This window comes from Sphingomonas sp. 7/4-4 (assembly GCF_027941955.1).
In the GTDB taxonomy this organism is placed as follows: Bacteria; Pseudomonadota; Alphaproteobacteria; order Sphingomonadales; family Sphingomonadaceae; genus Sphingomonas.
Map to the genome: position 1 here is coordinate 1,487,871 of NZ_CP115960.1, position 57,671 is coordinate 1,545,541.

The window sequence follows — 57,671 nt, forward strand, 5'->3', positions numbered from 1 at the left end:
TCGGCGATGTTGCGCACCTGGCCGGTCAGATTGTCGGCCATGAGATTGACGTTGTCGGTGAGATCCTTCCACGTACCGGCGACGCCGGGCACCTGCGCCTGGCCGCCAAGCTTGCCCTCGGTGCCCACTTCGCGCGCCACGCGGGTCACTTCGAAGCGAAGCCGTTGAGCTGGTCGACCATCACGTTGATGGTGTTCTTCAGCTCGAGGATCTCCCCTTCACGTCGACGGTGATCTTCTTGGAAAGGTCGCCCGACGCCACCGCGGTGGTCACTTCGGCGATGTTGCGCACCTGACCGGTGAGGTTGTCGGCCATCAGATTCACGTTGTCGGTGAGGTCCTTCCACGTGCCGGCGACGCCTTCCACGCGCGCCTGCCCGCCGAGCTTGCCCTCGGTGCCGACCTCGCGCGCCACGCGCGTCACTTCCGACGCGAACGAATTGAGCTGGTCCACCATCGTGTTGATGGTGTTCTTGAGCTCGAGGATCTCGCCCTTCACTTCGACGGTGATCTTCTTGGAAAGATCGCCCGACGCCACCGCGGTGGTCACCTCGGCGATGTTGCGGACCTGACCGGTCAGGTTGGTCGCCATCGCGTTGACGTTGTCGGTCAGGTCCTTCCACGTGCCGGCGACGCCCTTCACCTTGGCCTGCCCGCCGAGCTTGCCCTCGGTGCCCACTTCGCGCGCCACGCGAGTCACTTCGGACGCGAACGAGGCGAGCTGCTCGACCATGGTGTTCACCACCTTGCCGATGCGAAGGAACTCGCCGCGGAGCGGCCGGCCGTCGATCTCGACGGTCATCGATTGCGACAGGTCGCCCTTGGCCACCGCGCCGATGACGCGCGCGACTTCGGCGGTCGGCTGCACCATGTCCTCGATCAGCTCGTTGACCGAGCGGAGCTTGGCTTCCCAGCTGCCGGTCGCGCCGCGGACATGGCCGCGCTGGGTGATCTTGCCTTCCTTGCCGACGACGCGCGACAGGCGCTCGAATTCGTGGGTCATCGCCTCTTCCATGGCGACGACTTCGTTGAACAATGCGGCTATCTCGCCGTCTGTGCCCGGGAGATCGTCCGGCAGGCGGACAGTGAAGTCACCGCGCCGGAAGTTGCGGAGCGCGGCGACGAGTTGACGGCGATCGAGCATGTCGCGAGGTAGTTCGGCGTTCACCTGGCACTCCTGGTATGAATTCCCCCACCCCTGAGACGCTGAACGGCCCCCGGCCTGCACAAGCATAGCAACAGCTGTGCTGTAGGAAAAGTGAACGTGTGCACGGATTTGCGGCGGATTGCGGCATTTCTTCGGAGCGTTAGGAGTGGCCGGGACACTCGGGGGAAACACGCACATGAGAGACGGCGCCCGGGATGCCGGCCAAGCAAGAGGTTTCCAGCTTCATCCGTTCGACCTTCCGCTCGGTCTGGGCGCTCGAATTGTTGTGCTTCCTGAAGAAGCATCGCGATCGGGCCTGGCCGCAACGGGAATTGGTCGTCGCGCTGCGCGGGAGCGACCTCGTCGTGTCGCAAAGCATCGAGTCGCTGCTCGCCGCGGGGCTCGTCGTGATCGAACCGGGGATCTCGTCCGCTATCAGCCGACCTCGGACGCAGTCGACGGTCTCGCAACTGCCGCCGAGGCGCTCTACGCCATCCGGCCGGATTCGGTCCGGCGCATGATCGTCACGCAGGCATCTTCGGGACTCAGCAGTTTCGCCGACGCATTCAAGCTATGGAGGGAGTGAGATGACCTCGTGGTTTCCCGCGATCGTCTATCTGCTCTGCTTCGCGACGAGTTCCGCTTGCGCTCTATTGCTCACGCGCAGTTATCGCCGCAGCGGCATGCGGCTGCTGCTGTGGAGCGCCTTGTGCTTCGCGCTGCTCGCCGCGAACAATCTGTTCGTGATCGTCGATCTGCTGCTGATCCACGATATCGACTTCGGCCTTGTCCGGCTGATGCTGTCGCTGGCGGCGGTGGCCGTCCTCCTGTTCGGCTTCATCTGGGACATGGAGGAGGCGTGACCCTGCTTGCCTTCCTTTCCGGCGCGGTCACGCTCGGCTTCGCGGCGGCCGGCCTATTTTTCCTGCGTTTCTGGCGCGACACGCGCGACGAGCTGTTCCTCGCCTTCGCCGCGGCCTTTTTCCTGCTCGGCATCGCCCAAGCGATCCTTGCGCTCGGCGGAGTCCCCGACGAGCAGCGCAGCTGGGTCTATCTGGTCCGCCTCGTGGCCTTCCTCACGATCCTCTTCGCCATCCTGCGCAAGAACAGGACGTAGGGGACCCAGCCGGGCAGCGCGACCGCCTGCCGGTCATCGCCTTCACTCCTGCGCGATCGGGCGTCCGTCGCTGCGCCACCGGACCGCGTAGGGCAGGGCGAACAGATACAATCCGGTTACCAGCAGCAGGATGAGCGGAAGCAGCGCGAACAGCCCCAGCCACGCCGGAGGCTGCCCCTGCCCCATCGCGACGATGTAGACGAGGACGCCGGCGGTGAAGGCCATCGAGAGCCAGCGATGAATCTGGCGGACCCACATGTTCATGGTGATCTCCCTTGGGTAGCGGGCCGAACTATTTGGACCGGTTCAGCGCGGCGGCGGCGCGAAGCAGCGACTTCAGCGCATCCTCGTCGATCTCCTCGCCCTCATGGAAATCGATCGCCCGCCGGGCATTGCCTTCGAGGCTGGAGTTGAACAGCTTCGAGGGATCCTCGAGCGCCGCCCCCTTGGCGAAGGTCATCTTCACGGCGTTCTTGTAGGTCTCGCCCGTGCAGATCATGCCATCGCGATACCAGGTCGGAACGCCGCGCCACTTCCATTCCTCGACCACATCGGGAATGGCCTGCTTGACCAGCTTGCGGAGCCGGGCGAGCGTCTCGCCCCGCCAATCGCCCAGTTCCTCGATCCGCGCATCTATCAACTGCGAAGGAGATGCGGTTTGCGTCTCGCTCATGTCATTTCTCCCGTTGAATCTCGGCCCGGCGTGACTTCAGTCGATCCGCGCCAGCACTTCCTCGAGCCGGCCCAGGAATTGCGGCCAGCCGGCTTTCGCGCCGTGATAAGCGAGCTTCTGGTCAGGCTTGAACCCGACCTGCTCCATGCGCAGCCGCGTTCCCGTGCCCGCCTCGCTTAGCGTCCAGGTGACGGTGCTTTCGAGGCCCAGCCCGTTCCAAGTATAAGCGAGCGTCTTGTTGGGCTCGACTTCCAGCACCTGGCAATCGAGGACACCCCACTCCGCGCTGAGATTGAAGCGGTGATCCACCGCGGGCTTGAAATCGTTCTTCATCAGCCATTCCTCGATCAGGTGCGGCTGGGTGAGCGCGCGCCAGATCTTCTCGGGCGGATGCGCGATCTCGCGCTCGACGATTACGGAGCGCGTTTCGGTCGCAGTATCGGTCATTGGTCCATCCTCTTGAGCAGGTCCTCGAGATCGTCGAAGCGACTTTGCCAAAAGCCGGTCATCTCGCTCGTCCAGTCGATCAGCGGGGCCAGCGCATCGCGCCGGGCACTATAATGGGTCTGCCGGCCTTCGTGGCGATCGAGGACGAAACCGGCCTGTTTGAGCACCCCGAGATGCTTCGAAACCGCCGGCTGCGAGACCCCGGCATGCGCGGTCAGCGCGCCGACGGTCTGTTCGCCGCTTCTGCACAGGCGCTCGAAGATCGCCCGCCGGGTCGGATCGGCGAGCGTCTTGAAGAGCATGTCTCGAGCGTTGTGCATTTCAATCAATAACTCGCTGGCTATGGTTTTCCCATAACCAGCGAGTTATCGTTTAGTCAAGCCCCGGTCAGTGGACCGAGAGCGTTTCGGCGTCCTGCCGCACGACCGGTGCCCGGCCCGCGAGCACCGCGAACAGACACAGCATCAAATAGCATGCGGCGGGAACGATCAGCGCGACCGCATAGCCGGTCTTGTCGGAGACTGCGCCGACCAGCAGCGGCAGCAGGGCACCGCCGACGATCGCCGTGCAAAGCAGCCCCGAAGTCGATTCCGCAGTGCCGGTGGAACGTTCGAGTGTAAGCGTGAAGATCACCGGGAACATGATCGAATTGAACAGGCCGATCGACAGCGCAACGAAGCCCGCGGTCACGCCGCCGACTGCGAAGACATAGAAGCACATCGCCGCCGCGACGGCCGTGAACACCGCGAGCAGCAGATGCGCGCGTACCGCCGCGAGCAGCGCCGAGCCGACCGCCCGGCCGATCATGGCCCCCAGCCAGTAGAGCGCGACCGCCTTGCCGGCTTCCTGAAGCGAAACCCCGGGCACGCCGTCGCTGCCCATCAGATAGCCGAGGATCGGGACACCGAAGGCCGCGTCGGAGTGCCCCCAGACGCTGTTGTCGTTGAGCAGCAGCGCCATCTGGGTGCCGATCGAGACTTCGGCGCCGACATAGAGGAAGATCGCGAGCGCGCCCAGGAGCGCCCAGCGCGAGTTGAGCGCAGAGAAGAGGCCCGCTGTCGAGGCGACGGGGGGCGCGGCTTCGGTGACGACGCGGCGGCTGAGCCAGAAGAACACTGCCAGCGCGGCGATCAGCCCGCAGATCCACAGATATGCCGAATCGATGCCGGCCAATGCCTCGGCGCGCACGGCGCTGGTGATTACGGTGCCTTCCTTGACCTCGACGCCCTTGAGGAACAGGTGCGCGCCGAGCAGCGGCCCGAGGAAGGTGCCGAACGAGTTGAAGGTCTGGCTGAGCGTCAGGCGCAAATGGCTGTATTTGGGATTGCCCAGCGCCGCCGCGAGCGGGTTTGCGGCGACCTGCAGGATGGTTATCCCGCTAGCCAGAATGAACAGCCCGAGCAGCACTAGCGTGAATACGGCGAGATTGGCCGCGGCGAGCATCACCAGGCATCCTGCGATCATCAGGCCCAGCGCGATCAGGATCGTGGGGATCGATTTGACGCGTGAGAGCAAGGCCGCCGCCGGGAAGGACATCACGCCATAAGCGATGAAGAACGCGAACGCGGCCGCCTGCGCCTGGAAGTTGGTCAGCGTGAAGATGCCCTTCACCGATGCTACCAGCGGATCGATCAGCGAGGTGATGAAGCCCCATGCGAAGAACAATGTCGTCACTGCGGCGAATGCCAGCGTTGCACGCGAGTTCGAACGGGCCAAGGCGCTATCCTTCCTGTCGATGCACGCCCCGCCACGGCGAAGACCCGGCGATGCGTGCAATTATTATGTTTGATTTGCTAATTCGCACAGCGCGCCGCGCTTGGCTAGGCAGTCGCGAAGGCCGTGGCGGCCAGTGCGATCGAACCCATCGGGCCTGCCATATCGCCCAGCCCCGGACGAGTGATATAGCCCTCGATCCGGGGCAGCCGCATATAGCCGTTGAGGCTCTCGACCAGCGCGTTCTCTATCCGCGCCACGAGATGCGGCTGTGCGGTGAGCACGCCGCCGCCGATCGCGATTCGCTCAGGGCCCGCGCCGCAGACGAGCGCATGCGCCATGGCCGCGATGGTGTGGACGATCGGCTCCCAGACGGGGTCGTCCGCGGCCACGTCGCGAACCGCCCGGCCGGCGAGGCGCGACACCAGAGCGGATCCCGAGGCGAGCCCCTCGACGCAATCGTCGTGAAACCCGCACACGCTCGGATGATCATCGCCCGCCAGCCGCGGCACGCGCACATGACCCCATTCGCTGTGCGCAAAGCCGCGTGTGGGCCGGCCATGGACGATCAGCCCCACGCCCACCCCGGTTCCTACGGTGACATAAGCGAAATCGCTCATGCCCTGACCGCTGCCCCAGGCGACCTCGGCCAGCGCCGCGCCGTTGACGTCGGTGTCGAATCCCACCGGAACCGCGAACGGCGCGGACAAGGTGCCGCGCACGTCGGTACCGGCCCAGCCGGCCTTGGTGGTCGCGAGGATATGGCCATGCGACGGCGAGCGCGCGTCGAGATCGATCGGTCCGAACGAAGCAATGCCCAGCGCACGGAAGCCCGGATGCGCGTCCCAGTCGTTCAGCACTTCCAGGATCGCCGGCAAGGTCTCCTCGGCGCTGGTGGTCGGTACGATCTGCTGGTCGAGGACCCTGCCCGGCCCGAAGGCAAGGGTGCACACACATTTGGTGCCCCCAAGCTCGATGCCGGCATAGGGGCGCTCCCCGTCGAAGCGTCGTCCGAGATACGCATGGACGACGGCAAACCCTTCGACATTCCCCTCCCTCTCCGCGGCTGTGCCCGCCTGTAAAACCCTAGGCTTGTACAGCCCGACGTTCGCATTAATAATCCAAATTACATAATTCAACGGTCGAACAACGGCCAAAGAGAGGATTGCGATGAGTGCATCCAATGGCAAGCTGAACCCCTCGGCGATCATCGCCGCGAGTCTTGCGGGGCTGTTGTTCGGATTCGACACCGCAGTGATCGCCGGCGTGACCGAGGCGCTGCGCGGCACGTTCGGCCTTTCGCCGGCGCAATTGGGCGCCGCGGTGTCCGCCGCATTGGTCGGCACGCTGATCGGGGCGCTCGGCGCGGGCAAGCCCGGCGATCGCTATGGCAGCCGCACGATCCTGTTGTGGATCGCCGCCGCCTATATCGTCTCGGCGCTCGGTTCGGCACTGAGCAGCGGGCTCGCGATGCTCGTCGCCTTCCGCTTCCTCGGCGGCCTCGCGATCGGAGGGTCGTCCGTGCTGGCGCCGGTCTATATCACCGAAGTCGCCCCGCCCGAACGGCGCGGCATGCTGGTCGGCTTCTTCCAGTTGAGCATCGTGCTCGGCATCCTGGGTGCTTATGTCAGCAATTTCCTGATCGCGCAGGCAGTCGACGGCGAACTGGCGTGGCGGCTCAAGCTCGGTATCGCAGCGGCCCCCGCTTTGCTCTTCCTTGTCCTGATGCTTCGGGTCCCGCAGAGCCCGCGCTGGCTCTTTCATCGTGGACGGACCGTGGAAGCCAGGGAGGCGATCGAGACCTTGTCCATGGGCGACCCCGACACTTTGCTCGCGCAATTCGCCGGGGGCGCCACGGCACCGGGCGATGACCGGCTGAGCTGGCGGCTTCACCGCCGTCCCATCCTGCTCGCGATCGGTCTCGCGATGTTCAACCAGCTCTCGGGCATCAATGCGATCCTCTATTATCTGGGCGACATCTTCGCCGCCGCGGGCTTCGACGCCGTCTCGGCCGACCTCCAGGCCGTGGCGATCGGCGTGGCGAATCTCCTGGCGACTATGCTCGGCATGGCGATCATCGATCGCGTCGGCCGAAAGCCGCTGCTGCTGGTCGGCGCCATGGGCACCGCGGTCGCGCTGGCGTCCGTCGCCACGATCTATTCGACCGGCCGGGGACAGGCATGGCTGCTGCCCGCACTGATCGGCTTCATCCTGTTCTTCGCAATCTCGCAAGGCGCAGTGATCTGGGTCTATTTGTCCGAGATCTTCCCCACCGCGGTGCGCGCCCGCGGCCAGTCGCTCGGAAGTGCCACGCACTGGGGGATGAATGCGCTGATCGCCTTTGGCTTTCCCGTGGTGGCGCAATATACCCAGGCATTGCCATTCTGGCTGTTCGCCGGCGCGATGCTGGTGCAGGCTGGTGTGATCTGGCGATATTTCCCCGAGACCCGGGGACTTTCGCTGGAAACGATGGGACGGACAGTCGAGGGTCGGGAATGATACGCTTGAAGACGACGGCTTCGATGACTGATAGCGCTATCGCATGACGGCCACTCCCCGAACCCGCCCCCGCCTTTCCGGCACCAATCTCGAGCGCGCCGCCGATCACAACCAGCGGGTGACGCTGCACGGCATCCGCGTGCTGGGCCCGCTCACGCGTGTCGAACTTGCCGGGATCACCGGCCTGACCGGCCCGGCGATCGCCAACATCACCAAGCGACTGCTCCAGGACGGGCTGATCGAGGAAGCCGGACAGCGCCGCGGCGGTCGCGGCCAGCCGCCGACCAAGCTCGTGGTGCGCGCCGACGCGTGCTATTCGATCGGCGTCAACATCGACCGCGATCACATCACCCTGGTGCTGGTCGACTTCTCGGGCGAGACGCTGATCCGGGTTTCCGAAGAAGTCGATTTCGCGCTGCCCGATCAGGTTCGCGCGCTCTATCGCCGCTCGATCAAGAACATGCTGCGCAGGGCGGGCGTCGACGTGGCCAAGGTCGTCGGTATCGGCGTCGCGGTGCCCGACGATCTCGGGCTGGTCGACCTGCCCGGCCGCCCCGCCGAATATACCGCGTGGGACAAGACCAACATGGTCGACCTGTTCCGCGAGCCGCTCAACCTGCCGGTTTTCGTCGAGAACGACGCGGCGGCGGCGGCGATGGGCGAGATGCAATTGGGCCTCGGCCACACCAACAACAGCTTCTTCTATGTCCTGATCTCCTCGGGCCTCGGCGGCGGACTGGTGGTCGACGGCTCGTATCTGCGCGGCGCCGACGGGCGCAGCGGCGAGCTGGGCTTCATGCGTACGCTTGCGGGCGAGGAGATTCAGCGGATGGTCTCGCTGTCCGGCCTCGCACGGCATCTCGAGCGCAACGGGTGCAAGCTCGCCGACGTGATGGGCGCCGCCGACCAGAACGCGGCGACCAGCGCGTGCGTCGCCGCATGGATCGAGGACGCCGCGCGCCAGCTCACCGTTCCGCTCGACGCGATCAACTGCCTGATCAACCCGGCGGCGGTGCTGGTCGGCGGCCGGCTGCCGACCGCGTTGCTCGAGCGCCTTGCCGAGCGCGCCAACGAACTGATGCAGGAGCGTGCGAGCCTGTTGCCGACAGTCGCGCCGGTGATCCGTGCGGCGCTGTCGGAAGACGCCCCTGCGGTAGGCGCAGCTATCCTGCCGTTCAGCCATTTCCTGCTGCCCAAGCAGGCGGCGCTGTGGAAGGCATCAGCCTGAACGACAGCCAACCGGAAGGTTGGTGAGCGCAGCGGCCCCAACCTTCCGGTTGGCTCGGAAAATGGCAGTTTTGCGTGGGTTTTGCCGTTTGAGGCACCGAGTCAACTGGTGCGCGGTTGACTCGTTTGCGTATTTGCGAGTCAACCGACGCATCGGCATGCGAAGGAGCGGTTGGGAGGTTCTGCTGCTCGCCCATAATAGAACAAAAGCAGAACAAATCCTACATTTCCAGCGCTATCTGGAGTCCCGGCCCGACCGCGTGTTCAGCGCGCGCGCGATCTCGGTGACGTGGCGCAGATCGCCGCCGCAACAGGCGCCGAAAATGTTGAGCCAGGGCATCCGCGCAGCAAGCTCCGCATAAAGCTGACCCAGCTCCTTCGGATCGCCCGCATCCAGTTCGGGTGCTTCGTCGAGCTCGGCATGGCTGTGGCGCGAGGCGTTGGCACGAATGCCACGGATCCGGCGTGCCCAGTCCGCGTCGTGCAGCACGCCGGAGAAATGGTCGGGATGAGCGCAATTAACCATGAAATAGGCGGTCGCGCCGTCGGTCTGCGTATCGACCGCGCGGATCGCGTCGGCGAGCGACTGGCCATCGGGAAGCCGGCCATCGGTTTCGACGGTGAAGGAGATGACGACCGGAAGGCCGCGCTTCGTCGCTGCCTGCACCAGCCCGACCGCTTCGCTCGCCTGGGTGAAGGTGAGGCCGGTGACCATGTCGACCTCGGTCGGCGCCAGCCAGTCGAGCTGCTCGGCATAATAGGCTGCGGCTTCGTCCGCCGGGATCCGACGCTCGGGGCGATAGGCATCCCCGCGCGGGCCGATCGTCGCACTGAGGACGATCGGAGCGCCGCCCTCGAAACGCGCGCGCAGGTTGCTCGCCAGCGCGACCGCGTCTTCGTTCACCGCGCGTAGCTCCTCGGGGCTCTGGCCGAGATCGGCCGCCCAGTGTCGGTGCGCTTTCCACGTCGTGGTATCGAGAATGAAGCCCGCGCCGGTTTCCCGGGCGAGGTTCAGGAAACCCTCGAAATAGCGCTCCACCGCTGCCCTGCCCGCGGCTTCGGGCAGCAGCGTGTGCGCGGCGAACTCGCGGATCTCGATCCCGTGGTTGAAGATCAGATCGGTTTCCAGACCCGCATCGGTCAGGAAGAGGTCGCCGCCGAGTTGCGGCAATGCGTCTCTGTATCGGGCCATCGTCCGTTTCCACCCCGCAACGATCGAGCGGCGCTTTTATCATGCGGGGGAGATTAGACTAGATTGGGAACTCCGCCGTGCCCGCTATTCCTGCGCCGTCACCCCGGCCTTGAGCCGGGGTCCCGCTGTCTTTCGGACGAGAAGAAGAAGCGGGATCCCGGCTCAAGGCCGGGATGACGAGAAATGTGAGTCCCTAGGCCGGGATTCGGCCGAATGAAGGCGGGCGATCCGCTTTGGCGGTGCCGAAGCGCGACGGGGTCCGGCCCATCTCGAACTCCAGCTCGCCGCCCTTCGCCAGATCGGCATGGCTGATCCAGTTGCGGGTCCAGGGCTTGCCGTTCCACCGCACCGACTGGACATAGGGCGCGTCGGGCGCATTACCGCGCGCGATGACCCGCAGCGCCCTGCCCTGCCCCAGCCGCACCTCGGCGCGGTCGAACAGGGGCGAGCCGAACACGTACACGGCGCTCACCGGATCGACCGGATAGAAGCCCAGGGCGCTCAGCACGAACCATGCGCTCATCTGGCCGCAATCGTCGTTGCCGATCTCGCCGTCGGGATCGGCCTTGTACATCTCGGTGCACAGCCGGCGGATCATCGCCTGCGTCTTCGCCGGGGCGCCGGCATAGGCGTAGAGATAGGCGACGTGGTGGTTGGGCTCGTTGCCATGTGCGTATTGGCCGACCAGCCCCGAAATGTCGGGGGAGCGTTCTCGGGCAGGGTCGAGGGCGCGTTGAACAATGCGTCGAGCTGCTTCTCGAACGCCGCGTCGCCGCCGAAATGATCGATCAGGCCAAAGACGTCGTGCTGGTTGAGGAACGTCGCCTGCCAGCCATTGGCCTCGGTATAATCGCGATGTTTCTTGACGTCATGGCCCAGCTGGATCGGGTCATAGTTCGCCCACCAGCTGCCGTCCGCGAATTTGGGCTTGGCAAAGCGCGTCGCGGCGTCGAGCACGTTGCGGTAATTCCGGCTGCGTTTGCGCAGCGTCTCCGCATCGTCCTTCGCACCCGCCGCTTCGGCGAGCATCGCCATCGCCCAGTCGTCATAGGCATATTCCTGGGTACGGCTGACCGACTCCCAGATCTTGTCGGCAGGGACAAAACCGAGGTCGTAATAATATCCGCGCCCCAGCGAGCCGTCGCTGTCCTTGAAGGTGCGGTCGAAGGCGCGGCGGCGGATGTTGGGCCAGGCGGCGGCATAATCCGCCTCGATCCCCTTCGCGCGCGCCTCGGCGAGCACCGACACCGAGTGCCAGCCGATCATGCAGCCGGTCTCGACGCCCTGGAGCTGCCAGACCGGCGGGCCATAGGGGCTCTGCTGCGTCTGGCGGACCAGATCGCGGGTGAACATCGCCGCGCGTTCGGGCTGGACCAAAGTCAGCAGCGGATGGAGCGCGCGATAGGTGTCCCACAGCGAATAGGTGCTGAAGGCCGGCGCGTCGGCCGGGGCCTGATGCACCTGCCGGTCCATCCCGACATAGCGGCCGTCGCGATCGGTGAAGAGCGTCGGCGCGAGGAAGCAATGGTAGAGCGCGCTCGCCATGATCGTGCGCTGGGCGGGCGTGCCGCCCTCGACGCGGACGCTGTCGAGTTCCTTCGCCCAGGCGCGCCGCGCGGCAGTGGCGGCGCGGTCGAAGTCCCAGCCCGGCGCCTCGCCGGCGAGCGCGGCCTTGGCGCCCGCGACGTCGATCGCCGAGATGCCGGTCTTGACCAGGATCGGATCGCCGCCGGCTTCGTCGAAGAACAAGGCGATCTTGAGCTTGTTGCCGGTTACGCCCTTGGCCCCGGCGGACGCGGGCTTGTTGTCGTCGCCGAAGAATTCGACCCGGCTGGGCTTCCGCGAAAGCTGCATCGCGAAATGCATATGCCGCCCCTTGGCCCAGCGATGCACGCGGCGGCTGCCGGTGAGCACGCCGTCGGCGTCGATCGCCAGCGAGGCCTGGTCGACGATAATGCCCTTGTCCCACACGTCGATGATCATGTGGGCGAAGTCGATCAATATGTGTCCGGCGCCCTTGGGGAAATGATAGCGGTGGAACCCGGTGCGCTCGGTCACGGTCAGCTCGGCGAGCACTCCGGATTCGAGTTTGACGCGGTAATAGCCGGGCTCGGCATGCTCTTCGGAGAAACGCTGGCGATAGCCCTTGTCCGGATCGTCGAGCTTGCCCGGATCGAGCTCGAGCGACCCTCGCGTCGGCACCACCAGCACGTCGAGCATGTCGCCGATGCCGGTGCCCGAGAGATGCGTGTGCGAGAAGCCCATGATCGAGCCGTCGGTGCGGTGATAGCCCGAGCATGCGTCCCAGCGGCTATTGTCGGTGTCGGGCCCGAGCTGGACCATGCCGAACGGCAGCGACGGCCCCGGAAAGGTATGGCCGTGCCCGCCGGTGCCGATGAACAGATCGGGCTTGGTCGCTGCCGTACCCTGGACGCGGGCCAATCCCGGTGCTGCCGAACCCAGAGCGGCGAGCCCGGCACCGCCGAGAAGCTGGCGGCGATTTGCGGCGATCATGGTCGTGCTCCGTTCAATTACGCTGGGCGAGCAGCGCGGGGCGCGCTTCTCGATGTCGAGGATCAGGTCGCCGAACAGTCCGTTGGCCCAGGCGAACCAGCTGCGGGTGAACTTCGTCGGATCGTCCTTGTGGAAGCTTTCGTGCATGAAGCCGGTGCCGCCGTGCGTGGCCTTGAGCGTCTTGAGGCACGCACCGACCACCGCCAGATCGTCGTTCATCAGCGCGCGTGTAATCAGCGACATGGGCCAGATCATGTCCATGCCGACATGCGGACCGCCGATCCCCTCGCCCGCCGTGCCGGCGAAGAAATAGGGATTGCGCGGGCTCCAGGCGAGCGCGGCGGTGCGCCGATAGAGCGGGTCGTTGCGGTCAGCCGAGCCGAGCAGCGGCAGGCCCGACAGGCTCGGGACATTGGCGTCGTCCATGAAGATCGCATTGCCATAGCCATCGACTTCGAACGCCCAGACCTCGCCGCCCTTGCCGTCGGGCATCTTGCCGTATTGGTCGAGCGCCTGCTGGACCTCAGTGGCGAGCGCCTCGGCGTCAGCGGCCGCGGGGCATCGCCGCGCGCCTCACGCAGCACGATGGCGAGCATCTTGAGCGCGGAGACCGCGAACAGGTTGGACGGGATCAGGAACGGGAAGACGCAGGCGTCGTCCGAGGGACGGAATCCCGAATGGATCAGCCCGACCTTCTTCGTCGGCGCGCCAAAGCCGCCAAACATCAGCGTCTCGGTCGGCGAGGCATCAACGCGCTGGAAATGATAGCCGCCGGGCCCGTCCTTGCGTTGCTGCTCGCGGAGCGTCGCCACCGCGAGTGCCATGCCCTTGGCCCAGAGCGCGTCGAACGGGGCCTTGTCGCGCGTCGCGGTCCAATAAGCATAAGCGAGCCGCATCGGATAGCAGAGCGAGTCGATCTCGTATTTGCGCTCGGCGACGCCGGGCCGCATCTCGGTCCTGTCGTTGATCGCGGGCAGGTTCGACTTGGCGGCCGGATCGCGGGTGTAGGCGTTGGCGTAGGGATCGATCAGGATGCAGCGTGCCTGGCGCTGCATCGCGCCGTGGAACAGCCGCCGCAGATCAGCATCCTTCGGGGTCAGATGGACATAGGTCTGGAGCTGCGCCGAGCTGTCGCGCAGCCACATCGCGTCGATGTCGCCGGTGATCACGAAGGTGTCGGGCTTGCCGTCGACTTCGCCCAAGGTGACCGTGGTATCGAGCGTGTTCGGGTAGCAATTCTCGAACAGCCAGGCGAGTTCGGGATCGGCGATCTTCTTCTTCACCCGCGCAATCTCGGCCTCGACGGCTTTGCTGGTGAAGCGGCGCTCGGCCAAAGGCGGCCGCTTGCTCACCTGCCCTTGCGCGAATGCTGCGCGGGGAAGACCGGCCGCCAATGCCAGCGTTCCGGCGCCCGCGATCACGTCACGACGGTTCATTTACGCTCTCCCATCGAGAAAGGCGCCGCGGCCTTGCTTGAGCCCCACGCCTTGTTCGGGGTCGGCCCCATCACGAAGCGCAGGGTGCCGCCACCCTGCAGCGCCTCGCGCGTCAGCCAGGTCTTGTCGTGCTTCTTGCCGTTGAAGCTGACCGACTGGATGTAGACGTTCGCCGCATTGTTGTTCGCCGCCTCGATCGTCAGGGTCTTGCCCGTCGGCATCTTGACGCTGACCTTCTGGAACAGCGGGCTGCCGATCGCATATTCGCCTACCGTCGGCGTCACTGGATAGAAGCCCAGCGCCGAAAAGACGTACCAGGCCGAGGTCTGGCCGTTATCCTCGTCGCCCGGATAGCCGTCGGGTGTCGCCGAATAGAGCTTGGTCATCACGTCGCGGGCGTGCTTCTGCGCCTTCCACGGCTGGCCGGCCCAGTCGTAGAGATAGATCATGTGCTGGATCGGCTGGTTGCCATGGGCGTATTGGCCCATGTTCACCACCTGCATCTCGCGGGTCTCGTGGATGACCGAGCCGTAATAGCTGTTCTCGAAAAGCGGCGGCAGCGTGAAGATCGAATCGAGCCGCTCGACGAACTTCTGGTCGCCGCCCATCAGATCGATCAGGCCCTGCACGTCCTGCATCACCGACCAGCTGTAATGCATCGAATTGCCCTCGGTGAAGGCATCGCCCCACGCATAGGGATTGAACGGCTTCATCCAGCTGCCGTCCTTGTTGCGGCCGCGCATCCAGCCCGATTCAGCGTCGTAGAGCTTGCGGTAATTCTGCGCCTGCGCGGCGTATTTCTTGGCGTCCTCGGTCTTGCCGAGCGCCGCGGCGAGGCGTGACAGCGAGAAGTCCGCGGTGGCATATTCGAGCGTGCGCGCCGCGCTCTCGTTGATGCCGACGTCATAGGGGACATAGCCGAGCTGGTTATAGAGCTCGACGCCCTCGCGGCCGACGGCGGTGAGCGTGCGTCCGCGCTTGTCGGTCGGGCGGCCCTGCGACGTCGTCGCGTTCTTGACCATCGCCTCGTACAGGGTCTCGACATCGAAGCCGCGCACGCCGTTCAGATACGCATCGGCGATCAGGTTGGCCGAGTTCGACCCGATCATCACGTCGCGGTGGCCGGGGCTCGCCCATTCGGGGAGCCAGCCCGATTCCTTGTAGGTGTTGACCAGCCCCTGCATGATCTGGCTGTCCAGCTCGGGATAGACGAGCGCGAACCACGGGAACACCGCGCGCCACGTGTCCCAGAAACCGTTGTCGGTGAACAGGGGCCCGTCATGGACTTTGCCGTCATAGGGGCTGTAATGGACGGTCTTCCCGGCGGCATCCACTTCGTGGAACGTGCGCGGGAATTGCAGCATCCGGTACAGCGCCGAATAGAAGACCCGGCGATTGTCGATATTGGGATCGGTGACTTCGATCTTGCGGAATTCGCGCTCCCACGCTGCCTTGGCCTTGGCCTCGGTCGCGTCGTAGCTGTCGCGGCCGATCTCGCTGGCAAGGTTGCGCTCGGCCTGTTCGAGGCTGATAAACGATGAGGCGACCTTGACGCCGACCTGCTCGCCGTCGCTGGTCTTGAAGCTGACCACTGCGCCGGTGCGGCCGTCCTCGCGGCTCAACGCGGCGCTCAATTGGCCGTTGCTGTCCCAGGTGCGGGTGACTTCGAAGGCCTTGTCAAATTCGGCGACGAAGTAGTTTTTGAAGTTCTCCGGCACGCCACCGTGATTGTTGCGGACATAGCCGGTGATCCGCCGCCGCGCGGGATCGATCGTCACCGAGGACCCGCCATTCTGGGCGTCGAGGAGGATATGGGCGTCGTCGCTCTTCGGGAAGGTGAAGCGGAACTGCGCGGCGCGGTTGGTCGGCGCGACCTCGGCGGTCACGTCGTAATCGGCGAGATAGACCTTGTACTTGTAGGGCCGCGCTTCCTCGGCCTTGTGGCTGAACCAGCTCGCGCGTTCGTCCTGATCGATCTTGAGCGCACCGGTTTCGGCGAACAGCGCGAAGACCGCGTAGTCGTTCATCCATGGGCTGGGCTGGTGGGTCTGCTTGATGCCGTTGATCTTCTCGGCGTCGTAGGTGTAGCCCCAGCCGTCTCCCATCTTGCCGGTGACAGGCGTCCAGAAGTTCATGCCCCATGGCACGGCCACCGCCGGATAGGTGTTGCCGTAGGAGAGCCCATGGCTCGAATCCGTCCCCATCAGCGGATTGGCGAGGTCGACCAAAGCTTCCTTCTGCGCGGTCTGGGCATGCGCCGCGCCGAGGATCGGTGCGGGCAGGCAGAGTCCGGTGGTCGCGAGCAGCCCGAAGGCACCGCGCAGCGATCGAGCGAAATTCTTCAACGCAGGTCTCCCCTCGAAATCATCTCAGTGCGCACGGCGCGCGATCGGGCGCGGCGCCACGCCGTCATTGGTCATCACCACCGGCTTGATCGTGCCGTCGGGATTGAACTCCATCCGGTCGAGCGCGAGCTGGCGGCGCTCGCCCTGCTGCTCGTTCAGCGGGCGGCGGTGATAGGCGATCACCCATTCGTCGGTGCCCGGCACCTGGACGACCGAGTGGTGCCCCGCCCCGCGCGCGATCCTGAAATCTTGGCTGAGGATCTTGCCCATCGGCTTGAACGGCCCGACCGGGCTCGGCCCCATCGCATAAGCGACGCTGTAATCAGGGCCGGTCCAGCCGCCCTCGGACCACATCAGATAATAGATGCCGTTGCGCTGGATCATGAACGATCCCTCGACATAGCCGGGGGCGTGATTTCCTTGAACAACACGCCGTCGGCGTGCGGCACGATCGTCTTGAGATCCTTGCTCAACTTGACGACGTTGCAGTGCTGCCAGCCGCCATAATAGAGATAGACCTGCCCGTCCTTGTCGCGGAACGCGAAGGGATCGATCGGTTGGGCGCCGTTGTGGAACTTGCCGATCAGCGGCTTGCCGATCGCATCCTTGAACGGGCCGCCGGGCTTGTCGCTCACCGCGAGGCCGATCCCGCCGAGTTCGCCATCCTTCTGGATGTCGTTGGCGCTGAAGAACATGTAATATTTGCCGTTCGCCGCGATCACCGAGGGCGCCCAGATCGCGAACGCGGCCCAACCGACATTGGCTATGTCGAACACGTGTTCGTGCTTGGTCCAGTGGACCAGATCGGGCGAGGAAAACGCATTGAAGAAGGTCTGGATGCCGTAGGACGGGCGGACCATCTTCTGCTTGCGCAACTCCTGTTGCGCCGGGGTGAAGCGCGGCGACACGTCCGGCGTGGCGCCATGATCGGAATAGGTCGGATAGATCCAGTAGCGACCGCCGAATGCGTGGATCTCCGGATCGGCATACCAGCCCGGCACGATCGGATTGCGCGCCGGGGCAGATCCCGCGAGCAGCAGCGCCGCCGCGGCGATCAGACCGGTCCTAACCAAGGATTTCATGCCCGCCTCGTCACTCGATTGAAGCCCGCCCTTCCCCGCTAGTTACGAAAGCCCGCCCGATTGCACAAAGGTGGAGGTGGCCCGGGGGGAATGGGCCACCTCCGAGGGAGTTGGGGGCTTCCGACGTGCGTCTTATGCGCCTCGTCAGAACTTGTACGAAAGGCCGAGATAGGCGCGGCGACCCGAATAGACGTTCGAGACGAAACGGTCCTTCGTGTCGTTGCCCAGATGCTGGCGCTGTTCCGACTTGGTCAGGTTGATGATCGAGCCGGTGATCTGGAAATTCCGGAACACGTCGACCGCGGCGTTGAGATCGACCTGATCGTACGGATCGTCGTAGATGTTGAGACCCGAAGCCAGCCCGCGCACGACCTCTCCGCGGCGATTATACGATGCACGCAGCAGGATGGGGCCGTGCTCGTAGAAGACGGAAGCGTTGAGCTGCGTCTTCGCGCTGCCGACCAACGCCGATTCACCCACCTTGGTCCCGTTCAGCGAGACATCGGCCTGCGACGTATCGTTATAGGTGAAGTTCACCTGCGCGCCGAGACCGAAGTCCAGCGTATGCTGGGCATAGACCTCGATACCCTGCGACACCGCGCTCGTGCCGTTCGCCTGGGTCGCATATTGCTGGACCGTCACGGTCTGGCCGGCGACCTCCTGCGGCAAGTCGATCACGACCGGAACGATGAAGTCCTTCACGTCCTTGCGGAACAGCGTGAAGCCCAGCACCGAGCCACGATTGAAATACCATTCCGCGCCGACGTCATACTGCCAGGCGTTGAACGGCTTCAGATCGAAGTTGCCGCCGTCGCCGAACCAGCCCGGCAGCGCGCCGAACTGCGCACGATCGAACACGAACGCATCCGAGTTGAACGTCAGACCGCGCGAGCCCGCCAGATCGCCATAGCCCGGCCGCGCGATGACCTTGGACGCTGCCGCACGCAGCAGCAGGTTCGGCATCGCCTCCCACGAGATGTTGAAGCTCGGCAGGAAGTCCGTGTAGCTCTTGCTCTCCGAATTGGGGCTGAATACGCGGACCTGGCGCTGCGCTTCCGGGATCACCGTGCAATTGCCGTCCGCGCCCACGGGCTTGTTCGGGTCGAACGGACCACCGGGCCCGTTCACGCAATATTCGTTCTCATAGGTGATGCGGTCGGTCGACGTGCCGTCCTGCTTGGTGTTGACCACGCGCAGGCCGATATTGCCGCGGACATTGTCCATCTTGAAGTTCGCCTGGGCATAGCCCGCCCAGATCTTCTCGCGGATATTGTACACGTTCTGCGGCTCGGGAACGCGAACCGGCCCGTTATAGGTGTCGTTCAGATACCCGATATAGTTCTGGATGTTGATCGCCGGGAAAGCGGTCGTCTGGAACCCGCCGGCGATGTTGCCGAGCGAATTCGGATAGAAGATCTCCGGCAAGGCCAATGCGCCGCCCGGCGTATCCTGGAAGCGCAGCGTGTTGGCGGCGTCCGAATACCATTCGAATTTGCCGGTCTCGCGATGGACGCGGCCATCGCGCCATTTTGCGCCGACCTGGATCGAGTCGATGAACGACGAGTCGAACTTCCGGGTGACATCCACCTGCGCGTAGCGCTGGGAAATCGAGCTGTTGGTGAAGCCCGAGCCGGTCGAACCGAGATCGATCTGGGCCACGCCGTTCAGCATGTTCTGGATCACGTTGGGCGAGAAACCCATCGCGATCGACTGATCGGTGAAATTCCACGTGCTGAGCGCATTGCCGTTTACGCTGCCGTTGCGCGGCTTGGCCTGGGCGTAGAATTGGAACGACGGGCCGCCCGTGGCCTTGGTCTTGCCGAACACGAAATCGACGTTGAGATGGCCTAGTTCCCAATTGCCGCGCACGTCATAGGTGTTGGAGACGCTCTTTTCGCGGACATAGGTGTCCTGCGGCGCCGGCGTTTCCATCGTGCACATATTGCCGGGCACGCGGCAGCCGGTGCCTTCGGCCGGAACCTGGAAGGTCGCGCCGGTCATGATCGTGCCGCTCTTGTCGAACGTCGCGTCGGTGAAGAAATTGCCAAAGCCCCATTCGGGGATCTTGATGGTGCTGCGCGTGTAATCGCCGTTGAGCTGGAAACGGAAATAGTTCGCGCTGATTTCGAGATTGTCGAACGGCCTGGTCTGCATCGTCGCCTGGATGCCGAGGCGCTTGCGCTTCTGCTCCATGATCGTCTCGCTGACCGATTGGGGCGCCCAATAGCCGCTGTAATGCGTTCCGCCTTGCGTCGTCTGCCCGGCACCGTCGCCGCTGTCCCAATAGTCGATCGCGGAATCATTGGCGAAGGTCTTGCCGTTGACGTCGGTCGCCGGGCCGGTGGCCTTGTCGTCGGTCCACCAATGCCAGCTATCGCTGTTCGCGCTGAGCGAGCGATTGGTGCGCACCTGATAGGTGGCGCCGACCAGGAAGCCCAAGGTCTTGTCTTCGTTGCGCCACGAGAGCAGCCCCGAGACGTTCGGCTCGACCTTTTTGGTCACGTCCGAATAGGTGCCTTCGGCCGAGACGCTGCCCGACCAGGGATCAAGGTCGAAAGGCTTGCGCGTGTGGTTGATGATGATGCCGCCGACGCCGCCTTCGTCGAGGCGCGCTTCGGGCGATTTGAACACTTCGACGCTGCCGATCAGCGACGAGGGCAGCAGCAGATAATTGAACGAGCGCGAGGGATCGTCGCTGTCGGCACCGGCGATGAAGTTGCCGTTGAGCTCGGTCAGCGTCAGGTCGGAGCTGAGGCCGCGGATGCTGACCCGGCTGCCTTCGCCGCCGTCGCGGTCGATGATGACGCCGGGCACGCGCTGCAGCGAGTCCGCGACGTTCTTGTCGGGGAACTTGCCGACATCCTCGGCGGTGATCACGTCGACGAACGCATTGGCCTCGCGCTTCCGCGACAGGCTCTCCTCGATCGAGGCGCGATAGCCGGTGACGACGATATCGCCTTCCTGCCCCTCGGCCTGCGGCGCGTCCGGCGCCGCCGCGTCCTGGGCGGTGCCGGCGCCCTGCGTCGCCGCTGCATCCTGCGCATGCGCCGTGCCGCACATCGCGACGAGCACGCTCGCCGACAGCATCAGGTCGCGCGCGATCCGCTTGCGCGATCCGCCGCCCTGCTCGTTCCGCTGAAAATTCATTCCCTCTCTCCTCCCTTGCGCCGAGACGTGCTCGTCTCCGGCTGGTTGTGATGCCGCGGTCAAATGCGCCGCGATGAACTCACTCGATCCACTGCAGAATATTAAAAGCAATTTGTCAATTGGATCGGGCCAGTTTGTGTTCGCCCCCGACGACCTGTTTGAAAGGGTCGCCTCAGGGCAGGTATCGGTGGTTCAAATCAGGGTGTCGGCGGGGGCGACGTGGCGCCGCTGGCGTCTTCCCAAAGCGGCCGGGCCATGCGGGCGAACGCCTCGGCCGGCGCCTTGGCGACCTCGCGGTCATAGGTCAGCAGGCCGTTGATCTCGCCCTCGACGTCGGTGGTCTGGGTATAGACCGACGCGCTGAGGCCATGGAGCTTGGCCTGACGGACGACCTCCTCGAACTTGCGCCGATAGCGCGCGAGATAATCGTCGGCGTCCTTGGCGACCTGATAGCTCCAGTTGCGCTTGCCCGCGCGCCAGAGATGGTTCTCGATCGGCCGGCCGACCCCGCCATATTCGCCGATCACGATCGCGCGATCGGCCTGCCGGGTCGGGACCTTGGGCACATCCTCATAGGTGTGGATGTCGAACATGTCCGATGCGCCGGGCGCGACATCGAGCCAGCCGCTGTCGGCATTGACCAGCCGGCTCGGATCCATGCCCTTCACCAGGCGCGCCAGCGTGGCGGAGTCGTACTGGCCCCAGCCCTCGTTGTTGACCACCCAGGTCACGATCGAGGGAAGGCGCGCAGATCGCCGATCATCTGCGAAAGCTCGGCCTGCTGATCGCTCATCATGTCGGACGAGAGCACGGCCTGGCTCTGGCTGGTGCCCGCGAGGAACTGGTCCTCGCCGCCGCCCGACGGCATGTCCTGCCAGATCAGCATCCCCATGTGATCGGCGTCGTAATAATAGCGCGCCGGCTCGACCTTGATGTGCTTCCGGACCATGTTGAATCCGGCTTTCTTCAGGAACTCGAGGTCGTAGCGCATTGCCGCTTCCGAAGGCGGCGTGAGCAGGCCGTCGGGCCACCAGCCCTGATCGAGGGTGCCGTTCTGGAAATAGGGCTTGTTGTTGAGCAGCAGCATCGGCTGGCCGGTCACCGTCCCCGGCCCCACCGAGATCTTGCGCATCGCGAAATAGGCCTTCACCCGGTCGCGCGGCGCGCCGGTCGCCTGTGCCACGGCATAGGTATCGGCCTCGCCGCGCGTGAAGCGCGCGTCGTACGCGGCGCGGTCGCGCTCGGGCTTGCCGGCCCAGGGATCCTTCACCGTCACCAGCTCGGCGACGAGATCGTAGAGGAACGGATCCTCGGGTGACCAGAGATGCGCGTTCGGGATCGCGATGCTGGCGTGGCGGTTGGCGCGCAGGATCGTCGAGGCGATCGTCCTGTCGCCCGATTTTACGCTGAGGCGCACCGCGTCGGTGTCGTTCGCCCAGGCGCTCAGCGCGACATCGACTTCAATTTTGCCGGTGTCGATATTCGACGTCGCGCGGACATCGGCGATGTGGAGCTTGGGCACCGGCTCGAGCCACACCGTCTGCCAGATGCCGCTCGACGCAGTGTACCAGATGCCCTCGGGGTTCAGGATCTGCTTGCCGCGCGGCTGGCTGCCGGCGCTGGTCGGATCGGCGACCTGCACCAGGATTTCGTTCGTGCCCGGCTTGAGCGCGGCAGTGATGTCGAAACCGAAGCTGTCCGATCCGCCCTTGTGCGCCCCGACCGGTGCGCCGTTGACCCAGACGATCGCCGAATAATCGACCGCGCCGAAATTGAGCATGACGTTCTGTCCGGCCCAGTCGGCAGGCACGGTGAACTGGCGGCGATACCAGATCCGGTCCTCGGGCAGCACGCGACGCGCGACGCCCGACAGGCGCGACTCCACCGGGAACGGCACGAGGATCTTGCCGTCCATCGCCTGCGGCTGCGGCGTGCCGGCTTTGGTGATCGCATAGTCCCACAGCCCGTTGAGGTTCTGCCACGCATCGCGCTGGAGCTGCGGCCGCGGATAGCTGCGCCACGCATTCTCGGGCGTCACTGCCTTGCCCCAGCGCGTGCTGATCGCGCCGGTATAGACCGCGTCGTCGCGCGGCGCCTGCTGGGCGAGAGCCGTCACGGGAAGCAGCGCCAGCGCCGAAGCAAGAGTCAACGATCGCATGTCTCTCTCCCTCAGTGCCGCGACATCGAAGGCGGCGCGTCGCCGGGTGCGCTGCCCCAGGCGCTGGGCTTCGGCCCCATGGTCAGCACCAGCTTGGCGCCATCGGCGATGTCGGAATGGCGGAACCACGGCTTGCTCCACGGCCGGCCGTTGAGCGTCGCCGACTGGATGTAGAGGTTCTTCGCCGAATTGTTGCGCGCGACGATCTCGAGCGCCTTGCCGTTGCCCATTCGGAGCACCGATCGGTCGAAGATCGGGCTGCCGATGATATATTCGTCACTCGACGGATCGACCGGATAGAAGCCCAATGCGGCCATCGCGTACCAAGACGAGGTCGCGCCCTGGTCGTCCATCCCCGAATAACCGTAGCTGCTGGCATCGCTGCCATAGAGATCGCTCAGGATGCGCCGCGTCAGTTCCTGCGTCTTCCACGGCTGGCCGCTCCACGCATAGAGGAAGGGCGCCTGCTGGTCCGGCTGGTTGCCATGGACGTATTGGCCGATCATGCCGGTGCAATCGCGGCAGATGCCGGTGGGATTGTACGGCTTCGAGAAGAATTCATCGAGCTTGGCATTGAAGCCCGCGCGGCCGCCGAGCGCATCGATCAGCCCCTGCACGTCGTGCGGCACCAGCCAGAGCGTCGACCAGCCCGACGCCTCCTTCATCATGAAGTTGTAATAAGGCTCGGCCGGGTCGAACGGCGCGATCCACTTGCCGTCGGCGGTGCGCCCGCGGACGAAGCCGATCGAGGAATCGAAGACGTTGCGCCAGTTTGTCGCGCGCTTGCGGAACAGCCGCGCATCCTCGCTTTTGCCCAGCCGCTCGGCCATCTCCGCCATCGCGTGATCGTCCCATGCATATTCGAGCGTCTTGGCCGCGCCCGCCTTGCCGCCGGCATAAGGCGGGCTGGGATTGCCCGCGGGGACCTCGTCCGAGACCCAGCCCTGCTTGTCATACTCGGCGAGGAAGTCGCGCGGCCCCTTGGGATCGGTCGCGTTCCTGCGGAGGAATTCGTACGCTGCGGCATAATCGAACGGGATCCCGCGCCGCATCGCGCCGAGATACAGGAACACGGCATTGTCGGCGTGGAACGAGGTGTTCATGAACCCCGCTCGCGCGCCATGTCGAGCTCGGACTGCATGATGTCGCGCACCACTTCGGGCTCCATCAGCTCGAGCAGCACGATCTGGTTGCGCCCGGTATCCCAGAACGGCACCGGCCCGTAGCGGTCATAGGCCACGGTCTGGGTCTTGCCCTTCGTAGCGGTGAATTGCTCGCTTTTGCGCGCCACCAGCCGCGGGCTGGCGAAGGACTGGAACAAGGTCGAATAGAACAGCATCCGCTGCTTCGGCGTCCCGCCGGTCACTTGTACCCGATTGAGCAGCTTCGCCCATTCGGCGCGCGCCTTGCCGTGCACGCCGTCGAAGTCCCAGCCGGGACTCTCGGTGCGCAGCCGCGCCTCGGCGGCTTCGTAGCTGGCGCCGTGCGCGATCTTGACGAACACGGCCTCGCCCTGCCTCGTAGTGAAATCGAGATAGCTGCCCGCAAATCCGCCCTCGATCGTCCGCGCGCCGGGCAGCACGTCCTTGTCGCCGATGCCATAGCCGCGCTGGTTGCCCGGCGACTTGCGGAAGGCGCCGAAGCTCTTGAACGGCTTGGAGAACTCCGCAACGAAATAGCGCCCGTCGCGCGCCTCGTTGTCGTTGTGCGTGGCGACGACGCCGCGCACGGTCCGGTCGCCGACGATCTCGACGGTGCCCCCGCGTCCCTGCAAATTGAGGATCACATGCGCGCGCTCGGTCGCCGGGAAGGTGAACCGCATCAGCGCAGTCGCCTGCGTCGCGGTGAGCTCGACCTTCGTCCTGAAGCTGTCGAGAAAGACCGAATAATAGCCCGGCGCCGCAGTCTCGCGCGCCTTGTCGTAATATGCCTGGCTATAGACCGGCGGCACCGTCCAGTCGCCGACCACCGGCATCAGCATCGGCGTCGCCCGCGCGCCATAGGTCGGGCCGCCGCCGCCGGTGAAGCCGATCATCGTCGGGCTGGTGTAGTAATAAGGCGTCGCGACCCCAGTCGGATAGCTCAGCTCGACGTTGAAGTTGACCGGCGCCGCCTCGACCGCGCTGTGCGGCAGTCGCGCACCGGGCGAAGTGATTCCCGAATAAAGCGGCTCGCCCGCGGGCGGCGCGTTGCCGATCAGCTCGGGCCTGTCGAGCGGCGCCGTGCCGACCAGCGGATTGGCCTCATCGACCGGCTCGCGCGCCTGACGATCGTTCTGCGCGTGGACCGCGCCGCCCAATGCGAAGCTGCACGCCGCAGCCAAAAGAGTCCGGCACCGGCCGAGCCAAGGCTGCGAGACCCAAATGAGCGCACAACTGCCAGCATTCCCCGAGGCCTCCTCCATATGGGCCTCTGCGTGCCCGCTCATCCGCAGTGAGTCCCTTTCGGGCCCGCCATCGTCGTCCCGATCAAAATGCGATTAAATAAACCATTTTGTCAATTGGTTTCGAAACGAGTCGGTGCACCGTTCCCGGGCGGGGCAGAAATCCCGATCGCTGCAGCGGAATCAAAAGCATGTCTGCGCCGGTGTGGGCCCGAAATCCCGGATCAAGTGATCGCGCATGGCCGGCGAGACCAATGCATCATCCTGAACGAACTGGGGGCGGCGCATCAGCGATGCGGCATGGACATCGTCCGCTTCCTTGTCTCCGGTGAGATCGCCGATCCGCTCCGTCACGATCGGATAGGCCGACGGGTTTCGCGTCGCGTTTCCGGCCGTCAGCAAAATGCCGTCCATCAGCACGATCTTCGGCGTCGCATCGCGGGCTGCGGCTGCGATGAGTCTTTCACCCGTTCTCAAGCGACCTTGTCGGTCATCGCGACAATCTGCGACAGCCTCGGCGTCGATGTCGCGGTCAACATCAATTCGCCACCGCGCGCCGCTGCGATCGGGCCAAAGTCGCGCAGCAGGTGCTGCCGCACCACTTCGGGCACCGTCTCGATATCGTCGATGAATTCCGGCCTGGCCATCAACGACGCGGCGTACGCATCGTCCGCCGCGCGGTCCCCCGAGAGGTCGCCGACACGTTCGAGGATCATCGAATAGGCAGCGGGCGTTCGCAGGGCATTTCCCACGGCGAGAAGCAATCCGTCCAAAAGCACGATCTTCGGCAGCGAAACGGTGTTGAAGATCAGGAACGACGGCAGATGCTGCACGGTATCGACAACGATCGCGCATATCTGGCTGTCCACCGGTAGTAGCGGCCCGACATAGCGCACACCCGGACATCCCATTTCAAGCTGCAGGAAACCGCCGACTTCGCGGCGGATGATGCCGTGTTGATGGCAGAAGCGGCCGCGTTCGAAGAGCGCTGCATGGGTTGCGCGCCAGAAGCCTTCGTAGGCCGCCCCGCGAAAGTCGGTTGCGGCGCGCGCGGTTTCCAGCAGCTGGGGCGACAGATGCAGGCTGGTTTGCTCGGGCGGCAGCAAGCTCGCTACGTCCACCCCGAACAACGATGCGAAGTCCGTGGGATCCCGCTCCCAATCCAGGAGCGTGAATCCCGGACATCTCCGGGCCAGAAGATGCGTCAACCGCTCCAGATTATGCGCCGATGGCCGAACCGCCCCGGATGCCCAGCGGCCCACCAGCGATTTGTCCACGCCCAATTCGGAGGCAAGCCGGCCCCGGCTCATCGAGAGCGCCTTCAGGGCCAGCGTCAGACGTTCGCCAAAGATGTGCACCATCAAATCGCTCCTCCAATGCGGATGGTTTTGACGATCGCCCGCCCAAATGCAACCCGTTGCATTTCGAGGTAACGTTCGATGACGGACGGTGCATCTGATTGCGAGTCCCTCCGCACTCTATCGACCCGCGGCCCGCTTCGGCTGCCGCATCGACCCACGTGGATGTCGTCGGCCGAGGCGGGCGCAATCAGGAACAGTGGGACTCTCATCATGAACGCTCGGATCTCGAATCTAGCCCCTGGCGCGCGCCGTCGGAAGACCTGTCAGTTCGCTGCGCTCGCCGCCTCGGTCAGCCTCGCGGCAATCGCGTCACCGGCCTGGGCGCAATGCGTCGAAGGACCGCCCAATACCTACACCTGCTCCGGACAGACCAATGTGCCGCAGATCATCACCGCCGACGATGCGAAGGTGACCACCAATCCCGGCTTCGAAGTCGATACCAGCAGCAACGGCAACGGTCTCGCGCTGCAGGTCACCGGCGACGGGCTGATCAGCTTCGAAGGTTCGCCCGCCCTGACCGGTGCGGGCGTGCGCTTCTCGACGACGGGGAGCAGCGATCTGTCGGCCGGCGAACTCTCGATATTCTCGAATGGCAATATCCTCGCCAACGGCGCGAACGCATTGCGCCTAGACAATGCCGGCGGCGGTGACACCAACGCCCTCTGGGTCGGCTCGATCGTGAATATCTCCGGCAACGGCGTCTTCACGACCAGCGCGTTCGGCGCGGGCGATCTCAGCCTGATCGTCGACGACGTCTCTGCGCGCGACGACGGAATCCGGGTGTCCTACGACGCGAACGGAACCGTGACAGTTACCGCGACCGACCCGGTACTCGGCCACACCGGCGCGGGGTGCGGATCACCGCCGGCGACGCATCCGACAATGTCGACCTGACCGTAGGCGACGTGACCGGGGGCACCTTCGGAATCATCGTCGACAGCACCGGCACCGACCTGGTCAAGGTCGACGCGTCGGGGATCGTGACCGGGCTGAGCGCCGACGGCATCCGCGTCTCGGCCGGCGTCGACACGCTCGGAATCGATATTCGCGCCGCACAGGTTAGCGGCGCAACCAGCGGCATCACGGCCAGCAGCCTCGGCAGCGGGAACCTGTCCATAGTCGCGACCGGATTGGTGACCGGCGCGAGCGAGAACGGCATCTTCGCATCCAGCCAGGGTCCCGCGGGTGACCTGTCGATCACCGCCACCGACGTGTCCGGTTCCTCGGGCATCCGGACCTACAATAGCGGCGTCGGCACCACCACGGTCATCGCGACCGGCACGGTCAGCGGCTTCGGTGACGACGGTATCAACGTCATCAGCGACGTGAACACCACCGGCGTGCTGGTCGATGTGCATGATGTCACCGGCGCTGGCCGCGGCATCTGGGTCGATAATCTCGGATCGGGCGACAGCGCCGTGCGCTCGAGCGGTTCCGTGAGCTCGGTATCGACCGGCATCTTCGTCAGGACGACCGCAGCGAGTCAGACCGCCTCCGTCGACGCGGTCGATGTGACGAGCGACACCAGCGGAATCAACGTGACCCACGAAGGCGTCGGGCTGGTCAGCGTGAACGCGACCGGAAACGTCGTCGGAACACTGGGCAGTGGCATCGCGGTCAATGCCGGTCTGGGATCGACCGATCTCCGGGTCACCGCCGTCAACGTGACCGGCGGCAATTTTGGCATCCGCACCCTCAACGAAGGCACCGGCGAGACCTTCATCGCCGTCACCGGGCTCGTCGTCGGGGGCGATGCTGGTGTCTACAATTATGGCATCCTGGCGCAGAACCGCGAGGGAAAGACGACCGATCTCTTTTTGCGCGCAGCCGAGGTTCAGGCGAGTAGCTATGGCATCATCGCCGAAAGTGACGGACTGGGCACGATGACCGTGATCGCCGACAAGGTGACCAGTCAGACCAAGGCCGCCGTGCGGGTCGCCGCCGAGGAGGCAGTCGGCGCGGTCGACGTCACCATAAGGGAGGCGACGGGTGGCACCACGGGCATCGAAGTCTTCAACATGGCAAGCGGGTCCGCCAGCATCGAGGCTACCGGAACCGTCACCGGCTTGAGCGAAGCCGGCATCTCGGTCGAGGCCGGCGTCAATTCCACCGACATCGACCTTCGCGCCAACGCAGTGAACGGGCAGACTGTCGGCATCCGGACCACCAATTTCGGGACGGGCGACACGAATATCGTCGCAACCGGCCCGGTCGCAGCGGCGACCGGCTTCGGCATCAGGGTGGTGACCGGCACCAACGCCGGGAATATCTCGATCACGGCAGTCGACGTCGCCGGCACCTATGGAATCGGCGCAACCAGCGACGGCACCGGATCGACCAGCATCGTCTCGACCGGCAATGTCGTGGGCTTCTCCGGCGATGCCGTTCGGATCGAGAACAACGCCACTGCGACGGACGCGTTGGTGGACGTCCATAATGCAGAGGGCGCCCTGTTCGGGATCCAGGTGGACAATGACGGGACGGGAACCACGACGGTTCGTGCCAGCGGCACCGTCACCGGCCAGGCCTTTGACGGGATCGTGATCAGGGCCGGCACTTCCGCGCAGGACGTTGCCGTCGAGGCAATGGACGTGACTGGATCGTCCGGCGTCACCGTCACCAATTTCGGTCTCGGTTCCACCAGCGTCAGCGCAACCGGCGTCGTCACCGGCGAGGCGGGCAATGGCGCGGGCATCGCGATCGTGGGCGGTACCGGATCGACCGATATCCGCGTGGCGGCCGTCAGCGTGCAAGGCGGCGCGGACGGCATCACCACCAACAATGACGGCAGCGGCGAGACCTTCATCGCCACCACTGGGCTCGTCTCAGGAGGAGAGTCCGGCGTCTATGCCCGCAACGGCGTGGGCGCGACCGATCTGACGGTCCGCGCCTCCGCAGTCCAGGGCGGCGGCGAGGGTATCGGCGTGGAGAATTTCGGCAGCGGCAAAACGACCGTCATCGCCGGAACCGCCACGGGTGGAAGCGGGGCGGGAATTCGCACGTTCGCCGGGACAAATGCCGGCGACATCGCGATCGAAGCCGGGACCGTATCGGGCGGCTTCCACGGCATCCTCTCGCGAAACCAGGGAACCGGCACGACTTCGATCACCGCGACGGGGCTCGTTACCGGCGGCACCTACGGCATTCGCGCCACGAATGAGACAGGTTCGACCGGGCTGACGATCCACGCGGCCGAGGTCCAGAGCGGCGGCTTCGGCATCACCGCCGCCAATTTCGGCAGCGGCGCCACCACCGTTGTCGCAACCGGGGCGGTTACCGCCCAGGAGGATATCGGCATCGCCGCGGTCGGCCTGGACGATGCAGGCGACATCACTGTCCTCGCCGCGAGCGTGTCTGGCGGCCTCGGCGGCGTCCGTGTGGACAATCAGGGCATCGGTGCGACCGCCATCCGGGCCACGGGGCCGGTGACCGGGGGCGAATACGGCATCCTCGCCGAGAGCGGCCAGACCACGACCGATTTGACGATCCGTGCCACCGACGTCCAGGCAGCCGGCAACGCCATCAAGGCCGAAAATCTCGGCACTGGCGAGACGCGTGTGACGTCCACCGGAACCGTCGCCGCGCAGGGTCAGGCTGGCATCCTCGTCTTCGCCGGCGGCAACTCGGGTGACATCACCGTCGAATCGGGCAACGCGTCCGGCGGTCTGAGCGGCATCTCGGCGATCAATTTCGGGCTGGGCGATACCCGCATCACCGTGAACGGCGTGGCGCAGGGCAGCACCAACGGCGTCGAGGCCCTTTCCGACGGAAACCAGCGCGTGGTGATCGTCAACAACGGCACCATCCGCAACACCTCGGGGCTGGGATCCGCAAGGGCGATCAGCGCGAGCGGAGGATCGGTCGGCATCGGCAATGCCGGCAGCTTGCTCGGCACAGTCGAGATCGCCGGCGACAGCAGCCTGCTGATCAACGCCGGCAACTGGCGGAGCATCGGCGGCACCAGCAATTTCGCCACTTTGGACGATACGCTGTTCAATGCCACGACCGGCACCATCTTGGGTGGCGTATTGGCGGCGACGGCGGAATCGACCGTGTGGCAGGGGCTCGAGCACTTCCAGAACAGCGGCGTGCTCAGGCTTCAGGACGGCGGCATCGGCGATGTCGTCCAGACCTCGGCGGCCACTGTCTTCGCCAATGGTTCGGCGCTCGCGGTGGACATTGCCGGGGCGACCGGCGCGGACGCCTTCCGCACCACCGGCAAGGTCACGATCGAGGCTGGCCGCAGGCTGCAGGCGGCCACGACCCAACCTCTCGTGCTGCACGGCAAGCATGTCGTGGTCCAGGCGGACGGCGGGCTCACCGGCCAGTTCGTCTTCGAGGACCAGCTGCTCACTGCCTTTGCCGGGCTGCGTGACGGCTACACGCCGACGAGCGCATTCATCGAATTCGTCCAGCTCAAGGCATTGGTGGGTGCGGGAATTACCCCGAACCAGAAGGCGGCGGCAGGCGGTGCCGACAGCTTGCCCGACGGCAATCCGGTAAAGGACGCGCTGCTTCTGCTGCCGACCGACGCCGCGGCGCAGGCTGCCTTCGACCAGCTTTCCGGCGAGATCCATCCGTCGGCGCGCAATGCGATGGTCGAGGACAGCCGGCTGATCCGGAATGCCGTGCTCGACCGCCTCGTCGACGGCGAGACGGGAGGCGCGCTATGGGCCGTCTCTTCAGCACCTCGGGCGTCAGCGACGGCGATTACAACGCGGCCGAACTCGATCGCGATAGCAAGGGTGGCGTGATCGGGCTGGATCGCAACGTAGGGCCGGTGACGATCGGCATCGCTGCCGGCTGGACCGACACGAAGCTCCGGGTGGACCGCCGCGACAGCAGCGGTTCGATCGAGGGCATTCACGGGATGGTCTATGCCGGGGCTCGCTTCGGCGGGTTCGGCCTGCGGGGCGGAGTCGGCTATGCCCGCACGTCCACCGAGACGACGCGCCGCATCGCGTTCCAGGGGTCAGCGCATCGCCCACCGCCGACTATGACGGGTCGGTCCTGCAGGGCTTCGTCGAAGCCGGCTATCGGGTTCCGCTCGGCGGCGGATATGTCGAGCCCTTCGTCGCCCTGACCGCCATTCGCGCAAAGACCGATGCGTTCACCGAAGCCGGCGGTCCGGCGGCGCTGTCGGGCGCGGCGATCAGCGAGAAGACCATGGCTTCGACGCTGGGCGTGCGCTTCGAGACGAGCCCGACCGGTCCGTTCTCGCTGCGCGGCACCGTGGGTTGGCGCCACGGCTGGGGCGATCTGGAACCGGTCGGCCGTCATGTCTTTGCCGGCGGTACGCCCTTCACCGTCCTCGGCACGGCCGGGTCGAGGGATGCAGGCACGTTCAACGCGGAGGCACGGTTCCGGCTCTCCTCGAGCGCCACGCTGAGTGTCGGCTATGACGGCGTCCTGGGATCCGGCACCGCCGACCACGCAATCACCGGAGGCCTCAGGATCGTCTTCTGACGATCGGCACCGGCGGGCAGGTCCGTTCCTGAACCTGTCCGGCCCCGGGCGGCGCGTACGCCGCCCGGGGGATTGATATGCATCGATGCTGGATGCTGTCCGCTACTTGCATTCCGTACCCGAAAGCAGTCCGACCGCTTCCGGCCCAAAAGCCGCCGCTAAGATCGTCACTCTGCGATTGAGCGGAATTGAGAATCGCAAGGGATTGCTCATGACATGCCAGATCATGCCATCAAAGCCGCGAAAAAGTGTGGGACGAAAAGTGGGAACGACTTTGGGCAGATCGCCTGAGACGGCGCAGTTTTGCCGTTTTCCGCTTGACGATGGTGACCCCTACGGAAGCCTTACGGCAGGAAGTAGGCCGCTAACGGTCTGGCAGCTTCGGGTGCCCTGACCGCCAAAGCGGACATTCGAAACATGAAGGGCAGAATCAGCCTGACCGGCAAACCAGGGAACAGCGCACTATGCCGCTGCGGCCGATGCGAGCTCCGCCGCCTGCTCGCGGTTCACTGGCTCACTACAGGGCCTCGCTGCCGCGGATCGCCGCCTCGGGCAACAGGTTCTTGTCCACCGCACGTTTGCCGAGGCGGTGATAATCGACGGCGACAGACTGACCAGATTGGGCCGCGTGAACATGTCGCGCGATCATCTGGCCGCGTTCGCCGCCAAGCTGACGCACGAGGATCATATTGTCGTCGAGGCGACCGGCAACGCCCAGGCGGTTGTCGAGGCGGTCGCGCCGTTCGTTGGCCACGAGAGCAGCGCCGAGACGTGCCCGGTGAGTATCTAGGCGTTCGCTGCGGATCACCTGCCCGCCAAAATCGGATCTCCTTCCGGTGATTCGCGCTTCGCAGCGCCGAACGTCGCATCCCGCCAATCGGTATCGTAGAGCGTATCGAGATAGCGTTCGCCCATGTCGGCGGCGATGCACACCACCGTTCCGCCAGCGCGGAACTGCAACATCATGGCACGTGCGGCAGCAAGCACGCTGCCCGTCGATCCGCCCACCAGCCACCCGGTCGCCGCGTGGACTTCGGCGCAAGCACGGACCGCGTCGCGTTCCGCGACAATCACCGCGTCGTGCGGTGCGGCAGCGTCGAGAAAGGGCGATCGCCGCGTCGCGCCGATTCCGGGAATGCGACGCGACACGGGGCGTAACGGCGGAGCGAAATGGTGCGATCCGGCAGCATCGACCGCGACGATTTTCGTGGCGGGCGAACGCTCGCCAAAAGCTCGCACGCACCCGGCGAGCGTCCCACCGGTCCCGACACCGACGAACAGGTGATCGACGCGCGGAAATTCGCGCAGGATTTCGCTCGCGGTCGTCTCGGCATGCACGCGCGGGTTCACGGGGTTGACGAACTGCCGGGTCCAGACCAACGTCGGATCGGTCGCCATCCGCGCCGCGATATGCCCGCAGCGATCGTCCAGGCTGGAATGGGCCATGACCACAAGTTCACCGCCGTGCGCCCGTACCAGCGCGCGATTGTGCAACGTCATTTTCTCGTCTGTGACGCAAACGAAGCCATACCCCTTGCACCGCGCGATCAATGCCAGCGCGATGCCGAGATTACCCGAGGATGTCTCGATCAAGGTCGCGCCGGGCAGAAGCGCGCCGGCCGTCTCCAGCGCTTCGACCATCGCCAGTGCCGGCTTGAGCTTGATCGATCCGGCGGCATTGAACCCCTCGATCTTGAGATAGGCGTGCACGCCCGCTCCGAGCAGCGGCGCGATATCGGCGAAGATGCCGATTCCAAGCGTGTCATAGGCTTTGCGCAGGATCATCGCGCGGTCACAGCGGCAGCCTCGTGCCCAGGTCCGCTCCAACCGCAGCTTCGAATACCGCCAGCCCGGCGGCGAGATCGGTGATCACCGTGCCCATCGGGTTGAACACGACCGGCGCCGCGTCCCCCGTCAAATAACCCGGCGATGCGAGCCATGCACCTATCTCGACGATGCGGGCGCGATCGATTTGGCCGGCGCGTTGCAGCCGGTCAAGCGGGCGGCCCTCGGCGAGGCATTGATGAAGATCGTCGACCATTATCAGCCGGGCGGCGCGATAGATGTCGAGCTCGGCGTCGAGAAGCGAGACCGCGCAGTAGAGAGCATTGTCGCGCAGCCACTCGCGGCGGATGTGCGGCGCTTCGGCAGTAGTCGCCGGCAGGACGATATCGCCTTCGCGCACCGCGGCCTCGACAGACCCGGCCGGCATGCAGGCGATACCGAGCGCCTGCGCGGCGGCAGTCAAGGCCGCAAGCCGTCCGGCATCCGGATCATATGCCACCAGCCCGAACCGGTCCGCTCCGAACACCGCCGCCAGCATCGCGAGATGCGCGTGCGCCAGCTCACCGCAGCCGATCACCGCGATCGACCGGGCAGCATCCGGCGCCAGCAGCCGCAGCGCGAGGCCAGAGACGGCGGCGGTCCGCGCCGCGCTGATCGCAGCGGCATCCATCACCGCAAACGGGCGGTTGGTTGCAGGATCGTTCAGGATCAGCAAACCCGACGCCCGCGGGAAGCCGAGCGCCGCATTGCCCGTGCCGCTGCATATCTGCTTGAGCCCCGACAGGCCGAACGGACCGCCGAGATAGCCAAGCAATGCGATCATCCGGTCATAGGAGGGGCGATCGGGATAATGCAGATAGTCCGAACGGGGCAGGATCGCACTCCCTCGGCTAGCGCTCGATAGGCAAGCGCGATCCGGTCGATCAGCGCACGCCACTCGAGCCCCCCGACGCCTCGACCTCACCACGGCTGAGATAGAGCAATTGCCGTTCGGCAAGCAGCGCATCGATAGCGGCGCGTTCGGTCATGCTATGCACCCGCGCGCGATGGCTGCTAAGGCGACCAGGTGCCGCACCCCGATCCACGCCCCGAGCTCATATCGCCCCTGCAGCCCGCGGCGATCCGCGCGCTGTTCGGCCCAGGCGTTGCGGTGGCGACGGCACGTGCCGTCGCCACCGGGGACGGCCTGTTTGCCGAAGAGCAGCGCTACATTGCAGAAGTCGGCGCGACGCGGCAGGCCGAATTCGGCACCGCGCGGATCTGCGCCCGCCGTGCGCTGGCCGAGCTTGGCATCGCCCCTGCCCGCTGGTCCCCTATCCGGATCGCTCGCCCCGCTGGCCGGCGGATATCCGCGGCACGATCGCCCATGCCGGCGGCATCTGCGCCGCCGCGGTCACGGCAGCGCCACATCTCCGCGCGATCGGCCTCGATATCGAGCCAGATCTGCCCCTGGCCCGAGACCTCGAGCGCGTTATCTGCACCGATGCCGAGCGCCGCAGGCTCGAAGAAATGGGTGACGCGCGCGGCCGGATCGGCAAGCTGATCTTCAGTGCCAAGGAAGCATGGTACAAATGCCAATATGGCATCAGTGCCGCGCTGATCGATTTTCGCGAGGTGACGCTGACGATCGACCTCGATCGCCAGCGCTTCCGCACGGTCGATGGACCGGTGCCGGGGATAGAAGGCCGTTACGGTCATGCCGATGGCTTCCTGATCACCACCGCGACGCTCCAGGCCTGACATCACGCAACCTCGCGCCGGCGATGGAAATCCGCGGGCGACAGCGCGCAGATGCCGTGCGGCACTCGCCCGATCGGCGCATCCCACAGATTGGCGAGCAAGGTGATGCGCGGCGCTCCGTCGGGATGATCGATCACCGGCGCCCGGCCATGCGCCACATGCCCCGCGAACAACGCCAGCGTTCCCGGTTCGGCAACGACCACGCGAGCCCCGCCGCCTGCCTCCAATGCCGCCCGTTCGTGGAAAGCGAACGGCGCGAAGCGGTGTGACGCAAGGAACAGGGTTTCCCCGCCGCGCATCCCGTGGGGGCCGAGATAGAGCACCGACCCGAGCATCGGCGTGCGGACGACGCCATGGTCTACGCGCAACTGCTCGTCGCAATCGACATGGAGATAGACCTGCGCCGCCGGATTGCGTTCGGCTTGGGTCGTCCACAACTCAAACCCATGCGCCCGCGCGCGCATCGCCGCCGGTGCAACGGCGAGCAGCCGGCGAAGATAGACAGTGACGAACGAAGCGAGCGGCAACGGCAGATATTCAGCGATCGCCTCGGCATCGAGCGCGTCGACCGGAAGATAGAACAACGAACTGGGGATCGGCGCATCGCGGCAGAGCCTATGGATGCGCGCCGCCTCCGCGGGATCGAGGAAGCCTTGATGCTCCCCGACGCCGTCGTCGTCTGTCAGGACCGGCGCGGTCAGGATTGCGGTAGCCATCGACTGACCACGGGTTCGATCCGACCGCTCAGCCCCGTCAGCGCATCGAAATCAAGTGTGAACAGGCTGTTGTCCGCCGCGACGGCGATCCTAGCCGCATTGACGCCGGGCGTCCGGCTGAGCGCGGTGCCGTCGGGATTGTATATATCGAGGAAAAGTCGCTAGGCGCGGTTCCGCCATTCTGGCTGCCGAGGACGTAGACCAGCCCGTCGCCCGACACGGCGATGTCGCGATACACCGGCTGGGTCGCCGCCTGCAGCGCAAAGCTCGGCTGCCCGGCGAAGAGCGGGACGGGATTGCCGCTCGCATCGAACGCCTGCACGCGGGCATTCGCCTGTTCGAGGACCAGGAACGCGCCCGACGGGCTCGCCGCCACCGCGACCGGATTGCCGAGCAGGCCGATGCGCGTGCCCTGCCCGGCATGCGGCTGTGCCGCCGGCGCCTGCACATCGGCGACGGGCACGGCCGCGACGGCGCCGGCCGCAAGCACCGCGGAATCGCGCGCGATCGCCGCGACCTCGCCGCGCGGATCGACGCCGATATCGGTCAGCCCCGCCTGCACGGGAAATTGCGCGACGCTCTGCGTACCGGGCACGAACGGCCCCGCACCGAAATCCACCGGCCGCAGATAGGTGCCGCCGCTCCCCTGCGTATCGAGATAATAGCCGGCCTGTCCGGTCGCGGCATAGGCGAGCAGCGGCGCGGCGACGAGCCCGCAGCCGAGCACGCGATACTGCGCCGCCGGATCCGCCGTCCCGATATTCTGGACGAAGTAAGCGTTCTGCAGCGGCGCCGTACCGCCACAGATGGGGATGTTCTGGTTCGAAGCGCCCCAGGCATAGCCCAGCGCCAGCAGATCGTCCTGAAGCGTCAGCGCGTTGAGCGAAGTGATCGCGGGCGTCGCTCCGCCCGGGTTCGGCAGCGCGACCGCGGTCGAAGCGACAGCGTGCGGGTTCCAGCTATAGCTGCCCCCGTTCACCGAAAGCCGGGCGGCGAGCCGGTAGCGGGTCGCCGCGGTCACCGTCGCCGCAACTTGGGTCACGGCAAGCTGCGCGCTGACCGCGGGCGTGCCGCCCGGAGGCGTGATGCTGGCACTGCCGCTGGCGACGACGGCGCCGTTCGCGTCGGTGACGCTCGCGGCGATCGCGATCGGGCCGCCGCCGGCGATGCCGCCGAAGCCGAGTGCCACCGGCGCGCTCGATTGCGGCGCGGGTATCGCGGCCTGCAACGCCTGCGAGATCGCCGCCGCCATAGGCGATCTCGACCGAACAGGCGGAAGCAGCATAGGGCCATATCCCGCTGACCGGATCGGGCAACAGGCTGAGATCGAGCGCGACCAGCGTCGCCGGGGACAGCGTCAGCGCGATCGGCGGAGTCGCGCCCGGCCAATATTGCGGGCTGAGGCCGCCGGCGGTGAACGCCTGGACCAGCTGTGCCGCCCAGCCCGCGCCCGGCGCGAACTGATCGACCCAGCCATAGCTCACGCCCGGCGGGCTACCCAGTTTCTTCGCGATCGACTTGCGCAGGCCGGCAAGCGGCGTGCCCAGCAGCGCGGTGCAGAGATTGGCGGAGAGCGCGGCGAACATCGCATCGCGGCTGCCGACCTGGAGCAGGAACGCCCCGCTGGCCATCGCCGCCGCCGCGATACCGTTATCGGCGAGAACGCCATCGAACCACTTTGCCAAGTCGGCCGGCGGCGCGCCGCTGCCCTGGACGATCCACGGCACCGCCATGTCGAGCAGGAAGGTCAGCATGACTCCCACCGCATCCGGGATCGGACTGTAGCCGGCGTCGTTCAGCCCGCCGAACAGCAGCTCGATACTGTCCGCATTGGCGGGCAGCGGCACGCCGATCTGCTGCGCGCCACCCGCCACGGCGATGGCGCCGACCTTCGCGCCGGGTAGCAGCATGCCGAGATATTTCTCGGTCGCCGTCTCGAACCCCGCCGGCACGCCGGCCGGCAGGCGCGACGTCCAGTCAACCGGCGCCACCGGCATGCCCGCCTTCAGGAACCGGGCATAGACGCTCAGGTGACGCGGCTGATCGTTGACGAGGGTCAAGGTGAAGCCGGGCGTCCCGCCATCGGCATAGACGACGCTCGAAAAGACCAGACCGCCGATCGGGCCCTGGCTGGTCAGCGTCCAGCCGCCGGTCGTCGGCTGGGTCTGTTGCTTACTAGGCGCCACGCCGTGCTGCACGGTCCAGGCGACACCTTCGAAATCGGCGTCGTCGACGATCGAGTCCGCGGCGTAGGACAGGACCGGCACCAGCGCCTGCACCAGACCGGGATCGAGTGGCACCGCGCTGGTCGACGGGGTGCCCGGCGGGCTGAGCACATTACCGGCCGCGATCGCGGGATCGGGATTGCTCTGCAGCCACTGGACGAACTCCATCGCCTCCGGATTGGTCGGCGCGCTGATCAGCGGGAGCAAGTCCTGCTGGAGCGCGGCATCGCACAGGATGAACTGGGGAAGCTCTCCGCCAGCTTCTGCGTCAGCAGGCCCGGTGGCATCGGCATGGCTTCCCCTGTCCTTTCGCGTTCCCGTTTCGCGGTTCAGGATGCCGGCGTCGGCGTCGACGGGATCCATTCGCTTACGCCGGGTTCGGTGCGGGAATTCGGGCCGATCACGACGTTGAAGTTCAGCGAGAACAGGTTGCGATACTGATCGACCGTGATCTTGCCGGCGTTGATGCCGTTCTGCGGCTCATCGAGCAGCGGCGTGCCGTCCGGATTGTAGACGTCGAGCTGGAACGCCAGGTCCTTGGGGTCGTGGCTCGAGTTGTAGTTGTTGTCGACGACGCCGAGCACATAGACATAGCCCTTGGTTTCGGTCGCGATGTCGAGATAGCTGAGCGTGCCGGTGACGCTCTGGGTACGCAGCGGCATGTACGAGCAGAGCTGCTGCACGGTCAGCGTGTCGCTCGTGGCCGCCTTGGTCACCTCGAACGTCATCGCATTGACCGAATCCGCGATCTTCCACTCGACCCCGCTCGATTTGATCGTCACCGACAGGCCGAACTGCATGTAGATGTCGATCAGGTCGAAGCCGGTGATCGGATCGGTCACCAGCCGCACGTCATAGACTGCGCTCGACTGGGTGTCGGTGACGAACCACAAGGATCCCGCCGTCGTGGTGGTGACGGTGAACTGCCCGGTCGTCGCATCCTGTCCCACCAGCCCATATTGCTGGAACGTGGCGAGCAGCGTGCTGTCGACCTGACCATTGTCGAGATCGGCCGCGACGCTTTGCAGCGAATTGTCGAGGATCGCCTTGGGCGCGAGCGCCGGGGTGATGTTCTGCTGGAACAGTTCGAGCAGCTGGAGCGACACCTGCAGCGCATCGAGCTGGGTGATGAACGTCCCGCCGTTCGGGATCTGGAACGATGGCTGGCCAACCGCGAAGGACGGTACCGGATTGCCCTTGACGTCGAACGCCTGGATGCGCGGCTGATCAATGTAGAGCGTGCCGGTTTCGAGCACGAGGATACGCCCGTCGGCGGTGACCGTCATCGCCTGCGGACTGTCGAGCAGCCCTTCGCGCCCGCCCTTGCCGGCCAGCGGCATCGCCAGCGGCGCGGTGTCGGGCGACATGGCGTTGGCCGGCAGCTTCAGCACGAACATCTTGGCGTTGGTGTTGTCGAGCCCGACGACATAGCCATTGGGATGCACCGCCATTTCCTGGAACGGCGTGGCGTTCTGGAACACGCCCCAGACATCGGTGTCGCCCGCCGACGAATAGTCGAACGTGTATTCGCCCGGCGGCGTATCGAGCTTGACCCCGCGCAGATTGAAGCTGAGCGGCTGGCCGGTGATCGCGGGCTGCGGCTCGAGGAAGAAATTGTCGATGCCCGGGACGGGGTAGTCGAACACGCCCACCTGCTGCACCGGCTTGCCGTTCACCTGCGCGGTGATTGCACGCAGTTCGAAGAGCGGATCGGTGTCGCCGGGCGCCTCGATCAGCCAGTCCTTGTCGGCGGTGACCACCGCAATGGTCGTACCTCCGGGCAGCGGGTAGCCGAACGCGGCGAACTGCTTGACGAGATCGGCGGGCACCGGGCCATTCTGCAGCTCGGGCTCGATCGACCAGGGCAGCGCGAACAACGGGGTCAGCCCGAACTGGTCGTAGGCGAGGAAGGTCGGCAGGCTGAAACCCTTGGTCGGCTGGATGATCTGTTCCTGCGGCTGGCCGAGCGTCGAGATGCTCTGCATCGCGTACATCGGCAGCTGGCTGGTCCCGGACTGGTTGTCGATCGGCATGTTCTGGCCCGACGCGAGATAGGCGTAGCCGAGCTCGAACTGCTGGTTGTTGATGATGATGTTCTGCAACGCGCCGAGCGCATGGCCGGTCGGCGCGGTCGACAGCGGATATTGCTGCGGCAGCGGCGGCGCGGGCTGCGCGGTGTTCTGCACGGTCAGCTCATACCCCGTCTGCTTGACATCGATGTTCGTCCCATCGGCATCAAGCTCGTACAGCGGCAGCTGCCCGGGCAACGCGATCGTCCATTTGCTGTTCGCGGTCACCGCGGTGACCTGTGCCCCGGTGGGCAGCGGATATTGCGCATTGTCGAACGCCGTCGCGACGTCGCTCGGCACAGCACCTCCATTGTTCAGCTCGCCCTGATATTGCGACAGCGGCGAGAGGGTGAATACCGTGCCGATGAAGATCTGCCGGGCATTAACGTCGAACACCGTGCTGCTGGTCGGATCGGTGACTGTCCATTCGCTCATGTTCGAAACCACCGCGATCGTCGCAGCCGACGACAGCGGGTTGCCGTTGTCGGCAAACGCCGCCTGCACCGCCGCGTCGGGCGTGCCGCCCTTGTCGAGATCGACGACGAGCGCGGCATCGATCGAGAATTGCGAGACTTCCCAATAATGGTTGCTGGCGGTCGAATAGGCGATCGTCTGCTTCTGGCTGTAGGTGGTGGTCGCGGTCAGCGGCACCAGCATCTCGACGATAGCGCCGCCCGCCGTGAGTTGGTCGTTGCTGTCGGGCACCGCATCGATCCAGCCGCTGTTCCAGGTGCCGGCCAGCCAGTCGGTCGACGAATAGATGTTGGCGACCACCTCGATCTTGCCGCCCGCGGGGATGCCCTTGAACGTGACGACGATCGGCGCGTCGTGTTGACCCGGCATCGGCCCGGCGAGCGTGTAGGTCGTGCCGCCGTCCTGGTTGTTGCCGCTCGGATATTTGACCTGGATCACATAATGGTCGCTCACCGTCGGCCAGACCGGATTGAAGTCCGGCTTGCCATGGGTCGGATCGGGCTTGACCGTGACGGTCAGGTCCATCGAGCGCAGGATCTCGATCTGATAGGTCGCAGGCGAGACGAGGCATTCGACCGTCGTCGCCGCCAGCGCAGCGATATCCGACGCGATGCTGACGACGCGCAGCGCCCAGCCGGCGACCGGCACTTCTTCCAGCGCTTCCTCGGCAGTGATCTCGCCGACGGTTTCCCCGGCCGCTTCGGCGATCGTCTTGGCATAGGCGATCGCGCCGGCCTTGATCAGGCGCGAGGCGCCCTGCCCGAACACGACGCCCGCGGCGATGCCGGCCAGCGTCGAGAGGATCATTTTGCCCCAGCTATTGTCCTTCTCCGCCACGCCGACGACCAGCGCGCTCGCACCGATCACGCCGGCCACTGCGTAGAAGGCGATCGCGTTGTCGCCCTCCAGCGCTTCGATGAACGGGTTGACGATATAGACGTCGGCGAGAAGCGTGATCGTGCCTACGCCGTAGTTGACAATCGCGGTGCCGAGGACGCCGACGACATCGACATCCCCATCCCAATCGCGGAATCCCGCTGCGCAGCCGAGGCCGCCCAGCATGACGACCGCCTTCGACGCGGCATCCGGCCATGGGAAGCTGAGATCGGTGGTCTGGGTCAGCGGCGGCACCGGGACGCCGAAGACGGCGTTGCCCGACGACAGCCAGGTCAGATAATTCTTGCTGTCCGAAGGCTCGACGAAGGAGCGCACGAAATCGAACGGGCAATTGTCGGTCCAGTTCGGGATGTCGCTCCGCTTGATCGGCGTGCCGTCCTGCTCCTGGAACTGGACATAGGCGCCCAGATAACGCGAGGGCCAGTTCTTGACCGGCAGCGTCACCGTCTTGGCAGTGGTGTCGAAGCTCAGATCGTAGAGATAGAGGCCGTAGCTCGAGGTCAGGTTCTTGACCGCGAAGCCCTGCGCGTCGGTGCCGACATTGGTAACGAGCGCCCCGGCGGGCAGGTTGGGCTTGGCCGCCGTAGCAAGGCTGGGCGTCGCGGAGGGCGTGGGCGTCGGGCTCGGCGTCGGAGCTGAGATGGTGCCCGAGGGCGTCGTCTGCGTGACGCCGTTCTGGGAACTCCATAGCAGCCCGTTCAGTTCGGGCACGTTCTTCGTCGCGAGCAGCGTCGATTGCACCACCGGGCTCGCCGCCGCGATCACACTTTCGTTCGCCGGATTGCCCGCCGGCGGATCATATTGATCGGTCAGGTTATAGGCCGGCATGCCCTGATAGGTCTGGCCCGGCGGCACCGGCCAGTCGGTCTTCTTCTCGCCACCCTGATAGACCAGATTGGTATTGACCTCGGCCGGAACCATTGGGCCGCTGCCGTCGTCATTCTGTGACCATTGCACCCACGACTTGTTGTACCAGCAGAACCCGCCCTCGCCCGGCTGGGTCGACTGAATATACTGGACGAAATCCGACATGTCCTGGCTGGTCATCGGATTGAGGTAAGTGTCCTTGACGTAGCTCATCACGCCAGGATTGACGCTGCCGAGCTCGGGATGGTTGAGCGCGATCGACTGGGCGGTGACCCCCGGCGGCTGCACCGCTTCCGCCCCGGCGGTCAGCGCGAACAGATCGTCCTCGCTCAGCCCCGCCGCGTGATCCCGGAACAGCTCGGGATGCACGCCGTAATGGCCGAGCGCATAATGCTGCGGCGCGCGCTTGCCGCCGCGATAGAAGCGGCGATGCGCGGCGATCAGGTGGCTGCGCGGAATATGCGGAAAGACCAGCGCGATCTCCGCCAACGGATGATCGTCGAGCGAGGGAAACACCACCCGGCGCAACGACGGCTTGGTGGCGGTGAACTGCGCTTCCTCGGCGAAGTGCGTCAGGTTGAGCTGGCCATGTTCGGCCATCAGCTTCAGCGCGGGATTGCGAGAAATATGCTCGTCCAGCTTCGAACCGTGATCGGCATAGCGGTTCAGCACGACGCGGCGGCCGCCGCCGGCCAGCAGGGTGAATTCGCGCTCGTGCTTGTAGCTCGAAAAATCGAAATGGACGGTGCGGGCTTCAAGTTTGCGGGACATCGTGCGCTCCGGTTCGTTTCGGTGAAGGGCGGGATCGATGCTCAGCGGGGGCAGTAATACATGCCGCTGGGATCGGGTACGCATAACGGGGGCCGCGGTGCGACCCGCGCACGCAGCCACTGGTTGAAGGGCAGACCGTTCGTGACGTTGCTGCTCGCGAAATCGCCGTTCGGGCAGACATTGCCGGCCGTCGACATCTGCGCCTGGCTGATGTTGGTGATCGCGGCAGGGATGTTGAAATATTGCGAGATCGTCGGCGTCTGATAGCGCTGGATCCGCATGATCGAGCCATAGGCATCGAGCGCGCCGGTCACGCCGTTCGGGATCAGGTTGAAGGTGATGTAGTTGACCACCGGATTATAGGGGTCCTCCGCATCGTTGCTGACCATCCAGCCGCCCGACGCGATCGACGTGATCGTCGCGCGTGGGCTGAGCGCGATCGACACCGTATAGAAGGCGGCGAGCAGGTTCGGGATCGCGGGACGCACCGTGATCGTCGTCGTCCCCGCCGAGAGATCGAGCCAGAGCGAATAGACCTGGTAGTCGGGCGCGCCGTTGATGATCTGCCAGTCGGTCGGGTGCTGTGCGACGAGGATCTGCGAGATCCGCCTGGATCGGGTGGCCGGCAGTAGCGAAGGCATCGATCACCGCCTGATCGACGGGCCCGTTCTTGAGATCGCCCTCGAGCGACAGCGGCAGGGTGAATTGCGGGGTCGGGGTGTAGCTGGTCCCCGCCGCGACGCCGAGCGCGGGGCGGCTGTTCGCGGTGTCATAGGACTGGAAGATCACATAATGCGTGCTCCCCGAGGTCAGCTGCCAGTAGATTTCCTCGTTGGTGATCGTCAGGATGGCATCGGTCAGCGTGATCCCCGCGGTCTTGAAGCCGTTGACGATCCCCGCCCCCACCGGGCCCGGGACCTGCAACTGCTGCAGCGATTGCAGCGACAAGGTGAACTGATGCTTGGGCGTACCGGTGTTGTACACCGCGGCCTGCAGTTCGGGCACCACCAGCGTCTGTTGCTGCTGGTTCAGGCTGAACAGCCAAACCCCTGCCGGGGTCGGCAGCTGGATATTGGGATTGGCGACGCCGAGCGCGGCGTTGGTGAACACCGTGTTGCTCACCGTCGCCCCGTCGAAATTGGCGCCCTGCAGATTGGCGCCGACGAAGGAGGGCCGCGCCCCGCCCGCCGCGGTGGTCAGGGTGACGTTCTGGAACACCGAATTGGTGAGCAGCGCATAATCGAAGCTGACCCCGGCCAGGTTCGCGCTGCTGAAATCGGCATTGCCCAGATTGGCGTTGTCGAACTGCGCTTCCTGCAACAGCGCCGAATTGAGATTGGGCTTCGAACCGCCGGTGCCGTAGATCGAGGCGCCGGCGGCATTGACTCCCATCATGTTCGCGCCGGTCAGGTTGACGTTGACCATATAGGCGTTCGAAAGCACCGCCGGCGTGGTCGGGATATAGACGTCGAGCGCGAGCACCCCGCCCACGGTTTCCTGGATCACGGTATAGTTGGCCGGCGTCGGCCCGGTCGCCTCGACCGTCCACACCGTCGATGAATAGCGCGAGGGGACGATCGTGACGCCGGTGATCGGATAGCCGTTCGCGGCGAACACCGTCTGCACCCCGGCGGCGTCGCCGTTCTGCAACGCGGTCAGGAACGGGGTGTAGTTGCTGGTCGCCGATCCGACGCTGAACAGGTCGCTCAACGCACCGAGCTGGGCGTTGGTGAGGTCGGCGCCCATCATCGACGCGTTGGAGAGATTGGCGCCGTTCAGCTGCACCGTGCCGGTTAGCTTGGTATTGTCGAGCGTGGCGTAGGACAGCTCGGTATTGATGAAGGTCGCGCCGATCAGCTTGCACCCGGTCAGATCGGCCTGGGTGAGCACCATCGCGCTGAAATCATAGCCGCTGAAATCGATGTACTGGAGCTGGGTCCGGGTGAAGTTGGTCTTGCTGTCGAACACGATCATCTTCGGGTAGATGGTGACCTTGGTCGCGCTGACATTGTTCAGCGCTGCGCCGGTCAGGTCGGCGCCCTTGATCGTCATCGTGCCGGTTACCGACGATCCGGTGAACACCGCCCCGGTCAGGTCCGCGCCGGTGAAGTCGGTGTTGTAGATATTCTGGTTGCCGCTGAAATCGGCGCCCTGCAGCTTGGTGCCGATGAACTTGGCATAGGCGATGTTGCCGGCCTTGGTCAGCATCGCCTGGTTCATCACCGCGTTGGTGAAGTCGCTGTAATCGAGCGAGACGCCGGCCATCTGCGCGCCGGTGAAGTTCGCGCCGGTGAAATCGCCGTGGCCCATCGAGCAATTCTTCAGCGTCGCGCCGGCGAAGCTGGCATTGGCGGCGCTGGTCCCGTCGAACGCCACGCCGCCGCTGAACTTGCAGTTCGACAAATCGGCATGGGTCAGCGTCGATGCGGTGAAATCCAGGATCGCCATCGCCTTGCTGAAATCGGTGCCCGACAAATTGACCCAGGTCAGATCGGGATTGGCAGTGCCGAACCCGCTTTGCAGGATCGTGGCGATTCCGGGGTGATCTGCGTGCTGGTGAACAGCGAACTGGCCGGCGGCGTGGTCGGCACGGCGATCCCGCTGAGCGCGGTGCCGGTAACGCTCCAAAGCAAATGGGTGCCGGTGCCGCCGGTGCCGAGATCGGTGATCGTCGTCGAAGCACCGCTGCCGCCTAGCGCGAACTGGTTCATCGCCGCGCCTGCCGCCGCAGTCGCCGCATAGCCGGCGCCCGCCGCGACGACATAATTGCCGTTCGCGCCTTGAAGGATGAAGGCGTCGTTGGTGCCGTACAGGTTGAAATGGTCGCTGCCGTCGCTAGGCACGGGGCCGTAGATCAGCGTTCCGCTCGTATCAAGCTGTATTACGCCGGAGCCCTGACAAAGACCAATCTTACCAATAAACGGCATAAACACAGAAACACCTCCCAACCACGCCAGATACATGGAGAATTTCTTAACTATATTACTGCATTGCTACCGATTCGTTCTATCTATTGTAGTATCCTTATATTCTTGTTTCTACAAATCTAGCAATATCCCGCACCGTTGGTGCGCGGAATATTTCCACCATCGGAAATCTAATGTTGAATTCATCTTCGATCCGACGCGCGATGCAACTGGCATCGAGCGACCGGCCGCCGAGATCGAAGAAATCGTCCTGCACGCCGAAGCCGCTCTGCCCGATCGCTTCCGACCAGATCCGCACCAAGGCACTTTCGACCGGAGTCGTCGGTGGCACGGGAATGCGCGGACGCGGGCGGAGATCGGGTTCGGGCAGCGCGGCGGTGTCGATCTTGCCGTTGGCAGTGAGCGGCAGCGCGTCGAGGAAGACGAAGGCGTTCGGCACCAATACGGGCGGCAGCACGTTGCGCGCCACCGCCTTCAGCGTGCCGGCATCGACCGACTTGCCCGGCCGCATCACGACATAGCCGACCAGCGCCGGCGTGCCGTCGGCACGCGCGCGGGTGGTGACATGTGCATGGAGCAGCGCCGGATCCTGGAGCAGCGCCGCCTCGATCTCACCCGGCTCGATCCGGACGCCACCGATCTTCAGCTGCTGGTCGATCCGGCCGAGATAGTCGAGCGCGCCGTCGGCGCGGTACCGAACCAGATCGCCCGTGCGATAGAGCGTCGCACCGACAGCGCCGGAAAAGCGGTCAGGGACGAATGCCGCCGCGCTGCGCACCGGATCGCCGCGATAGCCCAGCCCGACGCACGCGCCGCCGACCAGCAGCTCGCCCGGCGTCCCCGGCGGCACCGGATTGCCGCACGCATCGACGACATGCAGCACCGCGCCACGGATCGGTCGGCCGATCGGAGCCCAGGGGCATCGGGCGGCGGCGCCCATTCGGCGATATGGTGGGTCACATCGTCGGAACATTCGGTTGGCCCATAGGCGTTGACCACAGGCACGCGTGGATAGAGCGCGATCCAGCGCCGGCACAGGTCCGCCGCCAGCGCCTCGCCGGTCGAGATCAGCCAGCGGAGCCGGGCAAAGGGCACCCGCCCGCCCTGCCGGATCAGTTGCTCGAGCCCGGCACGCAGCATGGAGGGGACGAGCTCTAGCACGGTTACGCCCGCGCGATCGGCCTCGACGAACAGCGCCTTCGGATCTTGCGTCGTCGCATCGTCGAGCACGCGTACCGATCCGCCCACCGCGAGTGGCGCGAGATATTGCCAGAGCGAGATGTCGAAGCCGTGCCCCGCGGTCTGCGCGATGCAGTCCCCATTGCCGAGCCCCAGCACATCGATCTTGGCCTGAAGATGGTTGGCCATGCCGCCATGAGAAACCAGGGCCGCCTTGGCCTCCCCGGTCGATCCGGAGGTGAACAACAGATAGGCCGGCGCCGACCCGTCGGGCCCCGGGCGTGGCGGCAGCGGTGCGTCGCACGGCTGGTCGATTCGCAGCGCCGGCAGTGCCGGATCGGGTACGGCATGCGCGCCGTCATGAAGCAGCAGCGCCACCTCCGCCTGCGCGCACAGCCGCGCCAGCCGGGCGTCGGGCCCCTTGGGATCGAGCGGGACATAGACGCAGCCCGCCTTCCACACCGCCAGCATCGCCGCCAGCGCATCGCACCCGCGGGTTGCGAGCAGCGCGACCGATGCGCCGGACACCACCCGCGCGGCGATCGAGCCGGCAAGTCGGTCCGACAGCGCGTCGAGCGCGGCGTAAGTGAGTGCCGCATCGGCGCAAGTTATCGCCGGGGCGGCTGGCGTGGCAGCGCGCTGTGCGGCGAAACGGTCGAGGAGCGGCACATAAGCGGGTGCTGCCTGCCCTACCCCGCCCCAGCGCGCGAGTTGCGCAGCCTCCTCCGCGTCATGCAGCGGCAGCGCGAGCAGATCGGGCGACGCCTCTTCCGCCAGCACGTCGAGCAACCGGCGGAAATAGCGGGCGAAGCGCGCCGCGTCAGCACCGCTCAGGAACTTCGGATTGTGGATCAGGTCGACGCGCAGCGCGTCACCGGTGTCGCGGATATCGAGAGTCAGCCCGAACGGGTTAGCGTCGGTCGCCATCGCTTCCAGGTCGAAGCGCGGGATGAGCCCTCCGGCATGTGCGGCCAGGCGCTGATAGTTGATCGTCGCGATGATCTTGAACGGCCGTGCCGGATCGACTGCGATCCGCTGGTCGCGCGCCCACATCGACAGCGTGTATTCGCGCCGGGCGAGCGACTGCAGCAGGCGCGCCGGCAATTGGCCAACCGCGCCGGGCATGCCGAAATCGGCGACCACCGGGACCAGCAGGTTGCAGCAGCCGAGCAGCGCCGAATCGGCCTCGCCGCGATTGGCGGCATCTACGCCGATCAGCACCCGCTCCTGCCGCGATACCCGGTGCAGCAGCACCGCATAGGCAACGAACAGGGTCTGGAACAGCGTCGCGCCGCGCGCCGCACCTCGGGCGACCAGCGCCGCGCGCATCGGCGCATCGATCGCGACCGGCACGCGCATGCTATCGTAGCGGACGCGGTGCATCGCCGGGAGCAGCCGCGGCGGCTGCCAATCGGGCAGGTCGCGGCCCAGCATCCCCTGCCACCATTCGGCATCGTCGCGGCGTGCGGCTTCGCGCTGACGCGCCGCACGGGTATCGCGGAATTGCACCGGCTCGGGCAGGGCCGCCGCAGGATCGGCATGGAGCGCCGCAAATTCGCGCGCAAGCACCGCGAACGATGCGCCGTCGAGCGCGAGATGATGCGCCGTCACCACCAGCAACTGGCTGACGGGCGCCGCGACGATCGTCGCGCGCCAGGGCGGCGCATCGGGGGCAAAGGCGCGCCGCCTTTCGTCACGCAGCCAGGCATCCGGCGGTTCGGTCAGCACGACGCGTTCAACTATCGGTTCGCTATCCGCCAGCACTCGCTGTTCGCCGTCCTCGAACACGGTGCGCAGCGCTTCATGGCGCCGGCCCAGCCGCTGCAAGGTATTGCGCACTATCGCCTCGTCGGGCGCGGTGGTGAACTCGAGCACCATGACGGCGTGGAACACGCTCGCCGCATCCTGGCGCAGTTCGCCGAGCAGGCGGATTTCCTGCTGCATTTCGGTCAGCGCGAAGCGGTCGCGCGCTGGTTCGCCGGGTTCCGGCTGAGGCAGCAGCGATGTCTGGCCTACCAGCGACGCGAGCAGCCGCCCCTGTTCGGCGACAAGCAGGTTGAGACGGCGCAATTCCTCGAGCACCGCCGCAAGCGTCGCATCGCCCGGCGCGGGTGCCGGCGCCGCCACATCGCGCAGTGGGACTTCGCCGACGAGCCGAGCGATCCCCGCTACAGTCGGCATCTCGAATATCGCATCGAGCGGCGGTTCGACGCCGTAGCGGCGGCCCAACCAGCCGATCAACTGCTGCACGCCAAGCGATTCAAGTCCGAGCGCAAGAAGATTGTCGTCGGCGGCAACCGCCTGTCCCGGCAGGATCGCCCGCAATTGGGCGATCAGTTCCGCCCCGACCTGCGTCGTGCCGGACCAAGCCGCCCGTGTCCAAACGGCATGCTCGTGCAGCGTCGCCGCGGCCGCGCCGGTCCGCACCGCGCCGCGCGCGATCTTGCCGGTGCGAGTGCGCGGCAGGCTGCCTACGCGCAACAGCCGGATCGCGTCGAGCGCGATGCCGTGGCGCGCAGTCACCGCCTGGTTGATCGCCGCGAACAGCGCCGCGGCATCGACCTCGCGCGGCGCCTCCTGCACCGCGACCAGCCGTGCGCCATCCTCGGCACCGGTCTGAAACACCGCGCCCGTACCGCGCCGCAGCGCCAAATCGGCATCCTGGATCGTCTGCTCGATATCGTCCGGAGCATGGTTGCGGCCATGGACGACGATCATGTCCTTGAGCCTCCCGGTGACGAACAATTCGCCGCCGTACATGAAGCCGCAATCGCCGGTACGCAGATAGGCGTCGTCGGCTTCGCCGGCGATCCGCGCGCCGAACTGTGCTGCCGTCGCCGCCGGATCGTTCCAATAGCCATCGGCCAGGCTCGCCCCGGCCAGCCAGATCTCGCCAACCGCGCCATCCATGACGGGGATATCCGCATCGGGATCGACGATGCGAACCCGCTGCCCCGCCAACGGCGTGCCGCTGCTGACCAGCGCGACGCCGTCGCCATCACCGGCAGGCAACGCGCGCCCTTCGCGCAACGCCGCCGCGTCAAAGCCGGTCACCGCCGCGCCGTTGCGCCCGGTCGCGCACAGCACCGACTCCGCCAGGCCATAGGCCGGCAGCCATGCCTCGCTGCGAAAGTCGGCCGGCGCGAACGCCGCTTCGAACCGGGCGAGCGTTGCCGGCGTGACATAATCGCCGCCGAGCGACGCGATCTGCCAGCAGCTCAGATCGAGCGCCTCGTTTCTCGTCTCCGACGCCGCTGCCGCTGCCGCACAGAGATCATAGGCGAAGGCGGGCGCGCCGCAGTAGCTGCCCCGATAGCGCGAGATCGCCTCGATCCAGCGCATCGGCCGGCGCAAGAAGGCGCTTGCCGGCATCCACACGTAGGGCCGCCCCATGTACAGCGCGCTCAGCAGGAAGCCGACCAGCCCGAAATCATGCGTGTGCGGCAACCAGCCAACGAAGGTCAGCGCCTCCGCACCGTCCCCGGCGCGGCGGCGGTAGAAATCGAGCTGTTCGGCAAGTGCGCGATGGCTGATTGCCGCGCCGCGCGGTGCCCGGGTCGATCCCGAGGTGTATTGAATGTAAGCGATGGCATCGGGCTCCGGGTGCGCGAACGCCTCGCTTCCGGCCGGTTCGCCCTCCAGCGCGTCGGTAAACAGCCAGCCGGGGCCGAGATCCGGAAGCCGGTCCCGCAACGTGCCGTGCGCAAGCAGCAGCACCGCGCCGCTATTGTCGAATATCCTCGCCAGCGCCGCCGCATCGCGCCGTCGCGGCAGATCGACCGGCACCGCGATCACCCCGGCATAGAGGCAGGCGAGGAACGCTATCGCGAAGTCCGGCCCCGCCGGATAGGCGAGCAGCGCGCGATCTCCAGGCAGCGAGATCTTGCGCAGCCACGCCGCGACGCTACGCGCCCGCCCGGCCAAGGCCCCGAAGCTGAGCCGGCAGCTCTCCGCCTCGCCATCGGCGAGGAAGCGAAGATAGATGCCGCCGGGATCGTCCGCCGCACGCCGATCGGCGATTTCCAGCAGGCTCGGTGCACGGACGCCCAGACCGCCGATTGCCGCCCGAGGCATGGTTAGCTGTTGCTGGTGTTGGAATGCGATACGATGGCGATCTGCAGATAGGTCGCAGGCACATGGGTGCCCGCCGTCGCGTTGAATGATCCGGCATAGCTCAGCGTACCCGCGGCACCGGGGGCACCGGGACCGCCGGTCCCGCCCGGATCGGCGGCAGTCCCATCGCTGTTCAGGCCGCCCTTGCCCGGCGTTCCCGTGAGGCCCGCAGTACCCGCCTTGCCCGGCACGCCGCTGCTGCTGGTTGCGCCGGCGGGCACGCCCGAGATCCCGGGACCATAGGTGACCGTAATGTCGGCGGCGCTCCCGGCATCGCCGCCCGTGCCTGCGGCGCCGCCATTGCCCGATCGGCCGCCCGTGCCGCCGGTGACGAACTGCTTGCACGCCGCGGGCTGGGCTCCGGACTTGCCGCCATCGCTGCCCTTGCCTCCGGTGCCGCCGTCATTGCCGTCCGATCCGTCGCCGCCCAGATTGGCGATATTGAGTGGATCGCCCGAATAGCTGTTGCAGGTGATGGTGACGGTGAAGGCGTTCGTCCCGTTATTGCCACCTTGCGCAGACGGAGCGTCGAGACCGAAATTGCCCGGCTGTCCCGGCGTCGCCTGGACTTCGCAATGTTTCGAGTTCCATCCGGTGCCGGCGACGCCGTCGGCACCGTTGCCCGCCGGGCCAAGCGGCTCACCGTCCGCGCCGTTGACCGGAGGGATCGCAACGGACTGTGCCTTGGTACCGCTGACGACGATATCGTAGCTGGTCGCCATTTCCGTCTCCTATCCTGTAGTGACGACGTCTTCAGACCTGCGGCGTGCCGTTGATGTAGATCTGGCCCGAATTGCCGCCGGTGCCGGTGCCGCCATGGGCGCCGCCCTTGCCGGTCCCGCCTGCCGCCGTGCCCGTCCCGCCCTTGCCACCCGCACCGCCATTGTTCCCCGCGCCGCCTGCCCCGGCTTGCGCCTGCGATCCGTTGAAGGTGGGGCTGCCGGTCTGGTATTCGACGTAGATCGTACCGGCCTTGCCGCCCGTGCCGCCGCCGCCGCCCGGGCCACCGTCACCGCCCGGGCCGCCATTGCCCGCCGCACCAGCGCCGCAGTGATCGGAGCTGGCGCCGCCGGGCCCGCCATTCTGACCCGTGCCCCCGGGCCCGCCGACCTGGCCGCCACCGGCCTTGCCGCCATTGGTGACCAGCTGGTAATTGCCGGTCATCTCGGAAATGATGAGCTTGATCTGGCTACCATCGGTGCCATTGCCGCCGGTCGCCCCGGTCGCGCCGACCAGTCCGGTGGTGCCGGTGGTGCCGGTACCCGCATTGGTGCCGCAGGATTTGCCGTCATCCTTGCCGGCAGTGCCCTGCGCCGCGGTCGGGGGATTGACGTCGCCCGGATAGGGCGGCGCGGGCTGGTTGGTATAGTCGGGACCATCGGAACCGCTATTGATGATCGGAGGATTGCTTGCCATCGTCCGAGTTCCTTACGAGCAAGAGGTGGCGTTGGATTTGATCATCAACTGCACTGTCATCGTCGCATTCGCTTCGAAGATGATCGATCCGCCTTGGCAGATGGTCACCGTGCCGAAATTATAGGCGCCCTCGGATTTGATATAGAGCGGATTGTTGGCATCGACGCAGACATCCTCGGCCGCGAATACAGCAAAGCGCGCCGGATATTTGTGCTTTTCGATGATCGTCTTGTAGCTCTCATAATGTTTCGAATGGCCGTAGATGTACCCCATCTCGGCCGCGATGATCCGCTGGTTCTCATGCGCCTCGAGTTCGGATGGGCTCTTTTCGTTCTTCTCGGTCGGCCAGTCCTCGAAAATGTCATGATGCTGCTGCAGCGTTCCGCTCTCGTAGTGTGAGTCGGGGTTGCCGGCGATGCGCTTGACCTCGTCGAGGCTGTTGACGGTCACGACATGCGGCGGGATCGTCGATATTTCCGGATCGGCCGAAAAGATCACCGGTCCCGGATGGGTCTTAGGCGAAATCGACGGGACCACCTGCGACGGGCCCATACCGAGCTCCTTCAGGCGATCGTTAAAGGCTTGCTGCTGCTCGGGAGAAAGGTCTGACAAGGGCATTCGAACGTCCTTTCCTAAAGCTTTCCTAAAGATCGGACATGAACATGAATTTCACTCCGAAAGCTCTTAATTAGATCAGTCGGCGCACACTTGCCCAAGGCGTGAAATCAATTTTCCGCTGACAAGCTTTGCTTAATTTTCAACTGACTCGACTCAAACGCACTATGGACACTTGGACGGTATATTCTCTACATTTACCGCACGCCTAAATTCAAGAGACATTTAGCGTTACTGAGATTTTTCTTTTTTCATATCATCCGAATCGGAGATAAATTGTTCGTATGCCACTAGATACATGGTTTCCTCTCGCCATCTTCTATCACGATCTAGCGGATGCAGATGCGCATAGACACAATATGCTGCACGCGATTGACGCGTTACGGCGTAATTCGGGCGCGCAACGCACCTCGCCGACATCGAGCTGGACGGGCGACGTCCACAATGTCGACCGGATCCACCTCGATCCCGCGTTCGACTGGCTGACCAGACAGGTGGGCGCGCAGGCGCTCGAGTATCTGGGGGCGCTCGGCCACAACCTGAGCAAGACCGATGTCTATATCCAGCGCGCCTGGCCGATCGTCGCGGCACGCGACCAGCGAGTCGCCCGCCATGCCCACCACACCGCGCATCTGAGCGCAGTCTATTATCTCGCCGGATCGCGGGACGCGGCAGGCGGGCAAATCCGCTTCTTCAACGACGGCAAGCCGAACCAGGTCGCGCCGGGCATCGATTCGGACATGACGGCAGGCTATTCGGAGCATCACGCACTCAACTATGGCAGCGCGGTCTATGCGCCGGTGCCGGGACGGCTGATCCTGTTTCCCGCCAAGCTCAGCCATTCGGTGGAGCCCAACACGACCGACGATCCGCGCATCTCGATCTCGTTCGATCTCGTCATCACCTCGCGCGGCGGGGCGGAGGACGGGCGGCACGAATTCCTGATGCCGCCGCCTGTCCTGTGGAGCCGAGTCGATCGCGGCGAGTCCGCCCCGGCGCCGGCGCCCGCAGGCCCCGCCCGCCATCCGGCCTTCGTCACGGTCCCTGGCTATCAGCCGATCGACGATTACGCCCTGCCGTCGCGGGAGGGGCATCCGCTGTGGGAAACGACCCTGTTGCCGCACGTGTCGAGCCCCGCCGCCTGGGCCCAATATCGCGCCGCGCTCGACGGCATCGCGCCGGAGGACTGGTGGCGCGATCATTCGGGGGCGCTGTTGCTATGGCAGGGCTGCGAGCCCTGGCGGGCGTGGCAGGACGCGGTTGCCCGGGTCCACGCCCATCTGCGCAACCACGACGTGCCGCTTGCCGATGCCGGGCTCGGCACGCCGCAGATCCAGCGGCGCAGCGGCGCGCTGGAGCCGCCGTTCCAGCGCGGCAGGAAGCATCTCTGCGCCTATCTGCGGATCGATCATGACGAGACCCCGTGCATGATCGAGTTTGCCGAGGGCGGCGCAGTGCCGGTCGCACCGGGCACGTTGGCGATCGTCGCGGGCGCGCGCCTTCACCGCCTGACCGGAGACAGCTGCGTCCTCCACTTCCAGCTCGACCTGCCGGCGCTGGCGCGGATCAACGCGCTGGGCCATAGCGGCCTGCAACCGGCCGAGGTGCTCGATACCACGGTGTTCGCCGCTATCGCCGCACAGCCGCTCGCCGCGCCGATGCCCGCGCCCGAAGCGCTGTTCGACAAGATCCGCTGGATCGACACCCGCGACCGCCGCCGCAGCCGCAGCGCGCTGTGCCCGACCGTCCAGCGGCTGCTGATCGACCATGGTGATCCGCAGACGGCCAGCGCGGCCGAGCTTGCCATCGTGCGCAATTATGGCACCGGTGGCGACAGTAGCGATCGCGGGCGGCTGTTCATCGCTCCGGGTGCGCTTGATGCGGCAGCATGCGCCGAACTCCGCGCCCACGCCGACGCGCATATGACCTCGGTGGTGCCCGACACAGTCGACGACCTGCCCGAATATCAGGTCAACCTCTCGCTCGACGGCCTGTCCGACCTGATCGGCGCGGAACGAACCGCGACGCTGCTGGCCCTCCCCGAATCGGTCGGTGCGCCGCCCGCAGCTGCGCCGTCGGGGTATGAGCGAGATCAGCATTTTCCTGCGCGTCTATTCGCAGGACACCCGCCGCTACATCCCGTTCCACGCCGATCTGTGCGACTATACGGTCAACATCGCGCTCAATGACGATACCGAACTCGAGGGCGGTCGGCTGCTCGCGCTGGACGGCGCTACCCTGCGCTCGCTCGAGCGCGAGGCGGGAACGGCGATCGTCCATGCCGGCAACCTCGTCCACGGCGTAACGCGCATAGAGCGCGGCATACGGCATTCGCTGATCCTGTTCCTCCACTCGCACGCGCAGTGATCTGCCCCCTTCTTCTTCCTGTTCTGGAGCCATCATCGATACCGAGCATGCTGGCAGATTATTGGCCACTCTACCTTCTCTTCTTCGGCCTTCCCTTCGCGTTGGGAGCTCTTTGCTGGCGATGCGCTCGCAGAGCGGGGAGTGGCAGCTGATGTCCACAATCGGGGCGTTAGCGGTCGTCCGCACGAGCCCAGCCCGGAACGGCGGCTTTCGCGGATTGCCTTCCTAAAAGCCGCCGTTCCGCTAACCACCCAATCTCGGTCATTCGCGAGGTCAGTCGCGCTAGCCGGCCTCAACGTCCGGAATCAGGTGGGAAGCGGACGTTACGGCGCCATGTTGACTTTCCGGCGCGAGCCCCTCTGCGCGATGACGTAGAATATTGCACCCGCTGCGGCGCCGCCGACGCCGAAGAACGCGATGTGATAAATCGCGATGTAAGGGGTGAGGCCACCGAGAAAGGCGATCCAGCCCAGATGAACGGCGGTAGGTAGTAGCGTGATGATTGCTCCGCCAAGCGCATAGCCTCGCAACGAGGGCATACGGCGCTCCTTCAGAAACCAGAGCAACGGCAAGCCCAGCAGCAGACCGAAGGTATAAAAGACCAGGCAGATGGCGACGAACATGGACAGAGGATGTTCGTAAAGCCCAGTTCCCTCCTTCGGCCAAATCGCGACGACAGTGGCTTGGAAAAACGCCGCGGGGATCGGAGCCAGCAAGAAAGCCATCACGGATCGAAGCATCATACCCCCAGTACTGAACGGCGTCCTCTTTCCACGGTCGATGAACGACCGCAACTGGGGCGCTAGCCGACCGGCAGGTTCCCGCCCGAAAACGGACCGGTGGTTTTAGGAACCCTCGCGTCGGGGCGTGACGCCAAATGTCCGAGATTGGGTGGTTAGCGGACTCGTCAGGCGACGCATCTTTCAATCAATAGACACCAGTTGAACAGTAGCCATCGGAGAGGCCCAAACATTGTGATGAGGCCGGTCGCCCAGCTGATCCAAGCGGGCTTCAAAGTCTGACGATTCCGCCAGTAGGCGCCTGCCCAAAGAAGGACAAAACCCACTTCGAGTGCAAAGATGATCGGCGGGCGCATCAGCGTGCCCATGGCAGCGATTTGAAATGCAAATGCCGACGCCGCTATGGCGATAAGAAGGATGCGCATGTGGCCGAACATAGGCGGGTGGCGAAGGTCCGCTAGTGGGGCGTTAGCTGTCGTTCGCAGGTTTCGCGTCTTCAATGGCGGCTATCGCCGCCCAGCAGCTCGAAAGCGGACGGACCGCAAACGGCCCAAAAGCCGCCGCTAAGATCGTCACTTTGCGATTGAGCGGAGTCGAGAATCGCAATGGATTGATCATGACATGCCAGATCATGCCATCAAAGCCGCGCAGAAGTGTGGGACGAAAAGTGGGAACGACTTTGGGCAGATCGCCTGAAACGGCGCAGTTTTGCCGTTTTCGCTTGACGATGGTGACCCGGAGAGGATTCGAACCTCCGACCTCTCGATTAGGAATCGCTTGCTCTATCCTGCTGAGCTACCGGGCCACGCCGCCGCTGGTAGCCAGCGCGGCGACAGGAATCAATTGCGGCGCTCGGGTGGCACT

At 65.5% G+C, this 57,671-nt stretch carries 47 protein-coding genes, 1 tRNA gene and 5 pseudogenes (2 of these 53 cut by a window edge); 12 read left to right on the forward strand and 41 right to left on the reverse strand.

The features are described 5' to 3' along the window. Positions 1-140, reverse strand: the 5' portion of a protein-coding gene (locus PIB19_RS07535; protein ID WP_271240295.1) for a HAMP domain-containing protein. It extends 76 nt beyond the left edge of the window; 140 of the gene's 216 nt are visible here — the first part of the coding sequence; the start codon lies at positions 138-140; its stop codon lies off the left edge, out of view. 58 nt (positions 141-198) lie between these two features. Next, positions 199-1,167, reverse strand: coding sequence for a HAMP domain-containing protein (locus PIB19_RS07540; protein ID WP_271240296.1), 969 nt, complete (start codon positions 1,165-1,167; stop codon positions 199-201). Between the two features lie 194 nt (positions 1,168-1,361). Between PIB19_RS07540 and PIB19_RS07545 the strand changes: the two genes are divergently transcribed. From PIB19_RS07545 to PIB19_RS07555, 3 genes are all read left to right on the forward strand, one after another. After that, entirely contained in the window at positions 1,362-1,667 is a 306-nt protein-coding gene (locus PIB19_RS07545; RefSeq protein ID WP_271240297.1) for a hypothetical protein, read from the forward strand. 66 nt (positions 1,668-1,733) lie between these two features. After that, positions 1,734-2,009, forward strand: a complete 276-nt coding sequence (locus PIB19_RS07550; protein ID WP_271240298.1) for a DUF5985 family protein — start codon at positions 1,734-1,736, stop codon at positions 2,007-2,009. Next, complete coding sequence (locus PIB19_RS07555) at positions 2,006-2,263, forward strand: DUF5985 family protein (protein ID WP_271240299.1); 258 nt, start codon at positions 2,006-2,008, stop codon at positions 2,261-2,263. Before PIB19_RS07550 ends, PIB19_RS07555 begins: the two co-directional genes overlap by 4 nt. A gap of 42 nt (positions 2,264-2,305) precedes the next feature. Here the strand turns inward: PIB19_RS07555 and PIB19_RS07560 are convergent, their stop codons facing one another. The 6 genes from PIB19_RS07560 to PIB19_RS07585 all read right to left on the reverse strand — a co-directional run bounded on the left by PIB19_RS07560 (position 2,306) and on the right by PIB19_RS07585 (position 6,049). Next, positions 2,306-2,527: a hypothetical protein gene (locus PIB19_RS07560; RefSeq protein ID WP_271240300.1), complete on the reverse strand. Its 222-nt coding sequence runs from the start codon at positions 2,525-2,527 to the stop codon at positions 2,306-2,308. 28 nt (positions 2,528-2,555) lie between these two features. After that, positions 2,556-2,936 (reverse strand): DUF1801 domain-containing protein, encoded by a 381-nt coding sequence (locus PIB19_RS07565; protein WP_271240301.1) that lies wholly within the window; start codon positions 2,934-2,936, stop codon positions 2,556-2,558. Between the two features lie 36 nt (positions 2,937-2,972). After that, a complete protein-coding gene (locus PIB19_RS07570; RefSeq protein WP_271240302.1) occupies positions 2,973-3,383 on the reverse strand; it encodes an SRPBCC family protein in 411 nt (136 codons plus the stop codon). Continuing rightward, positions 3,380-3,685, reverse strand: a complete 306-nt coding sequence (locus PIB19_RS07575; RefSeq protein ID WP_235537042.1) for an ArsR/SmtB family transcription factor — start codon at positions 3,683-3,685, stop codon at positions 3,380-3,382. Before PIB19_RS07575 ends, PIB19_RS07570 begins: the two co-directional genes overlap by 4 nt. A gap of 85 nt (positions 3,686-3,770) precedes the next feature. Then, positions 3,771-5,099 carry an MFS transporter gene (locus PIB19_RS07580; RefSeq protein ID WP_271240303.1) on the reverse strand — a complete coding sequence of 443 codons (1,329 nt, stop codon included), beginning with the start codon at positions 5,097-5,099 and terminating at the stop codon, positions 3,771-3,773. Between the two features lie 104 nt (positions 5,100-5,203). Further along, positions 5,204-6,049: an ROK family protein gene (locus tag PIB19_RS07585; RefSeq protein WP_271240304.1), complete on the reverse strand. Its 846-nt coding sequence runs from the start codon at positions 6,047-6,049 to the stop codon at positions 5,204-5,206. Positions 6,050-6,266: 217 nt separating this feature from the next. On the opposite strand from PIB19_RS07585, the gene PIB19_RS07590 reads away from it, so the two are divergent. Beyond that, a complete protein-coding gene (locus PIB19_RS07590) occupies positions 6,267-7,595 on the forward strand; it encodes a sugar porter family MFS transporter (RefSeq protein WP_271240305.1) in 1,329 nt (442 codons plus the stop codon). 43 nt (positions 7,596-7,638) lie between these two features. Further along, on the forward strand, positions 7,639-8,823 hold the full coding sequence (locus tag PIB19_RS07595; protein WP_271240306.1) for an ROK family transcriptional regulator: 1,185 nt from the start codon (positions 7,639-7,641) through the stop codon (positions 8,821-8,823). Positions 8,824-9,057: 234 nt separating this feature from the next. On the opposite strand, the gene PIB19_RS07600 is transcribed toward PIB19_RS07595, so the two are convergent. The 14 genes and pseudogenes from PIB19_RS07600 to PIB19_RS07660 form a co-directional block, all read right to left on the reverse strand. Then, a complete protein-coding gene (locus PIB19_RS07600; protein ID WP_271240307.1) occupies positions 9,058-10,014 on the reverse strand; it encodes a homocysteine S-methyltransferase family protein in 957 nt (318 codons plus the stop codon). A gap of 193 nt (positions 10,015-10,207) precedes the next feature. Beyond that, a pseudogene (locus PIB19_RS07605) lies at positions 10,208-12,528 on the reverse strand (GH92 family glycosyl hydrolase). A gap of 117 nt (positions 12,529-12,645) precedes the next feature. Then, positions 12,646-13,020 (reverse strand): annotated as a pseudogene (locus PIB19_RS22940) (glycoside hydrolase family 125 protein); the annotation flags it as partial. A 128-nt stretch (positions 13,021-13,148) separates the two neighbouring features. After that, positions 13,149-13,964 (reverse strand): annotated as a pseudogene (locus PIB19_RS22945) (glycoside hydrolase family 125 protein); the annotation flags it as partial. Further along, on the reverse strand, positions 13,961-16,309 hold the full coding sequence (locus PIB19_RS07615) for a GH92 family glycosyl hydrolase (protein ID WP_443018716.1): 2,349 nt from the start codon (positions 16,307-16,309) through the stop codon (positions 13,961-13,963). The gene PIB19_RS07615 and the pseudogene PIB19_RS22945, both read right to left, overlap by 4 nt. Before the next feature lie 24 nt (positions 16,310-16,333). Beyond that, on the reverse strand, positions 16,334-16,693 hold the full coding sequence (locus PIB19_RS07620; protein ID WP_271240308.1) for a family 43 glycosylhydrolase: 360 nt from the start codon (positions 16,691-16,693) through the stop codon (positions 16,334-16,336). After that, on the reverse strand, positions 16,690-17,391 hold the full coding sequence (locus tag PIB19_RS07625; protein WP_271240309.1) for a family 43 glycosylhydrolase: 702 nt from the start codon (positions 17,389-17,391) through the stop codon (positions 16,690-16,692). The genes PIB19_RS07620 and PIB19_RS07625 overlap by 4 nt, the downstream gene beginning before the upstream one ends. A gap of 144 nt (positions 17,392-17,535) precedes the next feature. After that, the gene (locus PIB19_RS07630; protein ID WP_271240310.1) at positions 17,536-20,538 is read right to left on the reverse strand and encodes a TonB-dependent receptor; all 3,003 of its coding nucleotides are present in this window, start codon (positions 20,536-20,538) and stop codon (positions 17,536-17,538) included. A gap of 197 nt (positions 20,539-20,735) precedes the next feature. Beyond that, a complete protein-coding gene (locus PIB19_RS07635; protein ID WP_271240311.1) occupies positions 20,736-21,260 on the reverse strand; it encodes a hypothetical protein in 525 nt (174 codons plus the stop codon). A gap of 5 nt (positions 21,261-21,265) precedes the next feature. Next, a complete protein-coding gene (locus PIB19_RS07640) occupies positions 21,266-22,696 on the reverse strand; it encodes a glycoside hydrolase family 2 protein (protein WP_271240312.1) in 1,431 nt (476 codons plus the stop codon). A gap of 11 nt (positions 22,697-22,707) precedes the next feature. Next, positions 22,708-23,799: a glycoside hydrolase family 92 protein gene (locus PIB19_RS07645; RefSeq protein WP_271240313.1), complete on the reverse strand. Its 1,092-nt coding sequence runs from the start codon at positions 23,797-23,799 to the stop codon at positions 22,708-22,710. Beyond that, positions 23,796-25,019, reverse strand: a complete 1,224-nt coding sequence (locus PIB19_RS07650) for a glycoside hydrolase domain-containing protein (protein ID WP_271240314.1) — start codon at positions 25,017-25,019, stop codon at positions 23,796-23,798. The genes PIB19_RS07645 and PIB19_RS07650 overlap by 4 nt, the downstream gene beginning before the upstream one ends. A 243-nt stretch (positions 25,020-25,262) precedes the next feature. After that, complete coding sequence (locus tag PIB19_RS07655) at positions 25,263-25,499, reverse strand: hypothetical protein (RefSeq protein WP_271240315.1); 237 nt, start codon at positions 25,497-25,499, stop codon at positions 25,263-25,265. Positions 25,500-25,552: 53 nt separating this feature from the next. Then, positions 25,553-26,440: a helix-turn-helix domain-containing protein gene (locus PIB19_RS07660; protein ID WP_271240316.1), complete on the reverse strand. Its 888-nt coding sequence runs from the start codon at positions 26,438-26,440 to the stop codon at positions 25,553-25,555. 210 nt (positions 26,441-26,650) lie between these two features. Between PIB19_RS07660 and PIB19_RS07665 the strand changes: the two genes are divergently transcribed. From PIB19_RS07665 to PIB19_RS07675, 3 genes and pseudogenes are all read left to right on the forward strand, one after another. Further along, positions 26,651-27,334: a hypothetical protein gene (locus tag PIB19_RS07665; protein ID WP_271240317.1), complete on the forward strand. Its 684-nt coding sequence runs from the start codon at positions 26,651-26,653 to the stop codon at positions 27,332-27,334. Further along, entirely contained in the window at positions 27,292-31,194 is a 3,903-nt protein-coding gene (locus PIB19_RS07670) for a beta strand repeat-containing protein (protein WP_271240318.1), read from the forward strand. Before PIB19_RS07665 ends, PIB19_RS07670 begins: the two co-directional genes overlap by 43 nt. Next, positions 31,110-31,906, forward strand: a pseudogene (locus PIB19_RS07675) (autotransporter outer membrane beta-barrel domain-containing protein). The gene PIB19_RS07670 and the pseudogene PIB19_RS07675 overlap by 85 nt, the downstream one beginning before the upstream one ends. 517 nt (positions 31,907-32,423) lie before the next feature. Here the strand turns inward: PIB19_RS07675 and PIB19_RS07680 are convergent. The 3 genes from PIB19_RS07680 to PIB19_RS07690 are packed head-to-tail and all read right to left on the reverse strand — an operon-like array spanning position 32,424 to position 34,514. Continuing rightward, complete coding sequence (locus tag PIB19_RS07680; RefSeq protein ID WP_271240319.1) at positions 32,424-32,714, reverse strand: hypothetical protein; 291 nt, start codon at positions 32,712-32,714, stop codon at positions 32,424-32,426. After that, a complete protein-coding gene (locus PIB19_RS07685) occupies positions 32,711-33,691 on the reverse strand; it encodes a pyridoxal-phosphate dependent enzyme (RefSeq protein ID WP_271240320.1) in 981 nt (326 codons plus the stop codon). Before PIB19_RS07685 ends, PIB19_RS07680 begins: the two co-directional genes overlap by 4 nt. A gap of 7 nt (positions 33,692-33,698) precedes the next feature. Further along, positions 33,699-34,514, reverse strand: a complete 816-nt coding sequence (locus tag PIB19_RS07690; protein WP_271240321.1) for a hypothetical protein — start codon at positions 34,512-34,514, stop codon at positions 33,699-33,701. Positions 34,515-34,841: 327 nt separating this feature from the next. On the opposite strand from PIB19_RS07690, the pseudogene PIB19_RS23570 reads away from it, so the two are divergent. Together PIB19_RS23570 and PIB19_RS07700 are read left to right on the forward strand one after the other, a co-directional pair. Beyond that, a pseudogene (locus PIB19_RS23570) lies at positions 34,842-35,026 on the forward strand (hypothetical protein); the annotation flags it as partial. A 138-nt stretch (positions 35,027-35,164) separates the two neighbouring features. Beyond that, entirely contained in the window at positions 35,165-35,431 is a 267-nt protein-coding gene (locus tag PIB19_RS07700; RefSeq protein ID WP_271240941.1) for a 4'-phosphopantetheinyl transferase family protein, read from the forward strand. Positions 35,432-35,433: 2 nt separating this feature from the next. On the opposite strand, the gene PIB19_RS07705 is transcribed toward PIB19_RS07700, so the two are convergent. From PIB19_RS07705 to PIB19_RS07760, 12 genes are all read right to left on the reverse strand, one after another. After that, complete coding sequence (locus PIB19_RS07705) at positions 35,434-36,147, reverse strand: hypothetical protein (protein ID WP_271240322.1); 714 nt, start codon at positions 36,145-36,147, stop codon at positions 35,434-35,436. A gap of 37 nt (positions 36,148-36,184) precedes the next feature. After that, positions 36,185-37,189, reverse strand: coding sequence for a hypothetical protein (locus PIB19_RS07710; RefSeq protein WP_271240323.1), 1,005 nt, complete (start codon positions 37,187-37,189; stop codon positions 36,185-36,187). Then, entirely contained in the window at positions 37,107-38,735 is a 1,629-nt protein-coding gene (locus PIB19_RS07715; protein ID WP_271240324.1) for a hypothetical protein, read from the reverse strand. The genes PIB19_RS07710 and PIB19_RS07715 overlap by 83 nt, the downstream gene beginning before the upstream one ends. Continuing rightward, a complete protein-coding gene (locus PIB19_RS07720; protein WP_271240325.1) occupies positions 38,702-43,450 on the reverse strand; it encodes a hypothetical protein in 4,749 nt (1,582 codons plus the stop codon). Before PIB19_RS07720 ends, PIB19_RS07715 begins: the two co-directional genes overlap by 34 nt. A gap of 41 nt (positions 43,451-43,491) precedes the next feature. Then, on the reverse strand, positions 43,492-43,839 hold the full coding sequence (locus PIB19_RS07725) for a hypothetical protein (RefSeq protein WP_271240326.1): 348 nt from the start codon (positions 43,837-43,839) through the stop codon (positions 43,492-43,494). Continuing rightward, complete coding sequence (locus tag PIB19_RS07730; RefSeq protein ID WP_271240327.1) at positions 43,808-45,925, reverse strand: pentapeptide repeat-containing protein; 2,118 nt, start codon at positions 45,923-45,925, stop codon at positions 43,808-43,810. Before PIB19_RS07730 ends, PIB19_RS07725 begins: the two co-directional genes overlap by 32 nt. 11 nt (positions 45,926-45,936) lie before the next feature. Next, a complete protein-coding gene (locus PIB19_RS07735) occupies positions 45,937-46,293 on the reverse strand; it encodes a hypothetical protein (protein WP_271240328.1) in 357 nt (118 codons plus the stop codon). Positions 46,294-46,474: 181 nt separating this feature from the next. Continuing rightward, positions 46,475-47,080 carry a phosphopantetheine-binding protein gene (locus PIB19_RS07740; RefSeq protein WP_336297324.1) on the reverse strand — a complete coding sequence of 202 codons (606 nt, stop codon included), beginning with the start codon at positions 47,078-47,080 and terminating at the stop codon, positions 46,475-46,477. Beyond that, the gene (locus PIB19_RS07745; RefSeq protein ID WP_336297287.1) at positions 47,020-51,630 is read right to left on the reverse strand and encodes an AMP-binding protein; all 4,611 of its coding nucleotides are present in this window, start codon (positions 51,628-51,630) and stop codon (positions 47,020-47,022) included. The genes PIB19_RS07740 and PIB19_RS07745 overlap by 61 nt, the downstream gene beginning before the upstream one ends. A gap of 2 nt (positions 51,631-51,632) precedes the next feature. Further along, positions 51,633-52,391, reverse strand: coding sequence for a hypothetical protein (locus PIB19_RS07750; RefSeq protein ID WP_271240330.1), 759 nt, complete (start codon positions 52,389-52,391; stop codon positions 51,633-51,635). Positions 52,392-52,422: 31 nt separating this feature from the next. After that, positions 52,423-53,085: a hypothetical protein gene (locus PIB19_RS07755; protein WP_271240331.1), complete on the reverse strand. Its 663-nt coding sequence runs from the start codon at positions 53,083-53,085 to the stop codon at positions 52,423-52,425. Positions 53,086-53,097: 12 nt separating this feature from the next. Continuing rightward, positions 53,098-53,637, reverse strand: coding sequence for a hypothetical protein (locus tag PIB19_RS07760; protein ID WP_271240332.1), 540 nt, complete (start codon positions 53,635-53,637; stop codon positions 53,098-53,100). Positions 53,638-53,984: 347 nt separating this feature from the next. Between PIB19_RS07760 and PIB19_RS07765 the strand changes: the two genes are divergently transcribed. Both PIB19_RS07765 and PIB19_RS07770 read left to right on the forward strand, forming a co-directional pair. Further along, entirely contained in the window at positions 53,985-55,889 is a 1,905-nt protein-coding gene (locus PIB19_RS07765; protein WP_271240333.1) for a TIGR02466 family protein, read from the forward strand. Next, positions 55,783-56,067 carry a hypothetical protein gene (locus PIB19_RS07770; RefSeq protein WP_271240334.1) on the forward strand — a complete coding sequence of 95 codons (285 nt, stop codon included), beginning with the start codon at positions 55,783-55,785 and terminating at the stop codon, positions 56,065-56,067. The genes PIB19_RS07765 and PIB19_RS07770 overlap by 107 nt, the downstream gene beginning before the upstream one ends. 323 nt (positions 56,068-56,390) lie before the next feature. Here the strand turns inward: PIB19_RS07770 and PIB19_RS07775 are convergent, their stop codons facing one another. The 4 genes from PIB19_RS07775 to PIB19_RS07790 all read right to left on the reverse strand — a co-directional run. Then, positions 56,391-56,792 carry a hypothetical protein gene (locus tag PIB19_RS07775; RefSeq protein ID WP_271240335.1) on the reverse strand — a complete coding sequence of 134 codons (402 nt, stop codon included), beginning with the start codon at positions 56,790-56,792 and terminating at the stop codon, positions 56,391-56,393. A 182-nt stretch (positions 56,793-56,974) separates the two neighbouring features. Then, a complete protein-coding gene (locus PIB19_RS07780; protein ID WP_271240336.1) occupies positions 56,975-57,232 on the reverse strand; it encodes a hypothetical protein in 258 nt (85 codons plus the stop codon). Positions 57,233-57,535: 303 nt separating this feature from the next. Then, positions 57,536-57,612, reverse strand: a tRNA-Arg gene (locus tag PIB19_RS07785). Positions 57,613-57,646: 34 nt separating this feature from the next. Beyond that, positions 57,647-57,671: the 3' portion of a DUF1178 family protein gene (locus PIB19_RS07790; RefSeq protein ID WP_271240942.1), read on the reverse strand. The gene runs 434 nt beyond the window's last position; the window shows 25 of its 459 coding nt (coding positions 435-459); its start codon lies off the right edge, out of view; its stop codon occupies positions 57,647-57,649.

What these genes read in the sequence shown, in the direction of transcription:
- PIB19_RS07545 (WP_271240297.1), top strand. Translation starts at nt 1,362, where the DNA reads ATGCCGGCCAAGCAAGAGGTTTCCAGCTTCATCCGTTCGACCTTCCGC.
- PIB19_RS07550 (WP_271240298.1), top strand. Translation starts at nt 1,734, where the DNA reads ATGACCTCGTGGTTTCCCGCGATCGTCTATCTGCTCTGCTTCGCGACG.
- PIB19_RS07560 (WP_271240300.1), bottom strand. Translation starts at nt 2,527, where the DNA reads ATGAACATGTGGGTCCGCCAGATTCATCGCTGGCTCTCGATGGCCTTC.
- PIB19_RS07565 (WP_271240301.1), bottom strand. Translation starts at nt 2,936, where the DNA reads ATGAGCGAGACGCAAACCGCATCTCCTTCGCAGTTGATAGATGCGCGG.
- PIB19_RS07570 (WP_271240302.1), bottom strand. Translation starts at nt 3,383, where the DNA reads ATGACCGATACTGCGACCGAAACGCGCTCCGTAATCGTCGAGCGCGAG.
- PIB19_RS07575 (WP_235537042.1), bottom strand. Translation starts at nt 3,685, where the DNA reads ATGCTCTTCAAGACGCTCGCCGATCCGACCCGGCGGGCGATCTTCGAG.
- PIB19_RS07590 (WP_271240305.1), top strand. Translation starts at nt 6,267, where the DNA reads ATGAGTGCATCCAATGGCAAGCTGAACCCCTCGGCGATCATCGCCGCG.
- PIB19_RS07595 (WP_271240306.1), top strand. Translation starts at nt 7,639, where the DNA reads ATGACGGCCACTCCCCGAACCCGCCCCCGCCTTTCCGGCACCAATCTC.
- PIB19_RS07600 (WP_271240307.1), bottom strand. Translation starts at nt 10,014, where the DNA reads ATGGCCCGATACAGAGACGCATTGCCGCAACTCGGCGGCGACCTCTTC.
- PIB19_RS07620 (WP_271240308.1), bottom strand. Translation starts at nt 16,693, where the DNA reads ATGATCCAGCGCAACGGCATCTATTATCTGATGTGGTCCGAGGGCGGC.
- PIB19_RS07625 (WP_271240309.1), bottom strand. Translation starts at nt 17,391, where the DNA reads ATGAAATCCTTGGTTAGGACCGGTCTGATCGCCGCGGCGGCGCTGCTG.
- PIB19_RS07630 (WP_271240310.1), bottom strand. Translation starts at nt 20,538, where the DNA reads ATGAATTTTCAGCGGAACGAGCAGGGCGGCGGATCGCGCAAGCGGATC.
- PIB19_RS07640 (WP_271240312.1), bottom strand. Translation starts at nt 22,696, where the DNA reads ATGCGATCGTTGACTCTTGCTTCGGCGCTGGCGCTGCTTCCCGTGACG.
- PIB19_RS07645 (WP_271240313.1), bottom strand. Translation starts at nt 23,799, where the DNA reads ATGAACACCTCGTTCCACGCCGACAATGCCGTGTTCCTGTATCTCGGC.
- PIB19_RS07660 (WP_271240316.1), bottom strand. Translation starts at nt 26,440, where the DNA reads ATGGTGCACATCTTTGGCGAACGTCTGACGCTGGCCCTGAAGGCGCTC.
- PIB19_RS07665 (WP_271240317.1), top strand. Translation starts at nt 26,651, where the DNA reads ATGAACGCTCGGATCTCGAATCTAGCCCCTGGCGCGCGCCGTCGGAAG.
- PIB19_RS07685 (WP_271240320.1), bottom strand. Translation starts at nt 33,691, where the DNA reads ATGATCCTGCGCAAAGCCTATGACACGCTTGGAATCGGCATCTTCGCC.
- PIB19_RS07690 (WP_271240321.1), bottom strand. Translation starts at nt 34,514, where the DNA reads ATGATCGCATTGCTTGGCTATCTCGGCGGTCCGTTCGGCCTGTCGGGG.
- PIB19_RS07705 (WP_271240322.1), bottom strand. Translation starts at nt 36,147, where the DNA reads ATGGCTACCGCAATCCTGACCGCGCCGGTCCTGACAGACGACGACGGC.
- PIB19_RS07715 (WP_271240324.1), bottom strand. Translation starts at nt 38,735, where the DNA reads ATGGATCCCGTCGACGCCGACGCCGGCATCCTGAACCGCGAAACGGGA.
- PIB19_RS07720 (WP_271240325.1), bottom strand. Translation starts at nt 43,450, where the DNA reads ATGTCCCGCAAACTTGAAGCCCGCACCGTCCATTTCGATTTTTCGAGC.
- PIB19_RS07725 (WP_271240326.1), bottom strand. Translation starts at nt 43,839, where the DNA reads ATGGTCAGCAACGATGCGGAGGACCCCTATAATCCGGTGGTCAACTAC.
- PIB19_RS07745 (WP_336297287.1), bottom strand. Translation starts at nt 51,630, where the DNA reads ATGCCTCGGGCGGCAATCGGCGGTCTGGGCGTCCGTGCACCGAGCCTG.
- PIB19_RS07750 (WP_271240330.1), bottom strand. Translation starts at nt 52,391, where the DNA reads ATGGCGACCAGCTACGATATCGTCGTCAGCGGTACCAAGGCACAGTCC.
- PIB19_RS07755 (WP_271240331.1), bottom strand. Translation starts at nt 53,085, where the DNA reads ATGGCAAGCAATCCTCCGATCATCAATAGCGGTTCCGATGGTCCCGAC.
- PIB19_RS07760 (WP_271240332.1), bottom strand. Translation starts at nt 53,637, where the DNA reads ATGGGCCCGTCGCAGGTGGTCCCGTCGATTTCGCCTAAGACCCATCCG.
- PIB19_RS07765 (WP_271240333.1), top strand. Translation starts at nt 53,985, where the DNA reads ATGCCACTAGATACATGGTTTCCTCTCGCCATCTTCTATCACGATCTA.
- PIB19_RS07770 (WP_271240334.1), top strand. Translation starts at nt 55,783, where the DNA reads ATGAGCGAGATCAGCATTTTCCTGCGCGTCTATTCGCAGGACACCCGC.
- PIB19_RS07775 (WP_271240335.1), bottom strand. Translation starts at nt 56,792, where the DNA reads ATGGCTTTCTTGCTGGCTCCGATCCCCGCGGCGTTTTTCCAAGCCACT.
- PIB19_RS07780 (WP_271240336.1), bottom strand. Translation starts at nt 57,232, where the DNA reads ATGCGCATCCTTCTTATCGCCATAGCGGCGTCGGCATTTGCATTTCAA.